The sequence below is a fragment of the Citrobacter amalonaticus genome (genome assembly GCF_018252635.1).
Lineage (GTDB): Bacteria > Pseudomonadota > Gammaproteobacteria > Enterobacterales > Enterobacteriaceae > Citrobacter_A > Citrobacter_A amalonaticus_E.
In genome coordinates this window covers 1-57,671 of the sequence record NZ_JAGTXM010000005.1, presented here as the reverse complement: position 1 = coordinate 57,671, position 57,671 = coordinate 1, and the positions used below count along the sequence as shown (strand labels likewise).

General features: G+C 52.6%; 55 protein-coding genes (1 of these 55 running past the window's edge). 21 read left to right on the top strand and 34 right to left on the bottom strand.

Annotated elements, in window-relative coordinates:
• The 9 genes from dgoD to dnaA all read right to left on the bottom strand — a co-directional run.
• Positions 1-389: the start of a galactonate dehydratase gene (gene dgoD, locus KE671_RS15840; RefSeq protein WP_206163746.1), read on the bottom strand. 760 nt of this gene lie to the left of the window's left edge; 389 of the gene's 1,149 nt are visible here — the first part of the coding sequence; it begins with the start codon at positions 387-389; its stop codon lies off the left edge, out of view.
• Entirely contained in the window at positions 386-1,003 is a 618-nt protein-coding gene (locus tag KE671_RS15835) for a 2-dehydro-3-deoxy-6-phosphogalactonate aldolase (RefSeq protein WP_206163745.1), read from the bottom strand. Before KE671_RS15835 ends, dgoD begins: the two co-directional genes overlap by 4 nt.
• Positions 987-1,865 (bottom strand): 2-dehydro-3-deoxygalactonokinase, encoded by an 879-nt coding sequence (locus KE671_RS15830; protein ID WP_206163744.1) that lies wholly within the window; start codon positions 1,863-1,865, stop codon positions 987-989. Before KE671_RS15830 ends, KE671_RS15835 begins: the two co-directional genes overlap by 17 nt.
• Positions 1,862-2,551, bottom strand: a complete 690-nt coding sequence (gene dgoR / locus KE671_RS15825) for a D-galactonate utilization transcriptional regulator DgoR (RefSeq protein WP_042323516.1) — start codon at positions 2,549-2,551, stop codon at positions 1,862-1,864. The genes KE671_RS15830 and dgoR overlap by 4 nt, the downstream gene beginning before the upstream one ends.
• A 247-nt stretch (positions 2,552-2,798) precedes the next feature.
• Positions 2,799-3,611 carry a sugar-phosphatase gene (yidA, locus tag KE671_RS15820; protein ID WP_206163743.1) on the bottom strand — a complete coding sequence of 271 codons (813 nt, stop codon included), beginning with the start codon at positions 3,609-3,611 and terminating at the stop codon, positions 2,799-2,801.
• 210 nt (positions 3,612-3,821) lie between these two features.
• Positions 3,822-6,236, bottom strand: coding sequence for a DNA topoisomerase (ATP-hydrolyzing) subunit B (gyrB, locus tag KE671_RS15815; protein ID WP_206163742.1), 2,415 nt, complete (start codon positions 6,234-6,236; stop codon positions 3,822-3,824).
• A gap of 28 nt (positions 6,237-6,264) precedes the next feature.
• Positions 6,265-7,338 (bottom strand): DNA replication/repair protein RecF, encoded by a 1,074-nt coding sequence (recF, locus tag KE671_RS15810; protein WP_206163741.1) that lies wholly within the window; start codon positions 7,336-7,338, stop codon positions 6,265-6,267.
• A gap of 147 nt (positions 7,339-7,485) precedes the next feature.
• Positions 7,486-8,586, bottom strand: coding sequence for a DNA polymerase III subunit beta (gene dnaN, locus KE671_RS15805; protein WP_042998734.1), 1,101 nt, complete (start codon positions 8,584-8,586; stop codon positions 7,486-7,488).
• A gap of 4 nt (positions 8,587-8,590) precedes the next feature.
• Positions 8,591-10,000: a chromosomal replication initiator protein DnaA gene (gene dnaA / locus KE671_RS15800; RefSeq protein WP_206163740.1), complete on the bottom strand. Its 1,410-nt coding sequence runs from the start codon at positions 9,998-10,000 to the stop codon at positions 8,591-8,593.
• A gap of 297 nt (positions 10,001-10,297) precedes the next feature.
• Here dnaA and KE671_RS23100 point away from each other — a divergent pair, with 297 nt between their 5' ends.
• From KE671_RS23100 to yieF, 12 genes are all read left to right on the top strand, one after another.
• Positions 10,298-10,378, top strand: a complete 81-nt coding sequence (locus KE671_RS23100) for a hypothetical protein (RefSeq protein WP_419762346.1) — start codon at positions 10,298-10,300, stop codon at positions 10,376-10,378.
• A gap of 228 nt (positions 10,379-10,606) precedes the next feature.
• Positions 10,607-10,747, top strand: coding sequence for a 50S ribosomal protein L34 (gene rpmH / locus KE671_RS15795; RefSeq protein ID WP_000831330.1), 141 nt, complete (start codon positions 10,607-10,609; stop codon positions 10,745-10,747).
• Positions 10,748-10,763: 16 nt separating this feature from the next.
• Positions 10,764-11,123 (top strand): ribonuclease P protein component, encoded by a 360-nt coding sequence (gene rnpA, locus KE671_RS15790; protein ID WP_206163739.1) that lies wholly within the window; start codon positions 10,764-10,766, stop codon positions 11,121-11,123.
• On the top strand, positions 11,087-11,344 hold the full coding sequence (gene yidD, locus KE671_RS15785; protein WP_001307474.1) for a membrane protein insertion efficiency factor YidD: 258 nt from the start codon (positions 11,087-11,089) through the stop codon (positions 11,342-11,344). The genes rnpA and yidD overlap by 37 nt, the downstream gene beginning before the upstream one ends.
• A 2-nt stretch (positions 11,345-11,346) precedes the next feature.
• Complete coding sequence (gene yidC / locus KE671_RS15780; protein WP_061075822.1) at positions 11,347-12,993, top strand: membrane protein insertase YidC; 1,647 nt, start codon at positions 11,347-11,349, stop codon at positions 12,991-12,993.
• A 106-nt stretch (positions 12,994-13,099) separates the two neighbouring features.
• Positions 13,100-14,464 carry a tRNA uridine-5-carboxymethylaminomethyl(34) synthesis GTPase MnmE gene (mnmE, locus tag KE671_RS15775; RefSeq protein ID WP_206163738.1) on the top strand — a complete coding sequence of 455 codons (1,365 nt, stop codon included), beginning with the start codon at positions 13,100-13,102 and terminating at the stop codon, positions 14,462-14,464.
• Positions 14,465-14,531: 67 nt separating this feature from the next.
• The gene (locus tag KE671_RS15770; RefSeq protein ID WP_206163737.1) at positions 14,532-15,461 is read left to right on the top strand and encodes a haloacid dehalogenase-like hydrolase; all 930 of its coding nucleotides are present in this window, start codon (positions 14,532-14,534) and stop codon (positions 15,459-15,461) included.
• Positions 15,462-15,585: 124 nt separating this feature from the next.
• Entirely contained in the window at positions 15,586-15,687 is a 102-nt protein-coding gene (tnaC, locus tag KE671_RS23095) for a tryptophanase leader peptide (protein ID WP_071887608.1), read from the top strand.
• Between the two features lie 242 nt (positions 15,688-15,929).
• Positions 15,930-17,345: a tryptophanase gene (gene tnaA, locus KE671_RS15760; protein ID WP_206163736.1), complete on the top strand. Its 1,416-nt coding sequence runs from the start codon at positions 15,930-15,932 to the stop codon at positions 17,343-17,345.
• A gap of 112 nt (positions 17,346-17,457) precedes the next feature.
• Entirely contained in the window at positions 17,458-18,708 is a 1,251-nt protein-coding gene (tnaB, locus tag KE671_RS15755; protein ID WP_206163735.1) for a low affinity tryptophan permease TnaB, read from the top strand.
• 268 nt (positions 18,709-18,976) lie between these two features.
• Positions 18,977-19,726, top strand: coding sequence for a 4'-phosphopantetheinyl transferase family protein (locus KE671_RS15750; protein ID WP_206163734.1), 750 nt, complete (start codon positions 18,977-18,979; stop codon positions 19,724-19,726).
• A 10-nt stretch (positions 19,727-19,736) separates the two neighbouring features.
• The gene (gene yieF / locus KE671_RS15745; protein WP_061075816.1) at positions 19,737-20,303 is read left to right on the top strand and encodes a class I chromate reductase YieF; all 567 of its coding nucleotides are present in this window, start codon (positions 19,737-19,739) and stop codon (positions 20,301-20,303) included.
• Between the two features lie 90 nt (positions 20,304-20,393).
• On the opposite strand, the gene adeP is transcribed toward yieF, so the two are convergent.
• Entirely contained in the window at positions 20,394-21,731 is a 1,338-nt protein-coding gene (adeP, locus tag KE671_RS15740; RefSeq protein WP_206163733.1) for an NCS2 family permease, read from the bottom strand.
• Between the two features lie 166 nt (positions 21,732-21,897).
• Between adeP and yieH the strand changes: the two genes are divergently transcribed.
• Positions 21,898-22,563 (top strand): 6-phosphogluconate phosphatase, encoded by a 666-nt coding sequence (gene yieH / locus KE671_RS15735; protein ID WP_206163732.1) that lies wholly within the window; start codon positions 21,898-21,900, stop codon positions 22,561-22,563.
• Positions 22,564-22,653: 90 nt separating this feature from the next.
• On the opposite strand, the gene phoU is transcribed toward yieH, so the two are convergent.
• From phoU to asnC, 20 genes are all read right to left on the bottom strand, one after another.
• Entirely contained in the window at positions 22,654-23,379 is a 726-nt protein-coding gene (gene phoU / locus KE671_RS15730) for a phosphate signaling complex protein PhoU (RefSeq protein WP_206164034.1), read from the bottom strand.
• Between the two features lie 24 nt (positions 23,380-23,403).
• On the bottom strand, positions 23,404-24,177 hold the full coding sequence (pstB, locus tag KE671_RS15725) for a phosphate ABC transporter ATP-binding protein PstB (protein ID WP_042998747.1): 774 nt from the start codon (positions 24,175-24,177) through the stop codon (positions 23,404-23,406).
• Between the two features lie 95 nt (positions 24,178-24,272).
• A complete protein-coding gene (gene pstA / locus KE671_RS15720) occupies positions 24,273-25,163 on the bottom strand; it encodes a phosphate ABC transporter permease PstA (protein WP_061075814.1) in 891 nt (296 codons plus the stop codon).
• Positions 25,163-26,122 (bottom strand): phosphate ABC transporter permease PstC, encoded by a 960-nt coding sequence (gene pstC / locus KE671_RS15715; protein WP_042323550.1) that lies wholly within the window; start codon positions 26,120-26,122, stop codon positions 25,163-25,165. The genes pstA and pstC overlap by 1 nt, the downstream gene beginning before the upstream one ends.
• Positions 26,123-26,314: 192 nt before the next feature.
• Entirely contained in the window at positions 26,315-27,355 is a 1,041-nt protein-coding gene (gene pstS, locus KE671_RS15710) for a phosphate ABC transporter substrate-binding protein PstS (RefSeq protein ID WP_206163731.1), read from the bottom strand.
• A gap of 317 nt (positions 27,356-27,672) precedes the next feature.
• Positions 27,673-29,502: a glutamine--fructose-6-phosphate transaminase (isomerizing) gene (gene glmS / locus KE671_RS15705; protein WP_206163730.1), complete on the bottom strand. Its 1,830-nt coding sequence runs from the start codon at positions 29,500-29,502 to the stop codon at positions 27,673-27,675.
• Between the two features lie 340 nt (positions 29,503-29,842).
• A complete protein-coding gene (glmU, locus tag KE671_RS15700) occupies positions 29,843-31,213 on the bottom strand; it encodes a bifunctional UDP-N-acetylglucosamine diphosphorylase/glucosamine-1-phosphate N-acetyltransferase GlmU (protein WP_206163729.1) in 1,371 nt (456 codons plus the stop codon).
• 314 nt (positions 31,214-31,527) lie between these two features.
• On the bottom strand, positions 31,528-31,947 hold the full coding sequence (locus KE671_RS15695; protein ID WP_003023809.1) for a F0F1 ATP synthase subunit epsilon: 420 nt from the start codon (positions 31,945-31,947) through the stop codon (positions 31,528-31,530).
• Between the two features lie 20 nt (positions 31,948-31,967).
• Positions 31,968-33,350 (bottom strand): F0F1 ATP synthase subunit beta, encoded by a 1,383-nt coding sequence (gene atpD, locus KE671_RS15690; RefSeq protein ID WP_198906844.1) that lies wholly within the window; start codon positions 33,348-33,350, stop codon positions 31,968-31,970.
• A 26-nt stretch (positions 33,351-33,376) separates the two neighbouring features.
• Entirely contained in the window at positions 33,377-34,240 is an 864-nt protein-coding gene (gene atpG / locus KE671_RS15685) for a F0F1 ATP synthase subunit gamma (protein ID WP_005121458.1), read from the bottom strand.
• Between the two features lie 50 nt (positions 34,241-34,290).
• The gene (gene atpA / locus KE671_RS15680) at positions 34,291-35,832 is read right to left on the bottom strand and encodes a F0F1 ATP synthase subunit alpha (RefSeq protein WP_206163728.1); all 1,542 of its coding nucleotides are present in this window, start codon (positions 35,830-35,832) and stop codon (positions 34,291-34,293) included.
• A gap of 12 nt (positions 35,833-35,844) precedes the next feature.
• The gene (atpH, locus tag KE671_RS15675) at positions 35,845-36,378 is read right to left on the bottom strand and encodes a F0F1 ATP synthase subunit delta (protein WP_206163727.1); all 534 of its coding nucleotides are present in this window, start codon (positions 36,376-36,378) and stop codon (positions 35,845-35,847) included.
• Between the two features lie 14 nt (positions 36,379-36,392).
• Positions 36,393-36,863, bottom strand: coding sequence for a F0F1 ATP synthase subunit B (atpF, locus tag KE671_RS15670; RefSeq protein WP_003827022.1), 471 nt, complete (start codon positions 36,861-36,863; stop codon positions 36,393-36,395).
• Positions 36,864-36,922: 59 nt separating this feature from the next.
• Entirely contained in the window at positions 36,923-37,162 is a 240-nt protein-coding gene (gene atpE, locus KE671_RS15665; RefSeq protein ID WP_000429386.1) for a F0F1 ATP synthase subunit C, read from the bottom strand.
• A 46-nt stretch (positions 37,163-37,208) separates the two neighbouring features.
• A complete protein-coding gene (gene atpB / locus KE671_RS15660; RefSeq protein ID WP_042323563.1) occupies positions 37,209-38,024 on the bottom strand; it encodes a F0F1 ATP synthase subunit A in 816 nt (271 codons plus the stop codon).
• 8 nt (positions 38,025-38,032) lie between these two features.
• Positions 38,033-38,413 carry a F0F1 ATP synthase subunit I gene (gene atpI, locus KE671_RS15655; RefSeq protein ID WP_042323565.1) on the bottom strand — a complete coding sequence of 127 codons (381 nt, stop codon included), beginning with the start codon at positions 38,411-38,413 and terminating at the stop codon, positions 38,033-38,035.
• A 622-nt stretch (positions 38,414-39,035) separates the two neighbouring features.
• On the bottom strand, positions 39,036-39,653 hold the full coding sequence (gene rsmG, locus KE671_RS15650; protein WP_206163726.1) for a 16S rRNA (guanine(527)-N(7))-methyltransferase RsmG: 618 nt from the start codon (positions 39,651-39,653) through the stop codon (positions 39,036-39,038).
• A 108-nt stretch (positions 39,654-39,761) separates the two neighbouring features.
• Positions 39,762-41,651, bottom strand: a complete 1,890-nt coding sequence (gene mnmG / locus KE671_RS15645; RefSeq protein WP_206163725.1) for a tRNA uridine-5-carboxymethylaminomethyl(34) synthesis enzyme MnmG — start codon at positions 41,649-41,651, stop codon at positions 39,762-39,764.
• Between the two features lie 379 nt (positions 41,652-42,030).
• The gene (mioC, locus tag KE671_RS15640; protein WP_206163724.1) at positions 42,031-42,474 is read right to left on the bottom strand and encodes an FMN-binding protein MioC; all 444 of its coding nucleotides are present in this window, start codon (positions 42,472-42,474) and stop codon (positions 42,031-42,033) included.
• Positions 42,475-42,562: 88 nt separating this feature from the next.
• The gene (gene asnC / locus KE671_RS15635) at positions 42,563-43,021 is read right to left on the bottom strand and encodes a transcriptional regulator AsnC (RefSeq protein WP_042323573.1); all 459 of its coding nucleotides are present in this window, start codon (positions 43,019-43,021) and stop codon (positions 42,563-42,565) included.
• Between the two features lie 151 nt (positions 43,022-43,172).
• Between asnC and asnA the strand changes: the two genes are divergently transcribed.
• A complete protein-coding gene (asnA, locus tag KE671_RS15630; RefSeq protein WP_195506395.1) occupies positions 43,173-44,165 on the top strand; it encodes an aspartate--ammonia ligase in 993 nt (330 codons plus the stop codon).
• A 7-nt stretch (positions 44,166-44,172) separates the two neighbouring features.
• Here the strand turns inward: asnA and viaA are convergent, their stop codons facing one another.
• On the bottom strand, positions 44,173-45,624 hold the full coding sequence (gene viaA, locus KE671_RS15625) for an ATPase RavA stimulator ViaA (protein ID WP_206163723.1): 1,452 nt from the start codon (positions 45,622-45,624) through the stop codon (positions 44,173-44,175).
• Positions 45,618-47,114 (bottom strand): ATPase RavA, encoded by a 1,497-nt coding sequence (gene ravA, locus KE671_RS15620; protein ID WP_206163722.1) that lies wholly within the window; start codon positions 47,112-47,114, stop codon positions 45,618-45,620. Before ravA ends, viaA begins: the two co-directional genes overlap by 7 nt.
• A gap of 220 nt (positions 47,115-47,334) precedes the next feature.
• Here ravA and kup point away from each other — a divergent pair, with 220 nt between their 5' ends.
• From kup to rbsR, 7 genes are all read left to right on the top strand, one after another.
• Positions 47,335-49,203 carry a low affinity potassium transporter Kup gene (kup, locus tag KE671_RS15615; RefSeq protein ID WP_206163721.1) on the top strand — a complete coding sequence of 623 codons (1,869 nt, stop codon included), beginning with the start codon at positions 47,335-47,337 and terminating at the stop codon, positions 49,201-49,203.
• A 197-nt stretch (positions 49,204-49,400) separates the two neighbouring features.
• Positions 49,401-49,820 (top strand): D-ribose pyranase, encoded by a 420-nt coding sequence (gene rbsD, locus KE671_RS15610; protein ID WP_061075803.1) that lies wholly within the window; start codon positions 49,401-49,403, stop codon positions 49,818-49,820.
• 7 nt (positions 49,821-49,827) lie between these two features.
• The gene (gene rbsA / locus KE671_RS15605) at positions 49,828-51,333 is read left to right on the top strand and encodes a ribose ABC transporter ATP-binding protein RbsA (RefSeq protein WP_206164032.1); all 1,506 of its coding nucleotides are present in this window, start codon (positions 49,828-49,830) and stop codon (positions 51,331-51,333) included.
• 5 nt (positions 51,334-51,338) lie between these two features.
• The gene (gene rbsC / locus KE671_RS15600; protein WP_042998765.1) at positions 51,339-52,304 is read left to right on the top strand and encodes a ribose ABC transporter permease; all 966 of its coding nucleotides are present in this window, start codon (positions 51,339-51,341) and stop codon (positions 52,302-52,304) included.
• A gap of 24 nt (positions 52,305-52,328) precedes the next feature.
• Complete coding sequence (gene rbsB / locus KE671_RS15595) at positions 52,329-53,219, top strand: ribose ABC transporter substrate-binding protein RbsB (RefSeq protein WP_206163720.1); 891 nt, start codon at positions 52,329-52,331, stop codon at positions 53,217-53,219.
• A gap of 112 nt (positions 53,220-53,331) precedes the next feature.
• A complete protein-coding gene (rbsK, locus tag KE671_RS15590) occupies positions 53,332-54,261 on the top strand; it encodes a ribokinase (RefSeq protein WP_206164031.1) in 930 nt (309 codons plus the stop codon).
• 3 nt (positions 54,262-54,264) lie between these two features.
• The gene (gene rbsR / locus KE671_RS15585) at positions 54,265-55,263 is read left to right on the top strand and encodes a ribose operon transcriptional repressor RbsR (protein ID WP_206163719.1); all 999 of its coding nucleotides are present in this window, start codon (positions 54,265-54,267) and stop codon (positions 55,261-55,263) included.
• Here rbsR and mdtD read toward each other — a convergent pair.
• Both mdtD and KE671_RS15575 read right to left on the bottom strand, forming a co-directional pair.
• On the bottom strand, positions 55,229-56,656 hold the full coding sequence (gene mdtD / locus KE671_RS15580) for a multidrug transporter subunit MdtD (protein ID WP_206163718.1): 1,428 nt from the start codon (positions 56,654-56,656) through the stop codon (positions 55,229-55,231). The genes rbsR and mdtD overlap by 35 nt on opposite strands.
• Positions 56,653-57,372: a FadR/GntR family transcriptional regulator gene (locus tag KE671_RS15575; protein ID WP_206163717.1), complete on the bottom strand. Its 720-nt coding sequence runs from the start codon at positions 57,370-57,372 to the stop codon at positions 56,653-56,655. Before KE671_RS15575 ends, mdtD begins: the two co-directional genes overlap by 4 nt.
• Between the last annotated feature and the right edge of the window lie 299 nt (positions 57,373-57,671).

The window sequence follows — 57,671 nt, the reverse complement described above, 5'->3', positions numbered from 1 at the left end:
TCGATCACTTCCGCAGGACGGTCGCCGCCAACCCAGCTGTAGGCCTTGATTTTGTCGCGCACCAGACCGCCCATCAACTGCCAGACCGGGGCATTCAGCACTTTGCCTTTGATATCCCACAGCGCCTGGTCGATACCGGCGATGGCGCTCATCAGTATCGGGCCGCCCCGGTAGAAACCCGCGCGGTACATCACCTGCCACAGGTCGTTAATGCGCGCCGGATCCTGACCAATCAGGTAATCGCTCAGTTCATGCACTGCCGCTTCGACGGTACGCGCACGGCCTTCAATTACCGGTTCGCCCCAGCCAACCACGCCTTCGTCGGTTTCTATTTTCAGGAACATCCAGCGCGGAGGTAAACGGTACGTGGTGAGTTTGGTTATTTTCATTGCACAGCCTCTCGATATGCCTTAACAAATGCCGCCGCCTGCTGCGCGGTACGCGCTACGGACTGCCCGGCGCGATACAGATCGCTGCCCAGTCCCGCGCCCACACACCCGGCTTTCATCCACTGCGCCAGATTGTCTGGCGTCACGCCACCCACGGCGAAGACCGGCACGCTGGCGGGCAATACTGCTTTCAGCGCATTGATGTAATCCGGTCCAAAAGCCGATGATGGGAAAATTTTCAGCGCCTGCGCGCCTGCATCCAGCGCAGCAAAGGCTTCTGTAGCCGTGGCGCATCCCGGACAGACCGTCATGCCGTAACCCACCGCCCGGCGAATGACCTCTGCATTGATATTCGGCGTCACAATGAGCCGGCAGCCCATTTTCGCCAGGCGATCCACCTGCTCCGGTTGTAATACCGTCCCGGCACCGATCAGCGCTTTATCACCAAACGCCTCCACCACGGCCGGAATGCTCTTTTCCCACTCGGGAGAGTTAAGCGGGATCTCCACCGCGTCAAATCCGGCGTCGATCGCTGCGCCAACGTGCGCGAGCGCCTCCTCGGGGGTAATCCCGCGCAAAATCGCAATAAGCGGAAGATTAGTTTGCCACTGCATGGGCGATGCTCCTTATACCTGCCTGAAATGCCGTATCGCCAGATACCGTACAGACTTCACGCCCCATGGCGTGGAACGCCTGCTGATAGCGTGACGTCAGCGCGGTGCCTGCGACGATCGTAATGGACTGCGACCCGGCGAATTGATCGCTCATGCTGGCGACTTCTGCGCCAATCAACAGGCCGGAGAGAAATTCGCTGACCTGCTCGCGCGGAAGATTTCCCAACACGTGCGAGGCGCGAACCTCAAAAAGTTGCGGCAAAACGGCAGGGGAGTGGATCCCGCGCGCAAGCCCGGCGGCAAACGCGTCTGAAGAGGGCTGCTGTTCCGGTAAACCGGCACCCACCAGCGAGTATTGCAGTAGCAAATGGTGCAACTCGCCGGTCATCACAGTACGAAAATCGTGAATTTGCTCAGCGTCAGCCTGCACCCATTTGCAGTGCGTCCCCGGCATGACATAGACAGAAGAAGGAGAAAGCGTGCGCGCACCGAGCAACTGTGTCTCTTCGCCGCGCATCACATTGTGGTTATCGTCGCGTGAAACGCACAAGCCGGGAATAATCCAGACATTGTCGCCAACGGCGGTTAACCGTTCGCCAATGGCTGAGAAATGTGCAGGAACCGGCAAATAGGGGGCTGTCTTCCAGCCCACATTGCTTCCGACCATTCCAGCCATAACCACCGGTGTGGCGCTGTCGCGCCAGTGCTGTGTGACCTCTGCTAACACCGCTTCGGGGGATTTACCGTTCAGACGCGTAACGCCAGCTTCTGATTGCCTGCTTTCCAGGCAGTTGTCTCCCTGGTAAAGCCAGGCGCGCAAGTTGGTCGATCCCCAGTCAATGGCGATGTAGCGAGCTGTCATGTGATTTCCTTCAACCTTCGTGTCGAGCTGGCGATCATAGTGAGTGCCGCCTGCTCTGCCGCATTGCTATCCTGATGCCGTATCGCATCGAATAACGCCTTATGTTCCTGGAGCGTTTTTGGCATGTTGGCTTCATCGCCCATCCAGGTCCGTTCAAATACCGCCCGTTGAAGCGAAGTGATCGCTACGCTCAGCTGTTGTAAAACCGGGTTATGTACCGACTGCAATACCGCCTCGTGATAGCGGATATCCGCTTCGTTAAAGGCCTCCCGGTCCTGATTGTTGGCGATCATGTCATTGAGCGCCGATTCAATTTCAGCCAAATCACTCGACGTTGCGCGTTCCGCTGCCCAGCGGGCAATGGCGGGTTCCACCAGATTTCGGACTTCGCTCATCGCGCTGATAAGCCGCGGGTCGTAGTCGTTTTCCAGTACCCATTGCAACACGTCGGTATCGAGGTAATTCCACTGATTTCGCGGTGTCACAAACGCGCCGCGATAACGTTTCATTTCAATCAGCCGCTTTGCCATCAGCGAACGAAACACTTCGCGAATGATGTTGCGCGAGGTTTCAAATTCCTCACATAGCTCCGCTTCCGCAGGGAGCGCGGCGCCCGGTACGTACTTACCGCTGACAATCTGTTTGCCCAGCGTGATCACGATGCGATCGGTTTTATTGAGAGTCATGGAGAGTCCTTGTGCTCTTGATGGTCCTCTCTACTTTACCGTCATCGCTGAAATTCGCCTCACTTTTGTACTACTAACGTGATGCCATTCGCCGTTTCCTTACGTCTAATGTAGTACAACACATTTATGTTGTACTACAATTTAGATCACAAAAACGACAATCGGTAATGAAAATGTTATGCGGAGTAAACGGCGGGGATAAAAAAACCCGCGATCAACGCGGGTTATGGCAAACCATCCAGAGGAATTACTTCAGGACGTACTGCTCAATGGCGTACGCAACACCATCTTCCAGATTTGATTTGGTAACAACGTTGGCGATCTCTTTCACCGTGGGAATGGCGTTATCCATCGCCACACCAAGACCAGCATACTCGATCATGGCAATGTCATTTTCCTGATCGCCAATCGCCATAATTTCTTCCGCTTTGATGCCCAACGCATCGGCCAGTGATTTCACGCCCGTGCCTTTATTGACGCGTTTATCGAGAATTTCGAGGAAGTACGGCGCACTTTTCAGCACGGTATACTTCTCTTTCACTTCCGCCGGAATACGGGCGATAGCTCTATCGAGGATCGCGGGCTCATCAATCATCATCACTTTCAGGAACTGAGTTTCCGGATCCATCTTTTCTGCTTCGCAGAACACCAGAGGAATGGTCGCGACATAGGATTCATGTACGGTGTAATAGCTGATATCACGGTTTGCGGTATACAGCGTGGTACGGTCCAGCGCGTGGAAGTGCGATCCCACTTCGCGGGAGAGTTTTTCCAGATAGCGGTAGTCGTCATAGCTTAGCGCGGTTTGCGCGACGGTACTGCCATCGCCCGCTTTCTGCACCAGCGCACCGTTGTAGGTAATGCAGTAGTCGCCAGGCTGTTCCATATGCAGTTCTTTCAGATAGCTGTGCACGCCAGCATACGGACGACCGGTAGTCAGCACCACGTTAACCCCTTTTTCACGGGCTGCGGCAATTGCACGTTTTACCGCCGGTGAAATGGTGTGATCGGGCAACAGAAGAGTGCCATCCATATCGATAGCAATGAGTTTGATAGCCATGAATTCCCCGCATGAAATGAGTCCTGACTCATGCTAACGCGATTCCGCTCAAAAAACAGCAGCGAAAAGGGGGATAAGAAGGGGAATCAGGATTCCCCTTTTGTAAATCGGAGGTAGGTTGCAGGCCTGATAAGCAACGTGCCATCAGGCATAACGCAGAATCTTGCCGAATGGCGGCGTAAACCGCCTTCTCCGGCCTACAGGCATGGATTAAATATCGATATTTGCCGCTTTCAGAGCGTTCTCTTCGATAAATGCACGACGCGGTTCAACAGCGTCGCCCATCAACGTAGTGAACAACTGGTCAGCAGCAATCGCATCCTTCACGGTAACGCGCAGCATGCGACGGCTTTCTGGATCCATGGTGGTTTCCCACAGCTGATCCGGGTTCATCTCGCCCAGACCTTTATAACGCTGGATCGCGAGGCCACGACGAGACTCTTTCACCAGCCAGTCCAGCGCCTGCTCAAAGCTGGCAACCGGTTGACGACGCTCACCACGTTCGATGAAGGCATCTTCTTCCATCAGGCCGCGCAGTTTTTCACCCAGCGTGCAGATACGACGGTATTCCGCGCCGGTCACAAACTCGTGATCCAACGCGTAGTCGGTGTCCACACCATGGGTACGCACGCGAACGATCGGCTCAAACAGATTCTGTTCCGTATTGTGCTGGATATCAAACTTCCACTGGCTACCGTGCTGCTCTTTCTCGTTCAGCTCGGTAATCAGCGCGTTCACCCAACGGGTCACGGTCTGCTCGTCAGACAAATTGGCTTCAGTCAAGGTCGGCTGATACACCAGCTCTTTCAGCAGCGCTTTCGGGAAGCGACGCTCCATACGACCGATCATTTTCTGCGTGGCGTTGTATTCAGAAACCAGTTTTTCAAGCGCTTCTCCTGACAGCGCCGGTGCGCTGGCGTTGGTATGCAGCGTTGCGCCATCCAGCGCAATGGAAATCTGGTACTGATCCATCGCTTCATCGTCTTTAATGTACTGTTCCTGCTTGCCTTTTTTCACCTTGTACAGCGGTGGCTGTGCAATGTACACGTGGCCGCGTTCAACGATTTCCGGCATCTGACGATAGAAGAAGGTCAACAGCAGCGTACGGATGTGCGAACCATCGACGTCCGCATCGGTCATGATAATGATGCTGTGATAGCGCAGTTTGTCCGGGTTGTACTCGTCACGACCGATACCGCAACCCAGCGCGGTGATAAGCGTCGCCACTTCCTGTGAAGAGAGCATCTTGTCGAAACGCGCCTTCTCCACGTTAAGGATTTTACCCTTCAGCGGCAGAATCGCCTGGTTCTTGCGGTTACGCCCCTGTTTTGCAGAGCCGCCCGCGGAGTCCCCTTCCACAAGGTACAGTTCGGACAGCGCCGGGTCGCGTTCCTGACAGTCCGCCAGTTTGCCCGGCAGACCCGCCAGATCCAACGCCCCTTTACGACGCGTCATTTCACGCGCACGACGGGCCGCTTCACGGGCACGGGCCGCATCGATAATTTTACCGACCACGATTTTGGCGTCAGACGGGTTTTCCAGCAGGTATTCGCTCAGCAGTTCGTTCATCTGCTGTTCTACCGCCGACTTCACCTCAGAGGAGACCAGTTTATCTTTGGTCTGAGAGGAGAACTTCGGATCCGGCACTTTCACGGACACCACGGCAATCAGACCTTCACGGGCGTCATCACCGGTGGCACTGACTTTTGCTTTTTTGCTGTAGCCTTCTTTGTCCATGTAGGCATTCAGGGTACGGGTCATCGCCGCACGGAAGCCTGCAAGGTGCGTACCGCCGTCACGCTGCGGAATGTTGTTGGTAAAACAGTAGATATTTTCCTGAAAACCGTCGTTCCACTGCAACGCCACTTCCACGCCGATACCGTCTTTTTCGGTGGAGAAGTAGAAAATATTCGGGTGGATCGGCGTTTTGTTTTTATTCAGATACTCAACAAATGCCCTGATGCCGCCTTCATAGTGGAAATGATCTTCTTTACCGTCACGCTTATCTTTCAGGCGAATAGAAACGCCAGAGTTCAGGAATGACAGCTCGCGCAGACGCTTCGCCAGAATATCGTATTCGAATTCCGTGACGTTGGTGAAGGTTTCGTGGCTCGGCCAGAAACGCACCATCGTACCGGTTTTGTCGGTATCACCCGTCACCGCCAGCGGAGCCTGCGGAACACCGTGCTCGTAGATCTGACGGTGGATTTTGTTATCACGCTGGATAACCAGTTCCAGTTTCTGCGACAGGGCGTTCACAACGGAGACACCCACGCCGTGCAGACCGCCAGACACTTTATAGGAGTTATCGTCGAATTTACCGCCTGCATGGAGAACGGTCATGATCACTTCCGCCGCTGATACCCCCTCTTCCGGGTGAATACCCGTCGGGATACCACGTCCATCATCCTGTACGGAAACGGAGTTGTCGGCATGAATGGTGACAATAATGTCTTTACAGTGACCCGCGAGCGCTTCGTCGATAGCGTTATCTACCACCTCGAATACCATGTGGTGCAGACCGGTGCCGTCATCCGTATCGCCGATATACATACCCGGGCGCTTACGCACCGCATCCAGCCCTTTCAGGACTTTGATACTGGAGGAGTCATAAGAATTCGACATCAACGTTTCTCGCTCATTTAAACTTGGGTTAATCCGTTATTTTACCCTTTTCCACGGTGAACATCTTCGAATTTTTATCCGACATGTCCAGAACGTGTTCAGCGCTGATTGCGCTGACAAAGACCTGAGATTGTGTCGCTTTTAATCGACTGGCCAGCAGTCCACGACGCGCATCATCAAGCTCTGAGGCAAAATCATCTATCAGGTAGAGACACCGCCGCCCGCTTTCACGGGTGAGGAACTCCCCTTGCGCCAGACGTAAGGCGCACATTAGCAGCTTTAACTGCCCACGCGATAAGGTATCTTCCACCGGCGCACCGTCGGCACGAATGCGGAAATCCGCTTTATGCGGGCCATGCGCGGTGTAGGTCAACATGCGGTCGCGTTCAAAACCGCGTTCCAGCACCTCGGCATAATCTGTCTCTTTCTCCCAGCCGCGCTGAAAAGAGAAGGAGAGAGAAAATTCAGGAAGAAACTGCTGGCAGGTATCTGCCATATCCTGCGCGATACCGGCGCTGTACTCCGCGCGCCAGGTGCTGATTTGTTCCGCCAGCGGGATCAGTTCTTTATCCCACGGACGCAGTTGCTCGTAACGACTCACCTGGCGCAACGCCGCATTGCGCTGCTTGAGCAGACGTTTCAGGTTGCTCCAGGCGGTGAAGAATCCGGCTTCATTGTGAAAGCATCCCCAATCGAGGAACGCTCTTCTGTATTTGGGGCCGCCGTTGAGTAAAGTAAACCCCTCAGGAGTGATCAGTTGCATCGGCATCAACAGCGCCAGTTCCGCCACTTTGTGGCCGTCGGTTCCGTCAATGCGCACTTTGCTGTCACCCAACTTATCTTTGGTTAACCCAATTGAGGTCTCTCGCTCTGCACCCTGCAACCGCCCGTGCAGCACGAACGACTCCTGCTCGTGACGAATGACACGACCTATCTGCAAACTGCGAAACGCCCGGCCATGGCCGAGCGTATAGATAGCTTCCAGAACGCTGGTTTTACCGCTGCCGTTAGCGCCAACCAGGAAGTTAAAGCCAGGGGACAAAGCGAGATCCGCGCTTTCGATGTTGCGAAAATCTTTAATTAAAAGGCGCGTCAGTGACATATCTGGTTTTCTTCGGGCCAGGGCGTAATCGGCGCAGCCAGTTTCAACGCGGACTGCGCGCAGACCCTGGAGCGTACACGAAGTACGTGACAGGGGCGAGCACAGCCCAAGTTGAAAATGGCAAGTAAGATAGCCCGATAATTTTCACTAAAGTCTCATTGGCATGACAACGTAAGCAGCACTCTGGCTGGCCGCATCTTCAATTTGTACGCTCGATACGGAGTCAGTCAGCATGATGCGCACGTTTTCGCACTTCAGCGCATTCAGGACATCCAGCACGTAGCTAACGTTAAAACCGATCTCCATTTCAGTCCCGGGATAGGTGACGTCCAGAATCTCTTCGGCTTCTTCCTGCTCCGGGTTGTTTGCGGTGATTTTGAGCTGATTTTCACTCACATACAGACGCACGCCACGGAATTTCTCGTTCGACAGGATCGCCGCGCGGGCAAAAGCCTGTTTGAGGATATCGCAGCCAGCTTCCAGATGTTTATCCGGATTCTTCGGCAGTACGCGACGGTAATCCGGGAAGCGACCATCCACCAGCTTAGAGGTAAAAATAAAGTCGCCGACATGCGCACGGATGTTGTTGCTGCCGATCTGCACGCGCAGCGGATTATCGCCGCCATCGAGCATCCGCATCAGTTCAATTACACCTTTACGCGGTACGATCACCGAATGGTTGGGCAGCGACTGACCAACAGGCATAGAGCAAACCGCCAGACGGTGACCATCGGTCGCGACGGTACGCAACTCTTCACCTTCGGTCTCAAACAGCATGCCGTTTAAGTAGTAACGCACGTCCTGATGCGCCATGGAGAACTGCGTGGCTTCAATCAGACGCTTCATCGTCGCCTGCGGCAGGGTGAATTCTACCTCGCTCTGCCAGTCATCCAGATTCGGGAAGTCGGCGGCAGGCAGTGTGGAAAGCGAAAAACGGCTGCGACCCGAACGCACCAACATGCGATCGCCTTCCAGTTGGACGGCGATTTCCGCCCCTTCAGGCAGGCCACGGCAGATATCAAAAAACTTCCGCGCCGGGACGGTGGTCGCACCTGGCTCATGTGGCTGAATCAACGCAACGCGGGCCACCATTTCCATTTCAAGATCGGTACCTGTCAGCGAAAGCGCACCATCAGCCACCTGCAGCAACAGGTTGCCAAGAATAGGCAGCGTAGGACGACCACCCAGCGGGCCGCTGACCTGCTGAAGCGGCTTTAATAAATGTTCACGTTCAACGGTAAATTTCATAGCGTCACGAAGATAATGTTCTGATTAAGTTTGAGAAATCTTCTTTAATATCATGGCTTTCTTCACGCAACTGCTCAATCTTACGGCAGGCATGAAGCACCGTAGTGTGGTCGCGACCACCAAACGCGTCGCCAATTTCCGGCAGACTGTGGTTAGTGAGTTCTTTCGCCAGCGCCATGGCCATCTGACGCGGACGCGCTACCGAGCGAGAACGACGCTTGGACAGCAAATCCGCAATTTTGATTTTGTAATATTCCGCCACCGTCTTCTGAATATTGTCGATGGTGACCAGTTTTTCCTGCAACGCCAGCAAATCGCGCAGCGCTTCGCGAACAAAGTCGATAGTAATCGCCCGGCCGGTAAAGTTGGCGTTGGCAATCACACGGTTCAGTGCCCCTTCCAGCTCACGCACGTTAGAGCGTAGACGCTTGGCAATAAAGAAGGCCACTTCGCCCGGCAGACGAATATCGTTCTCGTCAGCCTTTTTCATCAGGATCGCCACGCGGGTTTCCAGTTCTGGCGGTTCGATCGCCACCGTTAACCCCCAACCGAAGCGGGATTTCAGACGATCCTCAACGCCGTTGATCTCTTTTGGATAACGATCCGAGGTCAAAATGATCTGCTGATTGCCTTCAAGAAGGGCGTTAAAGGTGTGGAAAAACTCTTCCTGGGATCGTTCTTTATTGGCAAAGAACTGGATGTCATCGATAAGCAGGGCGTCAACGGAACGGTAATAGCGTTTAAACTCTTCGATCGCATTGTTTTGCAGGGCTTTAACCATGTCCTGGACAAAGCGCTCGGAGTGCATATACACCACTTTGGCATTAGGTTTACGCGCCATGATACCGTTCCCCACCGCGTGCAACAGGTGGGTTTTACCCAGACCCGTACCGCCATAAAGGAACAGCGGGTTATAGGCGCCGCCTGGGTTGTCCGCCACCTGACGCGCCGCCGCGCGGGCTAGCTGGTTGGATTTACCTTCAACGAAGTTATCAAACGTGTGTTTGACGTTAACGTTAGAACGATAGGTAGGTTCTGCCGGCGCAGGCACATTGTCCCAGCCCGGACGCGCCGCGACAGGCGCCGCGCGCTGCGGTTGCACCTGGTGCGCCACCTGAGCCGGTGCGGCGACGTTGTTGTTCATGGGCGCCTTCAGCGTCTGGCTGACAGGTTTCGTCCCAACCTCAAAACGCAGCTGTGGGGCATCCGCACCGCAGAAGTTATTCAGCAGTCCATTGATATTGTTAAGGTACTTGTCTCTTACCCAATCGAGCACAAAACGGTTTGGCGCATACAAAGCCAGCGTGTTATCGCTCAGTTCCGCCTGCAAAGGGCGTATCCACATACTGAATTCTGTGGCTGGTAACTCATCCTGCAATCGGGCAAGACACTGCTGCCAAAGCGAAAGTGACACGGCGGACTCCACTCGAACAAAAGTCGATAAATGACAAAGGCTGAAACATTCATGATTGTTGACGCACGTCGACTAGACCCTATGCAAAGGGTGACGTGCGAATTGCTATCTGCAATTTTAACCCGATCAGGATCCTTTGAAACGATCGGGACCGCGGATCATAGCGTAAACTGAGCAAGAGATCTTCTGTTTCTCACAGATTCTTCCCGATTTATCCACAGGCCTTCACAGGACCGGATAAGTGTAAACGATCCTGGAGAAGTGCTGCACGATTTCGCCCGCATATTGGAAAAATTAATGAGTAAAGACGCTATACTGCTAAAACGATCTCATAAAGATCCCGAGCGATCCTTGCGCTTTGTACATCAGGCCGTATAATCTTTCCCCCGTCGCGAGATGCCCGTAACACGGTGTCAACGCTGCCTGTTTTTCACGCGAAAAGGTGCGGAAAAAGGCAGGGATTTAAGCAAAGAGAATTGACTCCGGAGTGTACAATTATTACAATCCGGCCTCTTTAATCACCCACGACTTCGGCGTCCGTCATTCGAACTTCATTCGGGCAGCCGTAAAAGTCATGAATTTTTTCAAGTTTAGGTAGAAATCGCCATGAAACGCACTTTTCAACCGTCTGTACTGAAGCGCAACCGTTCTCACGGCTTCCGTGCTCGTATGGCTACTAAAAATGGTCGTCAGGTTCTGGCACGTCGTCGTGCTAAAGGCCGCGCTCGTCTGACCGTTTCCAAGTAATAAAGCTAACCCCTGAGTGGTTAAGCTCGCATTTCCCAGGGAGTTACGTTTGTTAACTCCCAATCATTTCACATTCGTCTTCCAGCAGCCACAACGGGCTGGCACGCCGCAAATCACCATTCTCGGCCGCCTGAATTCGCTGGGGCATCCCCGTATCGGTCTTACTGTCGCCAAGAAAAGCGTTCGACGCGCTCATGAACGCAATCGGATTAAACGTCTGACGCGTGAAAGTTTTCGTCTGCGTCAACACGAATTACCAGCAATGGACTTCGTCGTGGTGGCGAAAAAAGGGGTTGCCGACCTCGATAACCGTGCTCTCTCGGAAGCGTTGGAAAAATTATGGCGCCGCCATTGTCGCCTGGCTCGCGGGTCCTGATAGCCCTTATTCGGGTCTATCAACGCCTGATCAGTCCGCTGCTTGGGCCGCATTGCCGTTTCACTCCAACGTGTTCAAGCTACGGAATTGAGGCATTGCGCAGGTTTGGAGTGATAAAAGGCAGTTGGTTGACGGTGAAACGCGTATTAAAATGCCACCCTTTACACCCTGGTGGTGACGATCCCGTCCCGCCCGGACCATTTGATACCAGAGAACACTAACGATGGATTCGCAACGCAATCTTTTAGTCATCGCTTTGCTGTTCGTGTCTTTCATGATCTGGCAAGCCTGGGAGCAGGATAAAAATCCTCAACCTCAGACCCAACAGACCACGCAGACAACGACCACCGCAGCGGGTAGCGCCGCCGACCAGGGCGTACCGGCCAGTGGCCAGGGGAAACTGATTACGGTTAAGACTGACGTGCTTGATCTGACCATCAACACCCGTGGTGGTGATGTGGAACAGGCTCTGCTGCCAGCTTACCCGAAAGAACTCGGTTCCAGTGAACCGTTCCAACTGTTGGAAACCACACCGCAGTTTATCTATCAGGCGCAGAGCGGTCTGACAGGTCGTGACGGCCCGGATAACCCGGCTAATGGCCCACGTCCGCTGTACAACGTCGAAAAAGACGCCTTTGTACTGGCTGACGGTCAGAATGAACTGCAGATCCCGATGACCTATACGGATGCCGCGGGTAACACCTTTACCAAAACGTTTGTCCTCAAACGTGGTGAGTATGCGGTTAACGTGAACTACAGCGTGCAGAACGCCAGCGAGAAGCCGCTGGAGATCTCCACCTTTGGTCAGCTGAAGCAATCCATCAATCTGCCGTCTCATCGCGACACCGGAAGCAGCAACTTCGCATTACATACTTTCCGTGGCGCCGCGTACTCCACGCCAGATGAGAAGTATGAAAAATACAAGTTCGACACCATCGCGGATAACGAAAACCTGAACGTCAATGCGAAAGACGGTTGGGTCGCGATGCTGCAACAGTATTTTGCAACGGCATGGGTGCCGCGTAACGACGGTACCAATAACTTCTATACCGCGAATCTGGGTAACGGCATTGCCGCTATCGGTTACAAATCTCAACCGGTACTGGTTCAGCCTGGCCAGTCTGGCGCGATGACCAGCACTCTGTGGGTTGGCCCGGAAATTCAGGACAAAATGGCGGCCGTTGCACCGCACCTGGATCTGACCGTAGATTACGGTTGGCTGTGGTTCATCTCTCAGCCGCTGTTCAAACTGCTGAAATGGATCCACAGCTTCGTGGGTAACTGGGGCTTCTCCATTATCATCATCACCTTTATCGTTCGTGGCATCATGTACCCGCTGACCAAAGCGCAGTACACCTCCATGGCGAAGATGCGTATGCTACAGCCGAAGATTCAGGCAATGCGTGAGCGTCTGGGCGATGACAAACAGCGTCAGAGCCAGGAAATGATGGCCCTGTACAAAGCGGAGAAGGTTAACCCGCTGGGTGGCTGCTTCCCGCTGATCATTCAGATGCCTATCTTCCTGGCGTTGTACTACATGCTGATGGGCTCCGTGGAACTGCGTCATGCGCCGTTTGCTCTGTGGATCCATGACTTATCTGCACAGGACCCATACTACATCCTGCCGATCCTGATGGGCGTAACGATGTTCTTCATCCAGAAGATGTCGCCAACCACCGTGACCGACCCGATGCAGCAGAAGATCATGACCTTTATGCCGGTCATCTTCACCGTGTTCTTCCTGTGGTTCCCGTCAGGTCTGGTGCTGTACTATATCGTCAGCAACCTGGTGACCATTATTCAGCAGCAGCTGATTTACCGTGGTCTGGAGAAACGTGGTCTGCATAGCCGCGAGAAGAAAAAGTCCTGATTCGGTTGTAGGCCGGATAAGGCGAAGCCGCCATCCGGCAAACGGAGCATTAAACAAAGGGCGGTCTTATGACCGCCTTTTTTATGGGTATTAAAAGAGAAAAACCATGAGCCATAACGACACTATCGTCGCCCAGGCAACCCCACCGGGACGTGGTGGTGTAGGCATTCTGCGCATCTCCGGCCTGAAAGCTCGCGAGGTGGCCGAAGCCGTTCTGGGCAAGTTGCCCAAACCCCGTTACGCCGACTATCTGCCGTTTAAAGATGCCGACGGTACTGCGCTGGACCAGGGGATCGCTCTGTGGTTTCCCGGTCCTAACTCGTTTACCGGCGAGGACGTACTGGAGCTACAGGGACACGGCGGCCCGGTCATTCTCGACTTGCTGTTAAAACGTATCCTGATGCTGCCTGGCCTGCGCATTGCCCGCCCCGGCGAGTTCTCTGAGCGCGCGTTTCTCAACGATAAGCTCGACTTAGCCCAGGCCGAAGCCATCGCCGACCTGATTGATGCCAGCTCTGAACAGGCGGCTCGTTCAGCGTTGAACTCGTTACAGGGAGCCTTTTCCACCCGCGTTAATCATCTGGTGGAAGCACTTACTCACTTGCGCATCTACGTAGAAGCGGCCATTGACTTTCCGGATGAAGAGATCGACTTCCTGTCCGATGGCAAAATTGAAGCACAACTGAACAGCGTGATTGCCGACCTTGATGCCGTTCGCGCTGAAGCGCGTCAGGGTAGCCTACTGCGTGAAGGGATGAAGGTGGTCATTGCCGGACGCCCTAACGCCGGTAAATCAAGTCTGTTGAACGCCCTGGCGGGTCGTGAAGCGGCGATTGTCACCGACATCGCCGGTACCACGCGTGACGTGCTGCGTGAACACATCCATATCGATGGTATGCCGCTGCACATTATCGATACTGCCGGTCTGCGTGAGGCCAGCGACGAAGTGGAACGTATCGGTATCGAACGTGCCTGGCAGGAAATTGAGCAGGCGGACCGCGTACTGTTTATGGTCGATGGCACCACCACAGATGCCGTTAATCCGGCCGACATCTGGCCGGACTTTATCGCCCGTTTACCGTCAAAACTGCCCATTACCGTGGTACGAAACAAAGCGGATATCACTGGCGAACCGCTGGGTATCAGTGAAGTGAATGGTCACTCACTGGTTCGTCTTTCGGCACGTACTGGTGAAGGGGTGGACGTATTGCGTAACCATCTCAAACAGAGCATGGGTTTTGATACCAACATGGAAGGCGGCTTCCTGGCGCGTCGTCGTCACTTACAGGCGCTGGCTGACGCCGCAGAGCATCTCCAGCAGGGCAAGGCTCAACTGCTGGGGGCGTGGGCAGGTGAATTACTGGCTGAAGAACTCCGTCTGGCGCAACAAAGCTTAAGCGAGATCACCGGTGAATTTACTTCTGACGATCTGCTGGGACGAATTTTCTCCAGTTTCTGTATCGGTAAGTAATCCCGTAGTCCCGAATTCACCGACGGTTAATTCGGGGCGTTATCGTTTTATAAGAGGATCTCTTTTTATGGAACAGAAACGTTTACTTGACTGCAGTGCTTCCGATTTCGCGTGCATGGACAAAGCCGCGCTGCTCTACGCCATCCGCGCCAGTGAAGGCCGCGTCCTGGTCAGTGAAACCATCGCCATTACCCAACCGTTGCTCAATAACGTTACTAATGCCGAACTTGCCGCGTCGCAGGGGGCGGATATTCTGCTGATCAACATGTTCGATAGCGAAGCACCGCTAATCCAGGGAATGCCTGCCAGTACCGCACCGGATCAGACGTTGCATGAATTACAGCGCCTGACCGGGCGCATCATCGGCGTCAATCTCGAGGCTGTCGATCCTGAATTTGCCATTGCACATGATGACATCTGGAAAATGAAGCCAGGCCGTGCCGCCACCGCAGAGAACGCTCGAACACTGGTAGAGATGGGGGCGAAAATCCTGGTACTAACGGGAAATCCCAACAACGGCGTCAGCAATCAGTCACTGGGGAAAGCGGTGAAAGCGATTCGTGAAGCCGTTGGCGAAAGGGCCATTATCATTACTGGTAAAATGCACGGCGCAGGCATTGTCCGGGAGAGCGGCAGCACGATAATCAGCGAAAGTGACGTCGCGGCATTTGCCGATCAGGGCGCAGATATCGTGCTCATTCCAGCGCCGGGCACTGTACCGGGTATGAGCCAGCAAAAGGTAGAGTCGCTGATCGCATGTGCACACGCGCACGGCGCACTGGCAATGACGGCAATCGGCACCTCTCAGGAGGGCGCAGACGTCAGTACAATTCGCCAGATAGCCCTGATGAGTAAAATGGCAGGGGCGGATCTCCATCATATTGGCGATACGGGCTATATGGGGATGGCGTTGCCAGAAAATATACTGGCCTACAGCGTGGCGATTCGCGGCGTCAGGCATACTTATACACGTATCGCACGTTCTGTAAATCGCTAGCGTAATATTGTATTTTCTATTTTATTGAACGATCCTTAATTAATTAAAATTTAATTTAACTGTGATTTTTATCACAGTTAAATTATTCTCTCATAGACAAATAATTTCATTGCCATAATGTAGTATGGTGTCTAAAGAGGATAACTCAATCATGATTATCTTAAATACATACATCATTTCAAAATGGTTTAATGTTGACAATAAAATTGTCAATCATCACCCTTAAGTTTCCCTGCCTTTATTTTGCCATAGCATAGGCTATTCGTAGTCTGTTCATTTGGCACATCTCAAACATAGCTCAATTCTCATTGTGGTTGCATATCGCAACGCCACGTATGCCTGTTCGTTTTTTTAAACGAAAATACAGTCATGGATGGAATATATGAGGAATGAATTATGCCGGGTATATTTATACCCGCGTGAAGACGTATTGAGTCAATACAGTCAAATAAATTAAAGGATTATGTCATGGATAACTTTAAACATTTACCAGAACCCTTCCGTATTCGTGTTATTGAACCGGTAAAACGTACAACGAGAGAACATCGGAATAACGCAATCATTAAATCCGGGATGAACCCTTTCCTGCTGGATAGTGAAGATGTGTTTATTGATCTGCTGACCGACAGTGGTACTGGCGCAGTGACACAGAACATGCAAGCAGCCATGCTGCGCGGGGATGAAGCCTACAGCGGCAGTCGTAGTTATTATGCGCTGTCTGAAGCAGTGAAAAACATTTTCGGTTATCAATACACTATTCCAACGCACCAGGGCCGCGGTGCAGAACAAATTTATATTCCGGTATTAATCAAAAAACGTGAGCAGGAAAAAGGGTTAGACAGAAGTAAGATGGCGGTTTTCTCCAACTACTTCTTCGATACTACTCAGGGCCACAGCCAAATCAACGGTTGTGCCGTGCGTAACGTATACATCAAAGAGGCATTTGATACGGGTATTCGTTACGACTTTAAGGGAAATTTCGATCTTGATGGATTAGAGCGCGGTATTCAGGAAGTCGGTGCAAACAACGTACCGTATATTGTAGCGACCATTACAAGTAATTCGGCAGGTGGACAACCGGTTTCCCTGGCCAACCTGAAGGCTATGTATCACATCGCCAAAAAATATGACATTCCGGTGGTAATGGACTCCGCACGCTTTGCCGAGAATGCTTATTTCATTCAGAAACGCGAAGCAGAATACCGGGACTGGAGCATCGAGGAAATTACCCGCGAGACTTACAAATATGCCGATATGCTGGCAATGTCCGCGAAAAAAGATGCGATGGTACCAATGGGCGGATTACTGTGCATTAAAGACGACACTTATTTTGACGTCTATACCGAGTGCAGAACCCTGTGCGTCGTACAGGAAGGCTTCCCGACATACGGTGGCCTGGAAGGTGGGGCAATGGAGCGCCTTGCGGTGGGTCTGGTGGATGGAATGAACCAGGACTGGCTGGCCTATCGTATTACGCAGGTGCAATATCTTGTCGATGGCCTCGAAGCGATTGGCGTCACCTGCCAACAGGCGGGCGGTCACGCAGCATTTGTCGATGCCGGTAAATTGTTGCCACACATTCCGGCAGAACAGTTCCCGGCCCAGGCGCTCGCTTGCGAACTCTATAAAGTAGCCGGTATCCGCGCCGTTGAGATTGGTTCATTCTTATTAGGCAGAGATCCTAAAACCGGTAAGCAATTACCTTGCCCGGCCGAGCTTCTGCGTTTAACCATCCCAAGGGCAACGTATACTCAATCTCATATGGACTTTATTATTGAAGCCTTTGAGCATGTCAAAGAAAACGCAGTAAATATTAAAGGACTGACCTTCACCTACGAACCAAAAGTATTACGACACTTCACCGCTAAGCTAAAAGAAGTTTAACTATAAGTATCAAGGGTGGTTATGTAATGTAACCACCCCAGCGATAAATCCACTTCCTTAATATTGTTGCACAATTAAAACTTTATAGGCTTACTATAATTAATGAGGCATCATGGAAGAAAATTCGAATGCTAAACACTCCTCCTTCTGGGGGATTATGGTCATAGCCGGCACCGTGATTGGTGGGGGGATGTTTGCTCTCCCCGTTGATTTGTCCGGCGCGTGGTTTTTCTGGGGGGCGTTTATCTTAATAATCGCCTGGTTTTCAATGATGCATTCCGGACTCCTGTTATTAGAGGCAAATTTAAATTACCCCATCGGATCCAGTTTTAACACCATCACAAAAGATCTTATTGGTAACAAATGGAACATAGTGAGTGGATTTACGGTCGCCTTTGTTCTCTACATTCTCACGTATGCCTATATTTCTGCTAATGGCGCCATCATTAGTGAAACTATCTCCATGAATATGGGGTATCGCGTTAATCCCCGAATTGTCGGAATCTGTACTGCCATTTTTGTCGCCAGCGTGCTGTGGATCAGTTCACTGGCTGCCAGTCGAATAACCTCCCTGTTCCTCGGGATTAAAATCATCTCTTTTATTATCGTTTTTGGATCGTTTTTCTTTCAGGTCGATTTTTCTATATTGCGCGATACCACAGGCCAGGCCCAAAACAACGCCTCTTACTTCCCCTATATTTTTATGGCGCTACCGGTATGCCTGGCATCATTTGGCTTTCATGGAAACATTCCCAGCCTGATCATCTGCTATGGCAAAAGAAAAGATAAATTAATAAAAAGCATTGTCTTTGGATCTCTGCTGGCGCTGGTGATTTATCTGTTCTGGTTGTATTGCACCATGGGTAACATTTCGCGGGAAAGCTTCAGTGACATCATCGCCTCAGGCGGGAATGTTGATTCATTAGTAAAATCATTCCTTGGCACCAGACAAACCGGAATCATCGAATTTTGTCTGCTGGTTTTTTCAAATCTGGCCGTTGCCAGCTCCTTCTTTGGCGTAACCCTGGGATTATTTGATTATCTTGCGGATCTGTTCAAATTCGATAACTCCGCGATGGGGCGTTTTAAAACCGTCTTGTTGACCTTCCTGCCTCCCGCGCTTTTGTATTTAATCTTCCCGAACGGTTTTATCTACGGCATTGGCGGCGCAGGACTGTGCGCAACGATATGGGCTGTGATCATCCCTGCGGTACTGGCGCTGAAAGCCCGCCAGAAGTTCCCCAATAAAATGTTTACCGTCTGGGGCGGGCTCATTATCCCGACTATCGTGATCTTGTTCGGTATAGCGGTCATTGTTTGCTGGTTTGGCAACGTCTTCAACCTGTTACCCCGATTCAGTTAAATTGCTGTTTCGTCTGGTTGACATGCCGCCACCTTCCAGGCGGCATGTCCTTTCAGGAAATCACTGTTGTCCAAATGGCAATTCGCCTTCGTCCCCGGGAGACCATCAAACAACCTCTCCTGACGCAAAAACAGCCAATACGCGCCAGAAAATGTAAATGCGCGTAAGGGAGGCTGATTCAGTCGTACTTTTTGTCTATTTACTCTGTCTATAAACCGAGTAAATGTTACTCTCGTCATTATCAACGACCATTATCATGGAGAGAAAAATGGCGACCCATTTTGCCAGAGGGATCCTGACGGAGGGACACCTGATTTCGATGCGTCTCCCGTCATCCTGTCATCATGAAGCACGAAGATTGCCAACCCATCGTCAGACCCGATTTCTGGCATCCCGAGGACTTCTCGCCGAGCTGATGTTTATGCTGTATGGCACACTCGAATTACCGGAAATCGTCTACAAAGCCAAAGGGAAACCAGCATTTCGCGATAAGAATCTGCCCAGTTTTTCCATCGCCTACGCCGGTAATATGGTTGGCGTGGCGCTGACAACCGAAGGGGAATGCGGACTGGATATGGAACTCCAGCGCGCCACCCGAGGATTTATCAGCCCCCATACCGCCGAAGTCCCGACCTTCTCCAGCAACGAAAGTCTGTGGATCAGCAAGCAACACGATCCCGACGAAGCGCGTGCGCAGATGATCACCTTGCGCCAGAGCGTCCTGAAACTGACGGGAGACGTCCGCAATGACGATCCGCACGAACTACAGCTTCTGCCAGGGGCTGGACGTCTGAAATGTGTGTCTGTTACTCAGATTGAAGCTATCTGCGACGCCGAAGATCTGCTGGTCTGGTCGGTTGCGGTTACGCCTGCCATTGATAAACTTCAGCTATGGGAGTTAGATGGTAAGCACGGTTGGAAAAGCCTGTCTGATATCCAGACCCGTGCGAATGCGCCAACGGGTCGCCTGATGCGATTCGCGCAATTATCTGCAGCGACGTCTTATACGCATAACTGATGGAGTTACCATGTCTGAAACGTTGAATGTTGTTACATTACTGGGAAGCCTGCGCAAAGGTTCGTTTAACGGTATGGTTGCCCGTACGCTGCCGAAAATCGCCCCGGCAGGTATGGAAGTGAGTGCGTTACCGTCTATCGGTGATATCCCGCTTTATGATGCCGATGTGCAACAGGAAGAGGGGTTCCCGGCAAGCGTCGAAGCGCTGGCAGAGCAGATCCGCCAGGCCGATGGCGTGGTTATCGTTACGCCGGAATACAACTACTCGGTCCCGGGTGGCCTGAAAAACGCTATCGACTGGCTGTCACGCTTGCCCGATCAGCCGCTTTCCGGCAAACCGGTGCTGATCCAGACCAGTTCGATGGGCGCAATCGGCGGCGCGCGCTGCCAGTATCATTTGCGTCAGATCCTGGTCTTCCTGGATGCAATGGTCATGAACAAGCCGGAATTTATGGGCGGCGTGATTCAGAACAAAGTAGACCCGCAAACGGGTGAAGTGATTGACCAGAGTACACTGGACCATCTAACCGGCCAGCTCACCGCGTTTGGTGACTATATCCAGCGGGTTAAAGCCTAATAAAAAGCCCGGTGGCGCTAGCGCTTACCGGGCCTACACTCTTTAGTAGATCAGGTAAGCGAAGCGCCACCTGACACCACAAACCGCACCTTAATGCGCGTCAATAAACACAATCTTCAGCACAAACAGCAGCGCCACAACAACGACGCACGGGCTCAGATCACGCAGACGACCGGTGCCGATTTTCATCACACAGTAAGAGATAAAGCCCAGCGCGATCCCTTCGGTAATCGAGAAGCTAAACGGCATCATCACAGCAGTAATAAACGCCGGCACGGATTCAGTGAGATCGTCCCACTTCACGCGAGACAGACTGGACGTCATTAACACGCCGACATAAATCAGCGCGCCTGCGGCCGCATAGCCAGGCACCATTCCCGCCAGCGGAGACAGGAAGATCACTAACAGGAACAGCAGACCTACAACCACAGCGGTCAGACCGGTACGCCCTCCGACAGAAACGCCGGAAGAGGACTCGATATAGGCAGTGACGGAAGAAGTCCCGATAAATGCCCCGGTCACAGAGGAGACGCTATCAACAAACAGCGCCTGCTTCATGCGCGGGAATTTACCTTTTTCATCCGCCAGACCGGCTTTGTCAGTCACGCCGATCAAAGTACCAGAAGAGTCAAACAGGTTAACCAGCATGAAGGAGAAAATCACCCCCGCCAAACCAATGTTAAGCGACCCCGCCAGATCGACATGTCCAATCACTGACGAAACGCTCGGCGGCGCAGAGACAATGCCGTTATAGTGCACATCACCCATCATCCAGCCCAACAGCGTGGTGACGATGATGGACACCAGCACGGCGGCGTGAATGTTACGTGACGCTAGGATAGCGATGATGAAGAAACCGAGCACGCCCAGCAAAACGCTGTGGGAGGTCAGATTACCGATGCTGACCAGGGTTTCCGGATTTGCGACGATGACGCCTGCGTTTTTCAGGCCCATCATGCCGATGAACAGACCGATACCGCTGGTGATCCCCACACGCAAACTGACCGGGATATTGGCAATCATCCAGTAACGCACGCGGAAGATAGTCAGCAGTAGCAGACCGACGGCGCCCCAGAAAATCGCGCCCATACCGACCTGCCACGGCAGGCCCATCGCGCCAACCACAACGAAGGCAAAGAACGCATTCAGCCCCATTGCAGGCGCCAGCGCTACCGGCAGATTAGCGAACAGCCCCATCAGAATACTGCCGAACGCGGCAATCAGACAGGTCGTCACGAAGACGGCGCTGGTATCCATGCCAGCAACGCCCAGAATTTGCGGGTTAACAAAAACGATATAAACCATCGTCAGGAAGGTGGTGAAACCGGCGATCACTTCGGTGCGTGCCGTTGTGCCATGTTCGCGCAGTTTGAACACGCGTTCCAGCATCCCCTGACCAGACGTCTGGGTTGTGTGTTGTTGACTCATTATCAATTTCCAAACAAGGAGGGAAAATTCGTCGCTATCCTATACCAAAATGCGACAATAGGGGGTGATTGTGCGATGTTTTTTTCATTGATTTTACTTATACGGCAACGATTGCGTTGCACAATCAGGCAGTACGTAAACGTTAAACTAGTGAAAAGGGAAAGGCATGTCCGGAATTGAAGCGGTATTTTTTGACTGTGACGGTACGCTGGTCGACAGTGAAGTGATCTGTTCCCGTGCGTATGTCGCAATGTTCCAGGAATTCGGTATCACCCTCGATCTCGAAGACACTTTTAAACGCTTTAAGGGCGTAAAGCTCTACGAAATCATTGATATCATTAATGAGGAGCATGGGGTGACGTTGGCCAAAGCTGACTTAGAACCCGTCTACCGCGCCGAGGTCGCACGCCTGTTCGACTCGGAACTGGAAGTGATCCCTGGTGCGAATGCATTGCTGGACAGTATGACGGTGCCGATGTGCGTGGTTTCTAACGGTCCGGTCAGTAAAATGCAGCACTCACTGGGAAAACTGGGCATGCTGCATCATTTCCCGGACAAACTGTACAGCGGCTACGATATTCAGCGCTGGAAGCCCGATCCGGCGCTGATGTTCCACGCGGCAAAAGCGATGAACGTGAACGCGCAGAACTGCATTCTGGTAGATGATTCTTCTGCAGGCGCGCAGTCGGGGATTGAGGCGGGAATGGAAGTGTTCTACTTCTGTGCCGATCCACACAACAAGCCTATCGACCATCCCAAAGTGACGACTTTTACCGATCTGGCGCAGTTGCCGGCATTGTGGAAAGCGCGTGGGTGGAATATTACGCGATAATAAAAAAGCCGGATGGCGCACGCGCTTATCCGGCCTACAGGATCCATGGTTTTGTAGGGCGGGTAAGCAAAGCGCCACCCGCCAAAAAAATTACTCTTTCGGATCTTTTCCCGCCAGCAGCTTATCCAGTTCATCGCCGCCCACGTGACGGAAGTCCTGTCCCTTCACGAAGTAGAAGATGTATTCACAGATATTCTGGCAGCGGTCGCCGATACGCTCGATAGAGCGCGCGCAGAACAACGCGGTCAGCACGCTGGGAATCGTACGCGAATCTTCCATCATGTAGGTCATCAACTGACGCACGATCCCTTCGTATTCCTGGTCCACTTTCTTGTCTTCACGGTAGATACGCACCGCTTCATCCAGATCCATCCGCGCAAACGCATCCAGCACGTCATGCAGCATCTGTACGGTGTGGCGTCCGAGTGATTCCAGGCTTACCAGCAGCGGCTGGTGCTGCTGGGAAAATTTCTCCAGCGCGGTACGACAGATTTTATCCGCCACGTCGCCAATACGTTCCAGCTCGGCGATGGTTTTGATGATCGCCATCACCAGACGCAGGTCGCTCGCCGTCGGCTGGCGCTTGGCGATGATGCGGACACAGGCTTCATCAATCGCCACTTCCATCATGTTGACGTGCTTATCGCCTTCAATAACGCGCTTCGCCAGTTCGCTGTCCTGATTGTGCATCGCGGTGATGGCATCAGAAAGCTGCTGCTCGACCATGCCGCCCATCGTCATTACCTGAGTGCGGATGCTTTCCAGTTCGGCGTTGAACTGACCGGAAATGTGTTTATTAAGGTTTAAATTGTCCATCATTTCTCCAGATGCCCGGGCATATCAACCGTAGCGGCCAGTAATGTAATCTTCGGTTTGTTTCTTCGCGGGCTTGGTGAACAGGTCGTCCGTGTTGCTGAACTCAATCAACTCGCCCAGGTACATAAACGCCGTATGGTCGGAACAACGCGCAGCCTGCTGCATGTTGTGGGTCACGATCACCACGGTGTAATCCTGTTTCAGCTCAGTGATCAACTCTTCGATACGACCGGTTGAGATCGGATCCAGCGCTGAGCACGGCTCATCCAGCAACAACACTTCCGGGCGAATGGCGATACCCCGCGCGATGCACAGACGTTGCTGCTGACCACCGGAGAGAGAGTACCCGCTCTGGTGCAATTTATCTTTGGTTTCATTCCATAGTGCGGCCTTGGTCAACGCCCACTGCACGCGCTCGTCCATATCCGCCCGGGACAATTTCTCAAACAGACGCACGCCAAAGGCGATGTTGTCATAGATAGACATCGGGAATGGCGTTGGCTTCTGGAACACCATCCCGACTTTGGCACGTAACAAAGCGATATCCTGGGTATTGGTGAGAATATTGTCACCATCGAGCAGGATTTCACCTTCCGCACGCTGTTCCGGATACAGTTCAAACATCTTGTTGAACGTACGCAGCAGCGTCGATTTACCACAGCCGGAAGGCCCGATAAATGCCGTCACCTGGTTCTTAGCGATATCCAGGTTGATGTTCTTTAGGGCATGGAACTTGCCGTAGTAGAAGTTCAAATCACGAACCTGAATCTTACCCGGTGCAGTATCAACCATACTCATTTTACTCTTTTCCTTATCATGCCTGATGGCCGCAGCTTTCAGGCCTACAACAAATAGGTTCAACCGTAGGCCGCACGCCGCCATCCGGCAACGTGTTAACCGTGTTTGCTCTTGGCGAAAATAACGCGCGCCAGAATGTTCAGCAGCAATACGCACAGCGTGATAATCAGCACCCCAGCCCACGCCAGTTGCTGCCATTCCGCAAACGGACTCATCGCAAATTTAAAGATGGTGACCGGCAGGTTGGCGATCGGCTGCATCATGTCGGTACTCCAGAACTGGTTGGAGAGCGCCGTAAACAGCAGCGGGGCAGTTTCACCCGCGATACGCGCAATCGCCAACAGGATACCGGTCATGATCCCGGAGACAGACGCTTTCAGCGTAATCGCGGAGATCATTTTCCACTTCGGCGTCCCCAGCGCATAAGCCGCTTCACGCAGACTGTCCGGCACCAGCTTCAACATGTTTTCAGTGGTTCGAATGACGATAGGCACCTGCAACAACGCCAGCGCAATCACGCCCGCCCAACCGGAGAAGTGCTCCATCTGCGCTACCACAATGGTGTACACGAACAGACCAACCACGATAGACGGGGCAGAAAGCAGAATGTCATTGATGAATCGAATCACTTCCGCCAGCCAGGATTTGCGACCATATTCCGCCAGATAAATCCCGGCCATGATGCCCAGCGGCGTACCAAACACGGTCGCCCACAGGATTAGCAGGCCACTGCCTGCCAGGGCGTTCGCCAGTCCGCCTCCTGCCGTATTCGGCGGCGGCGTCATTTCGGTGAACAGCGCCAGCGACATCCCGTCGATACCGCGAGTAATGGTAGACATGAGGATCCAGACCAGCCAGAACAGGCCAAACGCCATTGTCGCCATTGAGAGCGTCAGCGCGATGCGGTTTTTCATCCGGCGCTTAGCCTGCATTTTGCGACGGGATTCTGCCAGTTCTGCGCTGGTTTGCATTTCAAGCGTAGCCATTAGCGTGCCCCCTCATTCTTCGCAAGGCGCAAAATCATAAACTTAGATGCTGCCAGCACGATGAAGGTAATCACAAACAGAATCAGACCCAGCTCCATCAACGCGGCAACGTGCAGACCGGATTCCGCTTCCGCAAATTCGTTCGCCAGCGCCGAGGTGATACTGTTACCGGGCATGTACAGCGATGCGCTGTCGAGCTGGTAGGTGTTGCCGATGATGAAAGTCACCGCCATCGTTTCACCCAGTGCACGTCCCAACCCCAGCATGATGCCGCCAATCACCCCATTTTTGGTGAACGGCAACACGATGCGCCAGATCACTTCCCAGGTGGTACAGCCAATACCGTAGGCAGACTCTTTCATCATCACCGGCGTCTGTTCAAATACATCACGCATTACCGCCGCAATGTAAGGGATGATCATGATGGCGAGGATCACGCCTGCCGCCAGAATACCGATACCAAATGCCGGGCCGGAGAACAGTGCGCCAACAAACGGGATGTTGGAAAGAATATTGCCGACCGGTTCCTGGAAATAAGTGGCAAACAGCGGAGCAAAGATAAACAGGCCCCACATGCCGTAGACGATACTCGGGATAGCCGCCAGCAGTTCAATCGCGATGCCCAGCGGGCGACGCAGCCAGCCAGGCGCGAGTTCAGTCAGAAACAGGGCAATGCCGAAGCTCACCGGAACGGCGATCAGCAGTGCGATAAAAGAGGTGACCAGCGTACCGTAGATGGGTACCAGCGCTCCGTAGATGTCGTTTGGCGCGTCCCAGTCTTTGGTCCACAGGAAAGAGAAACCAAATTTCTCAATGCTGGGCCAGGAGGAGATGATCAGAGAGACAATAATGCCACCCAACATCAATAGCACAATCAGCGCAGCCAGTTTTACCAGCGCGCTGAAGATTTTGTCACCCTTTTTACCCGGTGGGTTAAAAGCAGGCTTGGTTGCAGCCATAAATCACTCTTTAAGTTTGGGCCAGGAAGCGCGCATTTTATCGCGCTTCCTGGCTAACGTAATGCCATACCCTAAATAATTCGAGTTGCAGCAAGGCGGCAAGCTTGTGAATCCCCAGGAGCATAGATTCACTATGTGACTGGGGTGAACAAACGCAGCCAACACAGCTGCGGCTCGAAGTATGACGGGTATTTAGTACAGCGCTTTACCGCTGCTGTCTTTCACATTAGTCTTCCATGCCGCACGGATCTGCTCAACCACGCTGTCCGGCAGGCTGGCGTAATCCAGGTCATTAGCCTGTTTGCCGCCATTTTTGTATGCCCAGTCGAAGAATTTCAGCACTTCTGCACCCTGCTCAGGTTTCTTCTGCTCTTTGTGAACCAGGATGAAGGTGGTGGAGGTAATCGGCCACGCATCATCACCTTTCTGGTTCGTCAGATCCTGGGCGAAAGATTTGCTCCAGTCAGCGCCTTTCGCGGCGTTAGCGAAGTTCTCTTCGGTCGGACTCACCGGTTTACCGTCAGCCGAAATCAGTCTGGTGTATGCCAGGTTGTTCTGCTTAGCGTAAGCGTATTCGACGTAGCCAATGGAACCTGGCAGACGCTGTACGAACGCGGCGATACCGTCGTTACCTTTACCGCCCAGACCGGTTGGCCAGTTAACGGTAGAGCCCGCGCCCACTTTGGTTTTCCACTCTTCGTTCACTTTCGCCAGATAGCTGGTGAAGACGAAGGAGGTACCGGAACCATCAGCACGGCGCACAACGGCGATGTTCTGAGAAGGCAGTTTCACACCAGGGTTCAGTTTGGTGATGGCTTCATCATCCCACTTCTTGATGTTCCCCAGGTAGATGTCACCCAGAGTTTTCCCATCCAGTACCAGTTCGCCTGACTTCAGACCCGGGATGTTTACCGCCAGTACCACGCCGCCAATCACGGTCGGGAACTGGAACAGGCCTTCCTGATTCAGTTTTTCGTCAGACAACGGCGCATCAGAGGCACCGAAATCAACAGTATTCGCTGTAATTTGTTTTACACCACCGGAGGAGCCGATACCCTGGTAGTTCACTTTACTACCGGTCTCTTTCTGATAAGTATCAGCCCATTTGGCATACACCGGCGCAGGAAAAGTTGCACCTGCGCCTGTCAGACTTGCTGCTGCTAATGCAGAGAAAGCGCTCATAGATAAGGTCGCGGCGACAACAGTTGCGACAGTGGTACGCATAACTTTCATAATGTCTCCTGCAAGATTTTCGTAAATCATTGTTAAGTGGCTACGATGAGCAAAATAGGACAAACAGGTGACAGTTAAATGTACGAAATATGACAGTTTTATGACAATGGAATTTTCCGTTAAATCAGAATCATTTTTTTGCTGTTTATCATTAAGTTAACCAAATATATGACAATGGCTTTTCAGGAAAATTTTCTTTTTGTGACACTGAAAAAAGTAGCTGAAGATGACGATTTGTCACATTAAAACGGCGGGAGAATTGATTAAAAACAGCGCAGAAGTGAAAAAATGCCCCGCTTTCGCAGGGCATGAACGTTTTACTCAACGGTAACCGATTTTGCCAGGTTACGCGGTTGATCCACATCGGTGCCTTTAATCAGCGCCACGTGATAGGCCAGCAGTTGCAAGGGCACGGTATAGAAGATCGGCGCAATCACCTCTTCCACATGCGGCATCTCAATGATGTGCATGTTATCGCTGCTGACAAAACCGGCGTCCTGATCGGCGAAGACATACAGCTGACCACCACGGGCGCGCACTTCTTCAATGTTGGATTTCAGTTTTTCCAGCAGTTCGTTGTTTGGCGCCACAACGATAACCGGCATATCGGCATCAATCAGCGCCAGCGGGCCGTGTTTCAGTTCACCTGCCGCATAGGCTTCTGCGTGGATGTAGGAGATCTCTTTGAGCTTCAGTGCACCTTCGAGAGCGATCGGATACTGATCGCCACGGCCCAGGAACAGGGCATGGTGTTTGTCAGAGAAATCTTCAGCCAACGCTTCAATGCGTTTGTCCTGAGAGAGCATTTGCTCTATACGGCTCGGCAACGCCTGCAGGCCATGAACGATGTCATGCTCAATGGACGCATCCAGACCTTTCAGACGCGCCAGTTTCGCCACCAGCATCAGCAGAACGGTTAACTGAGTGGTAAACGCTTTCGTCGACGCCACGCCGATTTCCGTGCCGGCATTGGTCATCATCGCCAGATCCGATTCACGCACCAGAGAAGACCCCGGAACGTTACAGATGGCGAGTGAACCCAAATAGCCCAGTTCTTTCGACAAACGCAGGCCTGCCAGCGTATCTGCCGTTTCGCCCGACTGAGACAGGGTGATCATCAGGCTGTTACGGCGCACTGCTGATTTGCGGTAGCGGAATTCAGAAGCGATTTCGACATCGCACGGAATACCGGCCAAAGATTCAAACCAGTAGCGAGAAACCATCCCGGAGTTGTAGGACGTGCCACACGCAATGATCTGGATATGCTCAACCTGCGACAACAGCTCATTAGCTTTTGGTCCGAGCTCGCTTAAATCCACTTCGCCGTGGCTGATGCGCCCGGTCAAAGTGTTTTTAATCGCGTTTGGCTGTTCGTAGATCTCTTTCTGCATGTAGTGGCGATAGATACCTTTATCACCCGCGTCATATTGCAGATTAGATTCGATATCCTGACGCTTCACGTCCGCGCCAGTCTTATCAAAAATCGCGACGGAACGACGGGTCACTTCCGCAATATCACCTTCTTCCAGGAAGATAAAGCGACGGGTCACCGGCAACAGCGCCAGCTGATCGGAGGCGATAAAGTTTTCCCCCATCCCCAGACCGATAACCAATGGGCTACCTGAACGCGCAGCCAGCAGTGTATCCGGATGACGGGTATCCATAATGACCGTACCGTACGCGCCGCGCAGCTGCGGGATGGTGCGCAGCACGGCATCACGTAACGTACCCCCCTGTTTCAGCTCCCAGTGCACTAAGTGAGCAATCACTTCGGTATCGGTTTCTGAAACAAAGGTATAGCCGCGCGCTTTCAGCTCTTCACGCAGCGGTTCATGGTTTTCGATGATGCCGTTATGCACCACCACAATGTGCTCAGAAACATGCGGATGCGCGTTTGCTTCCGAAGGTTCGCCATGCGTTGCCCAACGGGTGTGAGCAATACCGGTGCCGCCTTGCAACGGATGTTCTTCTGCCGCCTGAGACAGCATCTGTACTTTACCCAGACGACGCAGACGGGTCATATGACCTTCAGCATCCACCACGGCCAGACCTGCAGAGTCGTAACCGCGGTATTCCAGTCGACGTAAACCTTCAAGAAGGATTTCAGCTACATCACGTTGCGCGATAGCGCCAACAATTCCACACATAGTTTTTTATTCCGAATCAAGGCATTATGCCTGTCGTTGTCTTTCGACCTGTTTCCCCTTCGTCTTTCCCTCCGTAGCTGCGTTGGCTACACTTGTTCACTACGGTCACTTACTTTAGTAAGCTCCCGTCGATTCCCAAGTTTGCCGCCTTGCTACAGCGCGAAATACTTTGGGTAATGCCCGTATTTTCGGGCGCCCCGAGCCTTGTAGAGAGTGGGGTTATTGTTATAGGTACTGCTTGTAGGGGGAGATATATATTTATCTCCTCCCCGGGTTTGCCTGATGACGGCTACGCCTTATCAGGCCTACTCAATCGTAGGGCGGGTTACCCGCCTTATTGTTACTTTTTCTTCACCGGGCGTTTCCAGCCCTGCTTGCTTACCTGCGGAACGCGGCTTAACACCAGCTCATTCTCGGCGACATCGCGCGTCACTGTCGTTCCGGCAGCAATGGTCGCACCATTACCGACGGTCACCGGCGCCACCAGTTGAGTATCGGAGCCGACAAACACATCGTCGCCAATAATGGTTTTAAACTTGTTCGCGCCGTCGTAGTTGCAGGTAATCGTCCCTGCGCCAATGTTCACGTTATCGCCAATTTCCGCATCGCCCAGATAGGTCAGATGACCGGCTTTTGAGCCTTTGCCGAGACGCGCTTTCTTCATCTCAACGAAGTTGCCAACGTGAGCACCTGCTAACAGCTCAGCACCAGGGCGCAGACGAGCGAAAGGTCCAATGGTGCAGGCCGCGTCCAGATGGGCATCTTCCACTACGCTGTACGGGCTGATTTCACAGTCATCCCCAATAACGCTATTTTTTATGACACACCCGGCGCCAATCTTCACACGATGGCCCAACGTGACGTGACCTTCGATGATAACGTTAGTATCAATTTCAACATCTCGCCCATGAACGAGCGTACCGCGCAGGTCAAAACGCGCCGGATCGCGCAACATTACGCCCGCCAGCAGCAGTTTTTCTGCCTGCTCGGACTGGTAAACGCGTTCCAGACGGGAAAGTTGCAGGCGGTTGTTTACGCCTTCGACTTCGCTCAGACGATCGGGATGAACGGCCGCGATTTCACGACCTTCCTGATAAGCCAGCGCAATGATGTCGGTGATGTAGTATTCACCCTGTGCATTGTTATTGGTCAGTTTAGACAACCAGCGCTTCATGTCCGCACCGTTTGCAATCAGGATCCCGGTGTTGATTTCCTGGATCTGACGCTGTTCGTCGCTGGCATCTTTATGCTCAACAATACCGGTTACTTTGCCGTTTTCACGCGTGATACGTCCATAGCCGCTCGGATCGTCCAGCTTAACCGTGAGCAGACCAATCCCCCCCTGGGGTTTGGCATCGCGCAGGCGCTGTAGAGTCGCAATCGAGATCAGCGGGACATCGCCGTAGAGCATTAAAATGTCTTCATCATCGCCAAAGAATGGGGCGGCCTGCTGCATAGCGTGGCCGGTGCCCAACTGCTCTGCCTGCAACACCCAGTTCAGGTTGTCTTCTTTCAGGCTTTCTTTTAGCAGATCGCCGCCGTGGCCATAGACCAGATGAACCTGAGATGAGCCTAATTCATTAGCTACATCAATGACATGCTGAACCATCGATTTCCCGGCAAGGGTATGCAGCACTTTTGGAAGATCGGAATACATACGTGTGCCTTTGCCTGCAGCAAGGATCACAACGCTCATCGCTTTATTCAACATACGCGCCCTGACTGTAATTTGAGAACGAATTTATACCGTTTCACTTTGAAAATACTACATTTTTTTCATCGTGAAATGGGCAGAGGATAAAACGCACAATCGCGAGTTTTCCTCAACGAAGATAGAGACATTTTCGTCCATTGAGGCGGCTTTTGTCTTCTGAAAAGTCACCTGACTTCGTGATTAACGCGGCAGGCTAATGTTTTTGCTCTTTTTTTGATCCATAAAGAAAGATCACGTAAAAGCACAATAATGACAGGCAAAAAAAAAAACCAGCCTGAAATCAGACTGGTTTTCGTTTTTTTAACCCGGTGTTACATCGCTTTTTTGGTCAACTCGATAACGCGCAGTTTCGCGATCGCTTTGGCCAGTTCCGCAGATGCCTGAGCGTAATCCACGTCACCATGAGAGCTCTTAATGTGCTCTTCAGCCTTACGTTTCGCTTCCAGGGCTCTCGCTTCATCGAGATCCTGCCCGCGAATCGCGGTATCAGCCAGTACGGTCACGCTGCCAGGTTGCACTTCAAGAATGCCTCCAGACAGGTAGATGAACTCTTCATGACCGAACTGTTTAACGATGCGGATCATACCAGGCTTAATGGCGGTGAGCAGCGGAGCGTGCCCTGGGAAAATACCCAGTTCACCTTCACTACCCGTTACCTGGATTTTCTCGACCAGACCAGAGAACATTTGTTGCTCTGCGCTGACGACGTCCAGGTGGTAAGTCATTGCCATATCACCCTCCGATTAAGGCGTTAAAGTTTTTTGGCTTTTTCTACGGCTTCTTCGATAGAACCAACCATGTAGAACGCCTGCTCTGGCAGGTGGTCATACTCGCCTTCCATGATGCCTTTAAAGCCACGGATGGTGTCTTTCAGGGAAACGTATTTACCCGGAGAACCGGTGAATACTTCCGCAACGAAGAACGGCTGGGACAGGAAGCGCTGGATCTTACGCGCACGAGCTACCACCAGTTTGTCTTCTTCAGACAATTCATCCATACCCAGGATGGCGATGATGTCTTTCAGTTCCTGATAACGCTGCAGCAGGGACTGTACGCCACGCGCGGTGTCGTAGTGTTCCTGCCCTACCACCAGCGGATCCAGCTGACGGCTGGTAGAATCCAGCGGGTCAACGGCCGGGTAGATACCCAGAGACGCGATCTGACGGCTCAGTACCACGGTTGCATCTAAGTGAGCAAAGGTGGTGGCTGGTGACGGGTCAGTCAAGTCATCCGCAGGTACGTATACCGCCTGAACGGAAGTGATAGAACCGGTTTTGGTAGAAGTGATACGTTCCTGCAGAACACCCATCTCTTCCGCCAGGGTTGGCTGGTAGCCTACCGCTGATGGCATACGGCCCAGCAGTGCGGAAACTTCCGTACCGGCCAGGGTATAACGATAGATGTTATCGACGAACAGCAGTACGTCACGACCTTCGTCACGGAATTTCTCTGCCATGGTCAGACCGGTCAGTGCAACGCGCAGACGGTTTCCCGGCGGCTCGTTCATCTGGCCATAAACCAGGGATACTTTATCCAGAACGTTGGAGTCGGTCATTTCGTGGTAGAAGTCGTTACCCTCACGAGTACGTTCACCTACGCCCGCAAACACAGAGTAACCGGAGTGCTCGATCGCGATGTTACGGATCAGCTCCATCATGTTTACGGTTTTACCTACACCCGCACCACCGAACAGACCAACTTTACCGCCCTTAGCAAACGGACACATCAGGTCGATAACTTTGATACCGGTTTCCAGCAGTTCCTGAGAGCTGGACAGCTCTTCATAGGACGGCGCGGCGCGGTGGATAGCCCAACGCTCTTCTTCACCGATATCGCCTTTCATGTCGATCGGGTGACCCAGGACGTTCATGATACGGCCCAGGGTTGCTTTACCTACCGGGACTTCGATCGGATGCTCGAGATCTTTTACTTCCAGACCACGGCGCAGACCGTCAGAAGAACCCATTGCGATGGTACGTACGATACCGCCGCCGAGCTGCTGCTGAACTTCCAGCACCAGACTCTCTTTACCATTCATAACCTCAAGAGCATCGTACACGCGCGGTACGGCATCCTGAGGGAATTCGACGTCAACCACGGCGCCGATTACCTGGACAATTTTTCCAGTAGCCATCTTGAATCCTCTACGAATTAACCTGGTTATACCGCGGATGCACCACCGACGATTTCGGTGAGTTCCTGAGTAATGCTGGCCTGACGAGCTTTGTTGTATACCAACTGCAGCTCTTTAATCAGGCTGCCGCCATTGTCGGTCGCGGCTTTCATCGCCACCATACGTGCGGCCTGCTCGCTGGCCAGGTTTTCTACCACGCCCTGATAAACCTGAGATTCAACGTAACGACGCAGCAGGGTATCCAGCAGCGGTTTCGGATCGGGTTCATACAGGTAATCCCAGGCCTTTTGTTTTAACTCTTCATCTTCTGATGCCGGTAATGGCAGCAGTTGAGTCAGCGTCGGAACCTGAGACATGGTGTTGATAAATTTGTTGCTGACAACGTACAGTCTGTCCAGACGACCTTCATCGTAAGCCTGCAGCATCACTTTAACCGGGCCGATTAGTTCGGACAGGGAAGGGTTATCTCCCATACCGGTTACCTGAGCAACCACATTACCGCCAACGGAATTAAAGAAAGACACGCCCTTAGAGCCGATCATTGCGATGTCGCACTGAACGCCTTTATCGGACCATGTTTTCATATCCGCCAGCAGCTTTTTGAACAGGTTAATGTTCAAGCCACCGCACAGACCACGGTCAGTCGACACCACCAGGTAGCCCACGCGTTTAACGTCGCGTTCTTCCAGGTACGGGTGCTTATATTCCAGATTACCATTCGCAAGGTGACCAATCACTTTGCGCATGGTCTCTGCATAAGGACGGCTGGCCGCCATGCGATCCTGCGATTTACGCATTTTGGAAGCGGCGACCATCTCCATCGCTTTAGTGATCTTCTGCGTGTTCTGGACGCTTGCGATCTTACTACGTATCTCTTTTGCGCCGGCCATGAGCTTCTCCTCAATGCCTTGCGGCCTGTCCTAAGACAAGCCGCCAGACGTTACCAGGACTGGGTTGCTTTGAAGGAATCGAGGATAGCTTTCAGCTTGCCTTCGATTTCGTCGTTATAGTTACCAGTCTGGTTGATTTCTTGCATCAGCGGAGCATGGTCACGGTCGACGTAAGCCAGCAGAGCGGCTTCGAAGCTACCGATTTTCGCCAGTTCCACATCTTCGAGATAACCGCGTTCAGCTGCGAACAGAACCACACCCTGTTGTGCGACAGACATAGGGGCATACTGTTTCTGCTTCAGCAGCTCGGTCACTTTCTGACCGTGGCTCAGCTGTTTACGGGTTGCTTCGTCCAGATCGGATGCGAACTGAGAGAACGCAGCCAGTTCACGATACTGTGCCAGCGCAGTACGGATACCACCGGACAGTTTCTTAATGATCTTGGTCTGAGCAGCACCACCTACACGAGATACGGAGATACCCGGGTTAACTGCCGGACGAATACCGGAGTTGAACAGGTTGGTTTCCAGGAAGATCTGACCATCGGTAATAGAAATTACGTTGGTCGGAACGAACGCAGAAACGTCACCCGCCTGGGTTTCGATAATCGGCAGAGCGGTCAGGGAACCGGTTTTACCTTTCACTTCACCCTTGGTGAAGTTCTCAACGTATTCCGCATTAACGCGGGATGCGCGCTCCAGCAGACGAGAGTGGAGGTAGAACACGTCGCCCGGGAATGCTTCACGTCCTGGCGGACGACGGAGCAGCAGGGAAACCTGACGGTAAGCAACGGCCTGTTTAGACAGGTCATCATAAACAATCAGCGCATCTTCACCGCGGTCACGGAAGTATTCGCCCATTGCGCAACCGGCATACGGTGCCAGGTATTGCAGTGCAGCAGATTCAGACGCGGTCGCCACAACAACGATGGTGTTGGCAAGTGCGCCATGTTCTTCCAGTTTACGAACCACGTTAGAAATGGTGGACGCTTTCTGGCCGATAGCCACGTACACACATTTGATGCCGGAGTCACGCTGGTTGATGATGGCATCGATTGCCATCGCAGTTTTACCGGTCTGACGGTCACCGATGATCAATTCACGCTGACCACGACCGATTGGGATCATGGCATCAACGGATTTATAACCGGTCTGCACCGGCTGATCGACGGACTGACGTTCGATTACGCCCGGCGCGATAACTTCGATTGGCGAGAAGCCATCGTTATCAACCGGACCTTTACCATCAATCGGGAAACCCAGCGTGTTAACCACACGGCCCAGCAGGCCACGGCCAACCGGAACTTCCAGAATACGCCCCGTACACTTAACCTTCATACCTTCGGCGAGGTCAGCGTATGGACCCATCACCACTGCCCCCACGGAGTCACGCTCCAGGTTCAGTGCGATAGCGTAACGGTTACCCGGCAGGGAAATCATCTCACCCTGCATACAATCGGCCAGGCCGTGAATGCGGATAACACCGTCACTTACAGAAACAATAGTACCTTCGTTATGAGCTTCACTCACAACATTGAACTGAGCAATGCGCTGCTTGATCAGTTCGCTGATTTCGGTGGAATTCAGTTGCATGCTCCAGTCCCCTTAAGACTGCAAGACGTCTGCAAGACGTTCAAGACGGCCGCGTACGCTACCATCAATGACCATATCACCCGCACGGATGATTACGCCCGCCATTACAGACTTATCGATTTTGCAATTCAGCTTAACTTTGCGTGACAGACGTTTTTCCATCGCAGCGCTAATCTTCGCAAGCTGTTCTTCACTCAGTTCGTTCGCGGACGTGACTTCTACCTCAGAGATAGACTCACTCGCGGCACGCAGGTGAATGAACTGCTCAAGAACATCCGGGAGCGCGTTCAGACGGTTATTCTCAGCCATCACCCTAATCAGGTTCTGACCGTTTTCGTCCAGTTGCTCACCGCAAACTGCGATAAACGACCCGGCGAGCGTTTCCGGCGCCAGCGCGCCAGAGAGAAGCTCTGCCATTTGTTCGTTCTTAGTCACCTCGGCGGCAAACGCCAGCATGTCCTGCCAGCGCTCTACACTTTGGTGTTCGACGGCAAAGTCAAAAGCTGCTTTGGCGTAGGGGCGAGCTACCGTAACAAATTCAGACATCAGCCCCTCCCTCCTTACAGTTCAGCGACAAGTTTATCCACGATGTCGCTGTTAGCAGCTTCATCCACGGAACGTTCGATGATCTTCTCGGCGCCAGCAACAGCCAGGATAGCAACTTGCTTACGCAGCTCTTCACGGGCACGTTTACGCTCAGCATCAATTTCCGCCTGCGCCTGGGCCACGATTTTAGTACGTTCCTGTTCTGCTTCCGTTTTGGCTTCGTCCAGGATCTGAGCGCGACGTTTGTTCGCCTGCTCGATGATTACCTGAGCTTCCGCCTTCGCTTTTTTCAGCTGGTCGGTCGCGCTGGCCTTTGCAAGGTCAAGATCCTTGTGTGCGCGTTCAGCAGAAGCAAGACCGTCAGCAATTTCTTTTTGACGCTTCTCGATGGCAGCCATTAACGGCGGCCATACATACTTCATGCAGAACAGAACAAACAGGACAAACGCGATGGCCTGGCCGAGGATTGTTGCGTTAAGATTCACAGCACAATGCCTCTATCTAGTTAACGTTCTGATATTGCTCTTAATTCAAGCAACGCTTACTACGCGACAGCGAACATCACGTACAGACCCAGACCTACAGCGATCATCGGGATAGCATCCACCAGACCCATAACGATAAAGAACTGAGTACGCAGCAGAGGAATCAGATCAGGTTGACGCGCTGCGCCTTCCAGGAATTTACCCCCGAGGATGCCGATACCGATCGCAGCACCGATTGCCGCCAGACCCATCATCACAGCGGCAGCCATGTACAGCAGATCCATATTCAGGTTTTCCATGACAGTCTCCAGTTTGTTTCAGTTAAAACGTAGTAGTGTTGGTAAATTAATGCTCTTCAGACGCCATCGACAGATAGACGATCGTCAGAACCATGAAGATGAAGGCTTGCAGCGTAATAATCAGGATGTGGAAAATGGCCCACGGCACATTCAGGATCCACTGTGACCACCACGGCAACAGACCAGCAATCAGAATGAAAATCAGCTCACCGGCATACATGTTGCCGAACAGTCGCAGACCGAGAGAAACCGGTTTAGACAGCAGACTTACCCCTTCAAGGATTAAGTTGACAGGGATGAACGCCCAGTGATTGAACGGCTGCAGCGTCAACTCTTTCGTGAAGCCACCGATGCCTTTCATTTTGATGCTGTAGAACAGAATGAGGATAAATACGCCGAGCGCCATGGACAGGGTAATGTTCACGTCAGCAGACGGAACCACGCGCAGTGCAGGCAGACCGAAGATATGCTCGCCGATGTACGGCAGCAAGTCGATTGGCAGTAAGTCCATCAGGTTCATCAGGAATACCCAGACGAAGATCGTCAGGGCCAGCGGTGCAATCAGCTTGCTTTTGCCATGGTACATGTCTTTCACGCTACCATGCACAAAGCCGATTATCAGCTCAATCGCGGTCTGAAACTTACCTGGTACGCCGCTGGTCGCCTTTTTGGCTACGCTGCGGAACATAAGCAGGAACAACAGACCCAGCACCACCGAGAAAAACATGGAGTCAATATTGAGCGTCCAGAAGGTGGCTGGGGGGTTATGCGGATCCACCAGCGAGAATGTACGCAGGTCCAACTGAAGGTTGTTCAGATGGTGTCCTATGTAATCCTGCGGCGTCATATTTTCTGAAGCCATGATGCCTTTTACCCTTTGTTGTTAATTACAGCCGGCGCCAGTATCTGAACCACCAGCACCAAAACCCACGTAACGATCAGCGGCAAAAATACCGCCTTGAAAACCGCCAGCGCCACCACCAGCAAAATCAGCATCGCTAACACCTTGAAGGCTTCGCCGAAGGCGAACGTCCAGGCCACTCGGCCTTTAGCAGGTGTATGCGCCTGGTGACGCCAGGCAAATATCATAAACAACACGTTAGGCAGAAAGACTGCCATACCTCCGCATATTGCGGAAGTGCCCCAGAAGAGGTCTTTGAGGCTGAACAGCAATCCACTTGCTACTACCGCCAGAAACTGAATGAACAGAAGCTTACGAGCAACGTTTCGACTCAAGAGCGACACAGACATCACGTTTTTAACTCCTGCTCCCTTCGAGGTATGCCGCGTGTCGTATAAAACGTTCTTTAAGGCTTAGAGTCAAGCATCAAAAAGCGGTCAAATTATACGGTGCGCCCTCGTGATTTCAAACAATAAGTAGCTAAAAGGTGAATAAATGTTTAAATATTTTTCCCTGGCCCACATTTATGACTTTTAGCCAAACTGTGAACGATCATGCAAAACTGCAAATAGCGCGTAAACACTGGTGTTAAAGCGTGCTTCAGATCACATATTGAGCATATTCGCCCCGACAGTATTTATTTACTTGGCAAATGATGCGTTTTCAACTTTCTGATATTTAAGCTTAAAATCACTCACTCTTTTAAAAACGAACGATTACATGTCAAAAACCAACCATTGACATTTTTAATAAAAATTCAACACTCGAGAGTGATTCTCCACCTGGATTTTTAGCAGCCTGATATTTTCAGTGCTGACTAATTTTGCCTTTAGTCAAAAAAGCCACGTTGCTCTGTTGATAATAGACAGTAAACGGGGCGTAAAGTGTAACGACTAATTTCGGCCAAAATGTCTCCGTGTTTTAACAAGTAAAAGTCCGTTTTTTTTCTAGTTTTTTTGATAAATATTAAATTTAGTTTGGCTTAATCACCACCAGATGGCGCTCGCCTTCCAGATGCGGAACCTGCAGTTTAACAACAGATTCAACGCGAAACGCTGCAGGTAACGATGCCATTTCGTCTTCCGGTAGCTGACCTTTCAGCGCATAAAAGCACCCCTTCTCGCCCGGCAGGTGGTGACACCAGCTCACCATGTCATTGAGTGAAGCGAACGCCCGGCTGATCACGCCATCAAACGGCGGCTCTGCGGGAAATTCTTCCACACGACTTTGCACCGGCGTGATGTTACCCAGTTTAAGTTCATGCTGGACCTGACGCAGAAAACGCACGCGTTTGCCCAGACTGTCGAGCAGAGTGAAATGCGCTTGCGGACGCACAATGGACAACGGAATGCCAGGCAATCCTGGTCCGGTACCGACGTCAATAAAACGTTCACCCTGCAAATGTGGCGCAACGATAATACTGTCGAGAATGTGACGAACCAGCATCTCGTTGGGATCCCGCACAGAGGTCAGGTTGTACGCTTTGTTCCATTTATGCAGCATTTCAACGTAGGCAATCAACTGATTTTTCTGGTGATCGGTAAGCGAAATGCCGGCGTCAGCCAGCAGGCGAGTGAGTTTATTGAGCACGGTTGGTACCTGTTTAAGTTTTGTCGGATGGCGGCTTCGCCTTATCCGACCGACAGACGCGGTTTGCTGGCCCGGTAAGCATAACGTCACCGGGCAATTTTTAATCTGTTAAGCGCTGCGGCGCAGCATGCCCTGCTTTTTCAGCCACACCAGCAGAATGGAGATGGCTGCAGGCGTGACGCCGGAGATACGCGATGCCTGACCGATCGAAACCGGCTTGTGATCGTTCAGCTTGGCAATCACTTCGTTCGACAGACCGGATACCTGGCGGTAATCCAGCGTCGCAGGCAGCAACGTGTTTTCATTGCGCTGCTGTTTTTCGATCTCATCCTGCTGACGCGCAATATAGCCTTCGTACTTCACCTGAATTTCAACCTGTTCAGCGGCCTGCATGTCTTCCAGCGCGGGTGCAAACGGGGCCAGCGTCGTGAGCTGCGCATAGGTCATTTCCGGACGACGCAGCAGATCTTCACCGCTGGCTTCACGAGACAGCGGCGCGGTAAGGTGAGCGTTCACTTCGTTGGCCGATTCTGCCGCAGGCGTCACCCAGGTGGATTTCAGACGCTGACGTTCGCGTTCGATGTTCTCCAGCTTCTCGTTGAAACGCGCCCAGCGCTCATCATCCACCAGACCCAGTTCACGGCCCATTTCCGTCAGACGGAGATCGGCGTTGTCTTCGCGCAACATCAGACGGTATTCGGCACGTGAGGTGAACATGCGGTACGGCTCTTTGGTTCCCAGCGTGCACAGGTCGTCGACCAGTACGCCGAGATACGCCTGAGAACGCGCCGGCGCCCAGCCCTCTTTGTCTGCGGACAGACGCGCGGCGTTGAGTCCTGCAAGCAGTCCCTGCGCAGCGGCTTCTTCGTAACCGGTCGTGCCGTTAATTTGTCCTGCAAAAAACAGGCCCTGGATAAATTTGCTTTCCAGGGTAGGTTTCAGGTCGCGTGGATCGAAAAAGTCATACTCAATGGCATAACCTGGACGAACGATTTTCGCGTTCTCCATCCCTTCCATGGAGCGGACAATCTGCATCTGCACGTCAAAAGGCAAGCTGGTGGAGATCCCGTTCGGGTAAATTTCATTTGAGGTAAGCCCTTCCGGCTCCAGGAAGATCTGGTGCTGGTTACGATCGGCAAAGCGCATCACTTTATCTTCGATCGACGGGCAGTAACGTGGCCCGATCCCTTCGATCACGCCTGCATACATCGGGCTACGATCGAGGTTATTGCGGATCACGTCATGGGTTTTCTCGTTGGTGTGCGTGATATAGCACGGCACCTGTTGTGGGTGTTGGGCGGCATTGCCCATGAACGAGAAGACCGGCATTGGGTTGTCGCCATGCTGCTGCGCGAGCACGCTGAAATTGATTGTGCGTGCATCGATACGCGGCGGGGTGCCCGTTTTAAGACGGCTTACGCGCAGCGGCAACTCGCGCAGACGGCGAGAGAGCGGAATGGATGGCGGATCGCCAGCACGGCCACCGCTGTAATTATCCAGACCAATATGAATTTTGCCGTCAAGGAAAGTTCCAACGGTTAACACCACGGCTTTGGCACGGAATTTCAACCCCATCTGGGTCACCGCGCCAACAACACGATCGTTTTCAACAATCAGATCTTCAACCGCCTGCTGGAAGATCATCAGGTTTGGTTGGTTCTCCAGCGCGGTACGCACCGCCTGACGATACAGCACCCGATCCGCCTGAGCACGGGTGGCGCGAACCGCCGGGCCTTTGCTTGCGTTTAGTATCCTAAACTGGATACCTGCCTGATCGATTGCTTTCGCCATCAGACCGCCAAGCGCATCCACTTCTTTTACCAGGTGTCCCTTCCCAATACCGCCAATTGCCGGGTTGCAACTCATCTGCCCCAGCGTGTCGATATTGTGGGTCAAAAGCAGGGTTTGTTGACCCATACGCGCTGCGGCCATCGCAGCCTCAGTGCCTGCATGACCCCCGCCAATGATGATGACGTCAAAAGGATCCGGATAAAACATGGTAATTGCCTCGCATAACGCGGTGTGAAAATGGATTGAAGCCCGGGCGGTGGATTCTACTCAACTTTGTCGGCTTGAGAAAGACCCCGGGATCCTGGGTATTAAAAAGAAGATCTTTTTATTTAGAGATCTGTTCTATTGTGATCTCTTATTAGGATCGTCATTGCCTGTGGATAAGCCGGATCCAGGTATTAAGATCAATACGTTGGTAAGGATCATTAGCTGTGAATGATCGGTGATCCTGGTCCGTATAAGCTGGGATCAGAATGAAGGGTTATACACAACTCAAAAACTGAACAACGGTTATTCTTTGGATAACTACCGGTTGATCCAAGGTTCCTGACAGAGTTATCCACACACGATCGCACGATCTTTACACTTATTTGAGTAAATTAATCCAGGATCCCAGCCAGGCTTCTGCCGGATCTTCCGGAATATCGTGTTCAAGGATGTTGATCTTCAGCGTTTCGCCGAGCTGTTTGGCACCGGCATGTTTCAGCTCGGCTTCGATCTTGTCGATAGCGCCACAGAAGGTGTCATATTCGCGACTCCCGATGCCGATCGCGCCGAAACGCACCTGCGACAGATCCGGTTTTTGCGATTGAAGATCTTCATATAAAGGAACAAGGTTATCCGGAATATCTCCCGCACCGTGCGTGGAGCTGATGACCAGCCAGATCCCGGAGGCAGAAAGATCCCCTAACAGCGGGCCGTGCAGGGTTTCGGTTGAAAAACCGGCATCTTCCAGCTTTTCAGCCAGGTGTTCTGCAACATATTCAGCGCCGCCGAGGGTGCTGCCGCTAATAAGAGTTATGTCAGCCATACGAGCCCATCCTTTTAAAGAAGGGCTATTGTACGCTGTGAGTGAGCTGGGATCTACCTGTGGAAAAATGTGGGATTAAAAAAGGCGATCACGGCTTGATGGTCCGCATGATCGGGTTCTGCAGGACGATCAGCGTCTCAGTGGATTGAATTTCATCAATTGTTTGGATCTTGTTGATAAGTACATGCTGAAGCGCATCGATCGATCGGCACATAACCTTAATAAAGATGCTGTAGTGGCCCGTGGTGTAATACGCCTCGGTGACTTCATCCAGGCTTTCCAGTCTGGCCAACGCTGAAGGATAGTCTTTGGCGCTTTTGAGAATGATGCCGATAAAGCAGCCGACGTCATAACCGAGCTGCTTCGGGCTAACGTCAATGCGTGCGCCGGTGATGATCCCCGCCTGTTTCATTTTCTCTACACGTACGTGAATGGTTCCCGGACTGACGCCAAACTGTTTTGCCAGCTCGGCGTAGGCGGTACGGGCATTTTCCATTAAGGCATCCAGAATGCCGCGGTCCAGATTGTCGATCTGATAATTTTCCATCGCTTTTTCTTATGTGTATTAATGATTCACTCTATTTTAGCGGCTAATTTTAACGAATCAAAATCGAATTCAGCTTTTTGTTTGTGGATTATTGAATATTGCCTCTATTCTGTTGCTTAATCATAGGCAACAGGACGCAGGAGTAATAAAAATGAAAACCGCTTACATTGCCAAACAACGCCAAATTAGCTTCGTGAAATCTCACTTCTCTCGTCAACTGGAGGAGCGTCTGGGTCTGATTGAAGTCCAGGCACCGATCCTTAGCCGTGTAGGGGATGGCACGCAGGATAACTTGTCGGGCTGTGAAAAAGCGGTACAGGTGAAAGTGAAAGCGCTGCCAGATGCTCAGTTCGAAGTGGTTCATTCGCTGGCGAAGTGGAAGCGTCAAACACTGGGACAACACGACTTCAGCGCCGGCGAAGGGCTCTACACGCACATGAAAGCCCTGCGCCCGGATGAAGATCGTCTCTCCCCGCTCCACTCGGTGTATGTTGATCAGTGGGACTGGGAACGCGTGATGGGCGACGGTGAGCGTCAGTTCTCCACTCTGAAAAGCACGGTAGAGGCTATCTGGGCGGGAATTAAAGCGACCGAAGCGGCGGTAAGCAAAGAATTTGGGCTGGCACCGTTCCTGCCAGAGCAGATCCACTTTGTTCACAGCCAGGAACTATTGAGCCGTTATCCGGGCCTGGATGCAAAAGGTCGTGAACGGGCGATCGCGAAAGAGTTAGGCGCGGTCTTTCTGGTGGGGATTGGCGGTAAACTCAGCGATGGTCACCGCCATGACGTACGTGCGCCGGACTATGATGACTGGAGCTCCGCATCCGATCTGGGGTATGCCGGTCTGAACGGCGATATTCTGGTCTGGAACCCGGTACTGGAAGATGCGTTTGAACTCTCTTCCATGGGGATCCGCGTGGATGCTGATACGCTGAAGCATCAGCTTCGGCTTACCGGTGATGAAGATCGCCTGAGTCTGGAATGGCACCAGGCGCTACTGCGCGGTGAAATGCCGCAGACTATCGGCGGTGGCATTGGTCAGTCGCGTTTAACCATGCTGCTGCTGCAACTGCCGCACATCGGTCAGGTTCAGTGCGGCGTATGGCCTGCACAGGTTCGTGAAAGCGTCGCCTCTCTGCTGTAATCTCAACTCAACGCCGCCAGCGTCTGAGCAGGCGGCTTCGCATTCCGGTATCAAAGCGCCAGATATGATCGAAAATGCGCATGATGCCGGGTTTGCCATGGGCTGACATCGCTACCGCATGAAAGCGATGCTGATGAATGCGCTGTAACTCTCCAACTTTATTCACTACGTCGTCAGGCAAGCGCTGGGCGATAAAATCTGAAATCACCACTGCATCGGCATCAAACCACTCCCGTCCCTGCATGCGCTCAATAATGGCGCGAAAACAGCTGGCGATATCCGTACCGCCGCGAAAGCGTTGGCTCAGAAAGCGGATGGCCTGCTCTATACCCTGTGGACCGGAAAGCTCATAGCGCACCACTTCGGTAGAAAACAGCATGATGAAGCAACGACGATTATCGGCAAGGGCGATGCGCATCAGGGCAAGGCAAAAGGCCTTCGCGCACTGTTCATTAAAGCCGCCCATTGAGCCGGAGGTGTCTACGCACACAATGAACGGTCCACGCGGCTGTTCATCGAAATCCTGATGAATCACCGGCCGTTCAGTAACCTTCTCCCGCCAGGCTTCACCGTGCAGACGATAAGTGAGCAGCTGTTTTTCCACCAGCCGTCGGTAGAACTCATATTCCAGTTCTGTTATGCCGAGCGTGGCCAGCTCCGGCGGCAACAAACGCAAAATGTCGTCACTTTGCTGAATCCCATCCACTTGCTCGGGAACCGTTGCGGGCTCGCGCACCAGCATGCGGAAGGTCTCCATCGGCGCATCTTTTCGTGGAACAGATTTTGCTTCTCTGGAACGCCCCAGTTGCTCTGCCAGCCGCATTAACTCCGGTTGTTCGCTCAGAAAATCACCGTACTTCACGATCAACTGATAGTCACCGCGCCTGAGCTGACCTGCGCTCATATCCCACAGACGGCCTGCTGCGGTCTCGTTTTCTGCCAGAACCGGATCCAGTTGACCGCTCAGGGTCATTCGCTCCTGAACTTCACTGAGCAACTGCTCACGTTCCTCTTCAAGCAGTTGCTGATTAAGCGTGGTGGCCTGTACCACCAGACTTAAGCGCCAGCGCTGCAAGAAGAGCGTGTGCAGGGCGGCAGTGAGTACCGCGTTGCTGTCCACCAGCTGCTGCGCTTGTCCGGCATACGGTGAGTGTAGCCGGTGTAACAGCGCCAATATTTGCGGGAGCTGGACGATGAACTGCGGGGTAGAAAGAAGCTGGCTTTGCTGATAGCACATGACCTCTTCCGTCAGTTCCGGCGGTACGCGTGCATCTTTCAGCCGACTGCGTAGCGCCTCGCGCCAGCGCGGCAGATCGTCTGTGATTGCTGCTTTCAGGCGGGGAAACTTTTCAAAAAAAACCGCCAGCTGTGGTGAAGCCAGCAGCGCGAGGATCATCTCTTCGATCATCCCCTCTTCGCTGACGGCTAACATGACATTGAGCGTATCCAGTGTCAGCATTGTTGCGCCTGACGGATCTGCTCACCGACATCCTGAAGGCTGGCCTCGATACGACCTAACCAGTCGCTATGAATAAACAGGCACTTTTGCTGTTCGCTAAAGCGGGTGTGCTGCTGTCGCCAGTCGTTTTCCAGCGCTTCCAGCTGTTGCTTAATTTCGCCGGGCATGGATTCTTCCGACGAACCGGGCAGTGCCAGCCGCGTGCCCTGTAGACTGACATCACGCACTACCAGATGCTGAGCGCTATCGACTTCCATATTCAGCGTCTGGGCAAAACCGATTCCATTGAGTTTACCGCGGATCTCACCCCCTTTCGCCAGCCATTGCTCCAGCGCGCTGCGATCAAAAGCGATGTGGATCACTTCCATATCATGCAATTTCAATGGTTGTTGCAGGAGTAGCGTCAGGGTTGTCGAGGTGACTTCGGCGGGCAAATCGTAATGTGGTCGGCGGCTGAACATACCTCCCTGACGCAGCACGGTAAAGGCGGTTTTATCACTTCGTTGTTGCTGCAACTGAATGCGTCGCTGGACGATGCCGCCGAGGCGCGTCAGCATGGTTTGTTGTTGCCAGGCGTGTCCGGTCATCAATATTTCGAGCTGTTGCTGCATCAGGTTCAGGCTCTGGGCGTCATACCACAGGCAATCCTTCAGCAGAATGAGATCGATAGGGGCAACCGCGTCACGCCCGCTAAAGAAGGCACTCGCCTGTAACAGACGAATCGCTTTTTTCCAGCGTCGGTCAGAGACATAAGGTGCATTTGGCAGATTATCCAGCTGCTGGCGCAGCATAAAAATCAGCTCAAAAACATGATCGGGCAGCGTAATTGCGCCAATGTCCTTCTGCCACCGGTAATACTCTTCATCACTCACCTGTAATGAAACGGGGACCGGGTTTTCGCTTTCGTCCTGCTGGCTTACCAGCAGGGATCGAAAGTTAGCTTTGTCCTGCACTTTGTCCAGCCACAGACGGATCAGCATACGGTCATACAGTGCTTCCAGGCTGCTGTCCGTTTCCGGCAGTTCGTTGGAAGCAGCCACCAGCAGGCGCATGGGGATTTTTTCTTCGTGCGCACCGTTACGGAAATGACGTTCGTTAATCGCCGTTAACAACGTATTGAGAATTGCTGGACCCGCTTTCCAGATCTCATCGAGAAAGACGATTTCGGCTTCAGGAAGATAGCCGGCGGTTAAGCGTTCGTAACGACCTTCATCTTTAAGCGCCTGAATTGAGAGCGGGCCAAAAACCTCTTCCGGCGTGGAGAAACGCGTCATCAGATATTCAAACGCGCGCGCATTCTGAAAGGCAAATTTCAGCCGGCGAGCGATCAGGCTTTTGGCGATCCCCGGGGGACCCAGCAAGAAAACGCTTTCGCCGCTCAGCGCGGCCAGCAGGCAAAGCCGAATGGCGTGACTACGCTCATAGAGACCTTTTTCCAGCGCGCTGCTCAGGCGGGAAATTCTTTCCGCTAATAAATGTGGGTGAGCCATAATAGAGTGGCGTCCTTTCATAAAATGTACTGCGTTAACAGCGAGTATAGACGTTTCACTCCAGAGGCTGAACTTGTCTGAGAGGCTGTTTATTTTTCTTTGAGCCAGGTTAATCTGGGCTCATTTAGGGGTACGATTTTGCTTTGAATCGTGCATACTGTGCGCTTTTTGTGGGCCAAGGGACTACGCACACATTTCTTTATATATGAAAGACTAGTCTATGAGCACTGATAATAAGCAATCATTGTCTGCGATAACCCTCGCAGCCATTGGGGTTGTCTACGGTGATATTGGTACCAGCCCACTTTATACACTTCGTGAATGTTTGTCCGGTCAGTTTGGTTTTGGTGTTGAACGCGATGCGGTTTTTGGTTTTTTGTCGCTGATATTCTGGCTGCTTATCTTTGTTGTATCCATTAAGTATCTGACCTTCGTCATGCGTGCTGATAACGCCGGTGAAGGGGGGATCCTGACGCTGATGTCGCTGGCCGGGCGTAATACTTCCGCGCGAACGACCTCTATGCTGGTCATCATGGGCTTAATTGGCGGCAGCTTCTTTTATGGTGAGGTGGTGATCACCCCGGCCATCTCGGTGATGTCGGCGATTGAAGGTCTGGAGATCGTTGCGCCGCAGTTGGATACCTGGATTGTCCCGCTGTCGATCATCGTCCTGACGCTGCTGTTTATGATTCAGAAGCACGGTACCGGGATGGTGGGGAAGCTATTTGCACCCATTATGCTGGCCTGGTTTTTGATTCTCGCCGTGCTTGGCCTGCGCAGTATTATCGCCAATCCGGAAGTGCTGCAGGCGTTGAACCCGATGTGGGCGGTGCGTTTCTTTCTGGAATATAAAACCGTCTCCTTTATTGCGCTTGGCGCGGTGGTGCTGTCGATTACCGGCGTCGAAGCGTTGTATGCCGATATGGGGCACTTCGGTAAGTTCCCCATCCGCCTGGCGTGGTTCAGCGTGGTACTGCCATCGCTGGTGCTCAACTACTTTGGACAGGGCGCGCTGCTGTTAAAACATCCGGAAGCGATTAAGAACCCGTTCTTCCTGTTAGCGCCGGACTGGGCGTTGATTCCGCTGTTGATCATCGCGGCGCTGGCGACAGTGATCGCCTCTCAGGCAGTGATATCAGGCGTCTTCTCGCTGACGCGTCAGGCGGTTCGCCTGGGCTATCTGTCGCCCATGCGTATTATTCACACGTCAGAAATGGAGTCCGGGCAGATCTACATTCCGTTCGTCAACTGGATGCTCTATATCGCAGTGGTGATTGTGATTGTCAGCTTCGAACACTCCAGTAATCTGGCGGCGGCATACGGGATTGCTGTGACCGGTACGATGGTGCTGACTTCGATTCTCTCGACCACCGTGGCACGTAAAAACTGGCACTGGAATAAGTACTTTGTGGCGCTGATTCTCGTCGCGTTCCTGTGTATTGATATTCCGCTGTTCTCGGCAAACCTCGACAAACTGCTGTCCGGTGGTTGGCTGCCGTTATCGCTGGGTCTGGTGATGTTCACCATCATGACCACCTGGAAGAGCGAACGTTTCCGCCTGCTGCGTCGTATGCACGAGCACGGAAACTCTCTGGAAGCGATGATCGCCTCGCTGGAGAAATCCCCGCCGGTACGAGTGCCCGGTACGGCGGTGTACATGTCACGCGCGCTGAATGTGATCCCCTTCGCGCTGATGCATAACCTCAAGCACAACAAGGTATTGCATGAGCGGGTTATCCTGCTGACGCTGCGTACTGAAGATGCGCCGTATGTGCATAACGTTCGCCGTGTGCAGATTGAACAGCTGTCGCCAACCTTCTGGCGCGTCGTCGCCAGCTACGGCTGGCGTGAAACGCCGAATGTCGAAGAGGTTTTTCATCGCTGCGGTCTGGAAGGGTTGAGCTGCCGGATGATGGAAACGTCGTTTTTTATGTCACACGAGTCGTTAATCGTCGGCAAACGCCCCTGGTATTTGCGTCTGCGTGGCAAGCTGTATCTTCTTCTCCAGCGTAACGCGCTGCGCGCGCCTGACCAGTTTGAGATCCCGCCTAACCGCGTGATTGAACTGGGGACTCAGGTCGAAATTTAAGCCTGCATTAAATGCCGGGTGGCGCTGTGCTTACCCGGCCTCCAAAACCCTCAACATACTCTTCATTATTTTCCCCCCATTTCACTTAGCGAAACGTTTCGACGGTGATCACAAATCTGTTACGTCATGATGGTTATTTGCTCACATCTCAGACTACACTGAATACCAGCGAAACGTTTCGCTAGTGGAGCAAGAAAATGAAGAAAGGCACTGTACTCAATTCAGAGATTTCATCGGTGATCTCCCGTCTGGGGCATACCGATACGCTGGTGGTGTGTGATGCTGGTTTACCCATCCCGAACAGTACCACGCGTATCGATATGGCATTAACCCAGGGCGTACCTTCTTTTATGCAGGTACTGGATGTGGTGACCCGGGAGATGCAGGTTGAATCGGCCATTCTCGCGACGGAAATTAAACAACATAATCCGCAACTCCACGAAACGTTGCTCAGCCACATCGAGCAACTGCAACAACACCAGGGAAACACCATAGAAATTCGTTACACCACGCATGAACAATTTAAAAAACAAACCGCAGACAGTCAGGCGGTAATTCGCAGCGGGGAGTGTTCCCCGTATGCGAATATTATTCTCTGTGCTGGCGTCACTTTCTGAGGCCGTCATGGACGCATTACTGCAACTCAAAGGGATCGATAAAGCGTTCCCGGGCGTGAAAGCGCTATCCGGCGCCGCACTCAATGTTTATCCTGGCCGCGTGATGGCGCTGGTGGGTGAAAACGGTGCCGGCAAATCCACCATGATGAAAGTGCTGACCGGTATCTATACCCGCGATGCCGGTTCGCTGTTGTGGTTGGGTAAAGAAACCACCTTTAATGGCCCTAAGTCGTCCCAGGAAGCCGGGATCGGCATCATCCATCAGGAACTTAACCTGATCCCGCAACTCACCATTGCGGAAAATATTTTCCTTGGACGTGAATTCGTTAACCGCTTTGGCAAAATCGACTGGAAGAAGATGTATGCCGAAGCGGACCTCCTGTTGGCCAAACTCAACCTGCGCTTTAAGAGCAACCGCCTGGTCGGTGAATTGTCTATCGGTGACCAGCAGATGGTCGAAATCGCCAAGGTGCTGAGTTTTGAGTCAAAAGTCATCATTATGGATGAGCCAACGGATGCGCTCACCGATACCGAAACCGAATCCCTGTTCCGTGTGATCCGCGAACTGAAGTCGCAGGGGCGCGGTATTGTCTATATTTCTCACCGAATGAAAGAGATCTTCGAGATTTGCGATGACGTAACCGTTTTTCGCGACGGGCAGTTTATTGCCGAACGTGAAGTGGCCTCGCTGACCGAAGACTCCCTGATTGAGATGATGGTGGGACGTAAGCTCGAAGAGCAGTATCCACGCCTGGATAAAGCGCCTGGCGACATCCGCCTGAAGGTCGATAACCTGTGCGGACCTGGTGTGAACAATGTCTCTTTTACCCTGCGTAAAGGTGAAATCTTAGGGATCTCGGGCCTGATGGGAGCCGGGCGTACCGAACTGATGAAGGTACTGTATGGCGCGCTGCCACGTACCAGTGGTTATGTCACGCTCGACGGGCATGAAGTGATCACCCGTTCTCCACAGGACGGACTGGCGAACGGCATCGTGTATATTTCTGAAGACCGTAAGCGCGACGGTTTAGTGCTCGGTATGTCGGTGAAAGAGAATATGTCGCTGACCGCGCTGCGTTATTTCAGCCGTAGCGGCGGCAGTCTGAAGCATAAGGATGAGCAACAGGCGGTAAGCGATTTTATCCGTTTGTTCAACGTGAAAACGCCGTCGATGGAACAGGCTATTGGTCTGCTGTCCGGTGGCAACCAGCAGAAAGTGGCCATTGCCCGTGGGCTGATGACCCGTCCGAAAGTGCTAATCCTTGATGAGCCAACCCGCGGTGTGGACGTGGGGGCCAAGAAAGAGATTTATCAGTTAATTAACCAGTTTAAGGCCGATGGCCTGAGCATCATTCTGGTCTCCTCTGAGATGCCAGAAGTATTAGGCATGAGCGATCGGATTATCGTCATGCATGAAGGGCATCTCGGCGGTGAATTCACTCGCGAGCAGGCCACCCAGGAAGTTCTGATGGCTGCCGCTGTGGGCAAGCTTAATCGCGTGAATCAGGAGTAAAAAAGATGACTACCCAGGCTGTTTCTGGTCGCCGTTATTTCACCAAAGCGTGGCTTATGGAGCAAAAGTCGCTCATTGCCCTGTTGGTGCTGATCGCGATTGTCTCGACGTTGAGCCCTAACTTTTTTACCGTCAATAACCTGTTCAACATTCTTCAGCAGACCTCCGTGAACGCCATTATGGCGGTGGGGATGACGCTGGTGATCCTGACGTCGGGTATTGATTTGTCAGTCGGTTCCTTGCTGGCGCTCACCGGCGCGGTCGCGGCTTCAATTGTAGGGATTGAAGTTAACGCGCTGGTGGCCGTTGCCGCGGCTCTGGCATTAGGTGCTGCTGTCGGTGCCGTTACCGGCGTGATTGTGGCGAAAGGTCGCGTGCAGGCGTTTATCGCCACGCTGGTCATGATGCTGCTGCTGCGTGGTGTGACGATGGTGTACACCAACGGGAGTCCGGTTAACACCGGTTTTACCGATAATGCCGATCTGTTTGGCTGGTTCGGTATCGGCCGTCCGCTGGGTGTTCCAACACCGGTCTGGATCATGGGGATTGTTTTCCTGGCGGCATGGTACATGTTGCACCACACGCGTCTGGGTCGCTATATCTATGCGCTGGGCGGTAACGAAGCGGCAACGCGTCTGTCTGGTATCAGCGTCAGTAAAATCAAAATTATCGTCTATTCACTGTGTGGACTGCTGGCGTCGCTGGCGGGCATCATTGAAGTGGCGCGCCTCTCCTCAGCACAGCCGACTGCTGGTACGGGCTACGAGTTGGATGCCATCGCGGCCGTTGTGCTGGGTGGTACCAGTCTGGCGGGCGGTAAAGGACGTATTGTTGGGACCTTGATCGGCGCATTAATTCTGGGTTTCCTCAATAATGGTTTGAATTTGTTAGGTGTTTCCTCCTATTACCAGATGATCGTCAAAGCGGTGGTGATTTTGCTGGCGGTACTGGTAGACAACAAAAAGCAGTAACAACGACTACAGGACATCTTAAATATGAACATGAAAAAACTGGCTACCCTGGTTTCTGCTGTTGCGCTAAGCGCCACCGTGAGCGCGAATGCGATGGCGAAAGATACCATTGCGCTGGTGGTCTCCACGCTTAACAACCCGTTCTTCGTCTCGCTGAAAGATGGAGCGCAGAAAGAGGCTGACAAGCTGGGTTACAACCTGGTGGTACTGGATTCCCAGAACAACCCGGCGAAAGAGCTGGCAAACGTTCAGGATTTAACCGTACGTGGCACCAAAATTCTGCTGATCAACCCGACGGATTCCGATGCGGTGGGTAATGCGGTGAAGATGGCTAACCAGGCGAAGATCCCGGTCATCACCCTTGACCGCCAGGCAACCAAAGGCGATGTCGTCAGCCATATTGCATCTGATAACGTGCTGGGCGGAAAAATTGCCGGTGATTACATTGCCAAAAAAGCTGGCGAAGGCGCGAGAGTCATTGAACTGCAGGGTATTGCCGGGACTTCTGCGGCGCGTGAGCGTGGTGAAGGTTTCCAGCAGGCCGTTGCGGCACACAAATTTAGTGTTCTGGCCAGCCAGCCTGCAGACTTCGACCGTACTAAAGGCCTGAACGTCATGCAGAACCTGTTGACTGCGCATCCGGACGTGCAGGCCGTTTTTGCACAAAACGATGAAATGGCGCTGGGTGCGCTGCGTGCTCTGCAAACCGCAGGTAAATCTGATGTGATGGTGGTTGGATTTGACGGTACGCCTGATGGCGAAAAAGCGGTAAATGATGGCAAACTGGCTGCGACTATCGCACAGTTACCGGACCAGATCGGCGCGAAAGGCGTTGAGACGGCGGATAAGGTACTGAAAGGCGAGAAAGTTCAGGCCAAGTACCCTGTTGACCTGAAGCTGGTCATTAAGCAGTAACTGGCGATTCAGGCGACTGCGTGTCGTCTGAGGGACTAAATATAAAGAAAAGTAAAGTGTGGCATACGCCACCGGGTAATACCGGTGGCGATCTCAGATGGACACCCCGAACATGAAAACCGCTGGTACTCTTGTCGTTCTTGGTAGTATTAATGCCGACCATATCCTGAACCTTAAAACCTTTCCGACGCCGGGTGAAACCGTCACCGGAAACCACTATCAGGTGGCTTTTGGCGGCAAAGGGGCGAATCAGGCAGTGGCTGCGGGCCGCAGTGGGGCGAATATTGCGTTCATTGCCTGTACGGGCGATGACGATATCGGAAGTAACATTCGTAAACAGCTTGTCAGTGACAACATTGACGTCGATCCGATCAGTATCATCAGCGGTGAGGCCACCGGCGTGGCGCTGATTTTTGTGAACGGCGATGGTGAAAACGTTATAGGTATCCATGCAGGTGCGAATGCGGCGCTTTCCCCTGCATTGGTTGAGGCGCAGCGTGAGCGTATTGCTCAGGCATCCGCATTGTTAATGCAACTGGAGTCGCCAATAGAAAGCGTACTGACGGCTGCAAAAATCGCAAAGCAAAACAACACGATTGTGGCGCTGAACCCGGCTCCGGCGCGTGAGTTATCCGACGAACTGCTGGCGCTGGTGGATATAATCACCCCGAACGAAACCGAAGCGGAAAAGCTGACGGGGATCCGTGTCGAAACCGATGAAGACGCGGCGAAAGCATCTCAGGTACTGCATGCGAAAGGCATTCGTACCGTATTGATTACTTTAGGCAGCCGGGGTGTCTGGGCCAGTGTGAATGGTGAAGGCCGTCGGGTGCCGGGATTTAACGTCAACGCCGTTGATACTATCGCTGCGGGCGATACTTTCAACGGTGCACTACTCACCGCTCTGCTGGAAGAAAAACCGCTGTCTGACGCGATTCGCTTTGCCCATGCGGCGGCGGCGATTGCGGTGACCCGTAAAGGCGCACAGCCTTCCGTGCCGTGGCGTGATGAAATTGAGGCGTTTATAGGTCAGCAGAGGTAACGCTTGGCTACCATGAAGGATGTTGCCCGCCTGGCGGGCGTTTCCACTTCGACCGTTTCGCACGTCATTAATAAGGATCGCTTTGTCAGTGAAGCGATAACTGAAAAAGTCGATGCGGCGATCAAGTCGTTAAATTACGCCCCTTCTGCGCTGGCGCGCAGCCTGAAGCTGAATCAGACGCGCACCATCGGCATGCTAATTACGGCGAGTACCAACCCCTTTTATTCCGAACTGGTACGCGGCGTTGAGCGCAGCTGTTTTGAACGCGGCTACAGCCTGGTGTTATGCAATACTGAAGGTGATGAGCAGCGAATGAACCGTAATCTGGAAACCCTGATGCAAAAGCGGGTGGACGGTTTACTGTTGCTCTGTACTGAAACACACCAGCCATCGCGTGAAATCATGCAGCGCTACCCTTCTATTCCTACCGTTATGATGGACTGGTCGCCTTTTGATGGTGAAGGGGATAGCGATCTTATTCAGGATAACTCGTTGCTTGGTGGCGATCTGGCGACACAGCATTTGATTGATAAAGGCTTTACCCGTATTGCCTGCATTACCGGGCCATTGGATAAAACCCCGGCGCGACTGCGTCTGGAAGGGTATCGCGCCGCGATGAAGCGTGCCGGGCTAGATATCCCGGACGGTTACGAAATTACCGGTGATTTTGAATTTGGCGGTGGGTTTGAGGCCATGCAAAAACTGCTTTCTCATCAAACGCGTCCACACGCGGTTTTCACCGGCAACGATGCGATGGCGGTAGGCGCTTATCAGGCGTTGTATCAGGCCGGATTGCGAATTCCGCAGGACATGGCGGTGATTGGCTACGATGACATCGAACTGGCGCGTTACATGACGCCGCCGCTTACCACGATTCATCAGCCAAAAGATGAACTGGGTGAGTTGGCCATTGATGTACTGATTCACCGGATGGCGCAACCCGCCCTACAACAGCAGCGTTTACAACTTACTCCTGTTTTGATGGCGCGGGGCTCGGTGTAGGTTTGTGGCGATCTTTGATCAGATTGCGGCCATCTTTGGCTCTTAGCAACATGAACATCAGTGCGGACACTATTGTGATTGCGCCCATCGTAATAAAGGTGTAGTGGAACTGCTCAACCGTACTGGTTCCCTCCATCCCTTCATAAATGCGTAACACCGCTGCGCTGATCGCGACCCCTAAACTGATGGACAACTGTTGTGTAACCGCCAGGACGCTGTTGCCGCTGCTGGCATTGTCATCGGTCAGATCCGCCAGCGTAATGGTGTTCATGGCAGTAAACTGCGTCGACATCGCCATCCCGAGAATGAATAACGGCAGAATCAACATCCAGACGGGCATCGCCGGAGATTGCAAAGAAAACTGTGCAATCATCAGACCGATAAAGACAGTAATACCAACCAGCGTGAAACGATAACCCAGACGACGCAATACCTGCGTCACCATTGATTTTGCCAGTATTGAACCCAGCGCGGTGGGGGCCATCATGCAACCGGCAATTAGTGCCGGATAGCCGAATCCAACCTGTAGCATCAACGGCATCAGGAACGGCACACATCCCGTTCCCAGACGGGTGGCGAGGTTGCCAGAAATGCCGACAGAGAAAGTGCGGGTCTTAAACAATGATAACGAAATGAGCGGTGTGGGATGGCGTCGCGCATGACGAATATAAGTCAGCAGTAATACAATGCTCAGCAGGATAATGGTGAGAGCTATCCAGGTGGCGACGATTTTCTCGCCAAATAACTCCATCCCGCTGGAAAAGAGAACCAGGCTCAGGCCGAAAAGAAAGAAGCCGGCCATATCAAATTTGCGCCGCGGGGTAGTGAAGTTAGGCATATATTTACGCGCATACAAAATGCCGGCGATGCCTATTGGAATATTGATCAGGAAAATCCAGTGCCAACTGGCCCAGGTGACCAGAACACCTCCCAGTACCGGACCCAGAATGGGGCCGACCAGTCCCGGCATCGTCACAAAGTTCAGTACCGGCAGCAGTTCACTGCGCGGGTACGCTCTCAATAACGCCAGACGTGCGACAGGCATCATCATAGCGCCGCCAATACCCTGAATCACACGAAAAATAACCAACTCGGGTAGCGAGCTGGCGAGTGCACAAGCCAGAGATCCCAGGGTAAACAGGCTGACGGCGATCATGAATACGCGTCGGGTACCAAAGCGATCGGCCAGCCAGCCGCTGACTGGAATTAGCATGGCGACCGTCAGGGTGTAGCTGATAATAGCGGACTGCATGGCCAGAGGGGACCGGTTGAGGCTCTGGGCGATGGCGGGTAAAGCGGTATTAAGGATAGTGGCGTCCAGCGCCTGCATGAAGAAGGCCATTGCCGCGATCCACGGCAATCCGGCCATACTGCGTGCTTTTTTGTTGGTCATGCACAATCCTGGTTGTTTTCTGGACGTTCATTCGGGGCGAACAGCAGCGCCTGGCAGGCATTAAACGCACCGTCGCCGTCACTTTTCGCTATGGCATCGACAATCGCCTGGTGCAAATCCAGCTTAACAACGGTGTTATAAGTAATTGAATTAAAATACGTGTGGTAGACAGAATGAAACAACGAGGCAAAAGAGGTTAAGAACGGGTTCGCGCTCATTGCATAAATATGTTCATGCCAGGCCATGTCTACTTCAATCCAGCGCTCGCGCTTAAAGCTCTTTTTCAGCGCTACCATCTCTTCCATTAATGTATTCAGATGCGCTTTCTGTTCTGCGGTGCCGATTGTTGCTGCCAGCGAGCACGCCTGAGGCTCCAGGCTAATACGCATTACCAGAAAGTGTTCAATGACCTGCTGAAAGTTCTCTTCAGTCATCCACCAGGTGAGTAACTCCTGATCGAGAAAGTTCCAGTTTGTCTGTGGCATCACGCGGGTACCAATGCGAGGGCGTGGCAGAACCATCCCTTTGGCGGTTAACGTTTTGACTGCTTCACGTACGGCGGTACGGCTTACGCCAAATTGTTCACCCAGTTCAATCTCCCCAGGAAGAATGGTGCCAGGCGCATATTCACCTTTGAGGATCTGCTGTGCCAGCTTCTCAGCCAGAACATAAGAAAGGTTTTTCTGTGCGGCCAACTGTTGTGCGCTTAAAGGCATGGCTCTTTGTCCTTTATCTTTTGCTTACTCATTAGTATGCCACCAGGAAGTGTGATTGCGGCTGCAAAAACGGCAAATTGCTTATTTTATGGCACGTTAATACCGCTTTTGGTGAAAAAAGGAGCACTCGGATAATTATTTTAAATTTCCCCTTGTCAGCCCGAAATAACTCCCTATAATGCGCCTCCACTGACACGGAACAACGGCACGCAAGCCGCCGGGTCAGCGGGGTTCTCCGGTGAAAACCAGCGATGAACACCCACAGAGAAAAGCAAAATAAATGCTTGACTCTGAAGCGG

Bases quoted from the DNA above. Each gene is read 5' to 3' on its own strand.
- KE671_RS15830 (WP_206163744.1), bottom strand. From the start codon at position 1,865: ATGACAGCTCGCTACATCGCCATTGACTGGGGATCGACCAACTTGCGC.
- ravA (WP_206163722.1), bottom strand. From the start codon at position 47,114: ATGGCTCACCCACATTTATTAGCGGAAAGAATTTCCCGCCTGAGCAGC.
- pstS (WP_206163731.1), bottom strand. From the start codon at position 27,355: ATGAAAGTTATGCGTACCACTGTCGCAACTGTTGTCGCCGCGACCTTA.
- yieH (WP_206163732.1), top strand. From the start codon at position 21,898: ATGTCCGGAATTGAAGCGGTATTTTTTGACTGTGACGGTACGCTGGTC.
- KE671_RS15770 (WP_206163737.1), top strand. From the start codon at position 14,532: ATGGAACAGAAACGTTTACTTGACTGCAGTGCTTCCGATTTCGCGTGC.
- mdtD (WP_206163718.1), bottom strand. From the start codon at position 56,656: ATGACCAACAAAAAAGCACGCAGTATGGCCGGATTGCCGTGGATCGCG.
- gyrB (WP_206163742.1), bottom strand. From the start codon at position 6,236: ATGTCGAATTCTTATGACTCCTCCAGTATCAAAGTCCTGAAAGGGCTG.
- recF (WP_206163741.1), bottom strand. From the start codon at position 7,338: ATGTCACTGACGCGCCTTTTAATTAAAGATTTTCGCAACATCGAAAGC.
- yieF (WP_061075816.1), top strand. From the start codon at position 19,737: ATGTCTGAAACGTTGAATGTTGTTACATTACTGGGAAGCCTGCGCAAA.
- asnC (WP_042323573.1), bottom strand. From the start codon at position 43,021: ATGGAAAATTATCAGATCGACAATCTGGACCGCGGCATTCTGGATGCC.
- KE671_RS15695 (WP_003023809.1), bottom strand. From the start codon at position 31,947: ATGGCAATGACTTACCACCTGGACGTCGTCAGCGCAGAGCAACAAATG.
- rpmH (WP_000831330.1), top strand. From the start codon at position 10,607: ATGAAACGCACTTTTCAACCGTCTGTACTGAAGCGCAACCGTTCTCAC.
- rbsA (WP_206164032.1), top strand. From the start codon at position 49,828: ATGGACGCATTACTGCAACTCAAAGGGATCGATAAAGCGTTCCCGGGC.
- yidD (WP_001307474.1), top strand. From the start codon at position 11,087: ATGGCGCCGCCATTGTCGCCTGGCTCGCGGGTCCTGATAGCCCTTATT.
- yidC (WP_061075822.1), top strand. From the start codon at position 11,347: ATGGATTCGCAACGCAATCTTTTAGTCATCGCTTTGCTGTTCGTGTCT.
- yidA (WP_206163743.1), bottom strand. From the start codon at position 3,611: ATGGCTATCAAACTCATTGCTATCGATATGGATGGCACTCTTCTGTTG.
- pstA (WP_061075814.1), bottom strand. From the start codon at position 25,163: ATGGCTACGCTTGAAATGCAAACCAGCGCAGAACTGGCAGAATCCCGT.
- dnaN (WP_042998734.1), bottom strand. From the start codon at position 8,586: ATGAAATTTACCGTTGAACGTGAACATTTATTAAAGCCGCTTCAGCAG.
- atpA (WP_206163728.1), bottom strand. From the start codon at position 35,832: ATGCAACTGAATTCCACCGAAATCAGCGAACTGATCAAGCAGCGCATT.
- asnA (WP_195506395.1), top strand. From the start codon at position 43,173: ATGAAAACCGCTTACATTGCCAAACAACGCCAAATTAGCTTCGTGAAA.
- tnaB (WP_206163735.1), top strand. From the start codon at position 17,458: ATGGAAGAAAATTCGAATGCTAAACACTCCTCCTTCTGGGGGATTATG.
- atpD (WP_198906844.1), bottom strand. From the start codon at position 33,350: ATGGCTACTGGAAAAATTGTCCAGGTAATCGGCGCCGTGGTTGACGTC.
- glmU (WP_206163729.1), bottom strand. From the start codon at position 31,213: ATGTTGAATAAAGCGATGAGCGTTGTGATCCTTGCTGCAGGCAAAGGC.
- KE671_RS15835 (WP_206163745.1), bottom strand. From the start codon at position 1,003: ATGCAGTGGCAAACTAATCTTCCGCTTATTGCGATTTTGCGCGGGATT.
- adeP (WP_206163733.1), bottom strand. From the start codon at position 21,731: ATGAGTCAACAACACACAACCCAGACGTCTGGTCAGGGGATGCTGGAA.
- phoU (WP_206164034.1), bottom strand. From the start codon at position 23,379: ATGGACAATTTAAACCTTAATAAACACATTTCCGGTCAGTTCAACGCC.
- atpG (WP_005121458.1), bottom strand. From the start codon at position 34,240: ATGGCCGGCGCAAAAGAGATACGTAGTAAGATCGCAAGCGTCCAGAAC.
- dgoR (WP_042323516.1), bottom strand. From the start codon at position 2,551: ATGACTCTCAATAAAACCGATCGCATCGTGATCACGCTGGGCAAACAG.
- kup (WP_206163721.1), top strand. From the start codon at position 47,335: ATGAGCACTGATAATAAGCAATCATTGTCTGCGATAACCCTCGCAGCC.
- mnmG (WP_206163725.1), bottom strand. From the start codon at position 41,651: ATGTTTTATCCGGATCCTTTTGACGTCATCATCATTGGCGGGGGTCAT.
- rbsB (WP_206163720.1), top strand. From the start codon at position 52,329: ATGAACATGAAAAAACTGGCTACCCTGGTTTCTGCTGTTGCGCTAAGC.
- KE671_RS15575 (WP_206163717.1), bottom strand. From the start codon at position 57,372: ATGCCTTTAAGCGCACAACAGTTGGCCGCACAGAAAAACCTTTCTTAT.
- tnaC (WP_071887608.1), top strand. From the start codon at position 15,586: ATGGTGTCTAAAGAGGATAACTCAATCATGATTATCTTAAATACATAC.
- pstC (WP_042323550.1), bottom strand. From the start codon at position 26,122: ATGGCTGCAACCAAGCCTGCTTTTAACCCACCGGGTAAAAAGGGTGAC.
- atpH (WP_206163727.1), bottom strand. From the start codon at position 36,378: ATGTCTGAATTTGTTACGGTAGCTCGCCCCTACGCCAAAGCAGCTTTT.
- rbsK (WP_206164031.1), top strand. From the start codon at position 53,332: ATGAAAACCGCTGGTACTCTTGTCGTTCTTGGTAGTATTAATGCCGAC.
- rbsD (WP_061075803.1), top strand. From the start codon at position 49,401: ATGAAGAAAGGCACTGTACTCAATTCAGAGATTTCATCGGTGATCTCC.
- mioC (WP_206163724.1), bottom strand. From the start codon at position 42,474: ATGGCTGACATAACTCTTATTAGCGGCAGCACCCTCGGCGGCGCTGAA.
- atpE (WP_000429386.1), bottom strand. From the start codon at position 37,162: ATGGAAAACCTGAATATGGATCTGCTGTACATGGCTGCCGCTGTGATG.
- atpB (WP_042323563.1), bottom strand. From the start codon at position 38,024: ATGGCTTCAGAAAATATGACGCCGCAGGATTACATAGGACACCATCTG.
- KE671_RS15750 (WP_206163734.1), top strand. From the start codon at position 18,977: ATGGCGACCCATTTTGCCAGAGGGATCCTGACGGAGGGACACCTGATT.
- rbsC (WP_042998765.1), top strand. From the start codon at position 51,339: ATGACTACCCAGGCTGTTTCTGGTCGCCGTTATTTCACCAAAGCGTGG.
- viaA (WP_206163723.1), bottom strand. From the start codon at position 45,624: ATGCTGACACTGGATACGCTCAATGTCATGTTAGCCGTCAGCGAAGAG.
- KE671_RS23100 (WP_419762346.1), top strand. From the start codon at position 10,298: ATGAGTAAAGACGCTATACTGCTAAAACGATCTCATAAAGATCCCGAG.
- pstB (WP_042998747.1), bottom strand. From the start codon at position 24,177: ATGAGTATGGTTGATACTGCACCGGGTAAGATTCAGGTTCGTGATTTG.
- glmS (WP_206163730.1), bottom strand. From the start codon at position 29,502: ATGTGTGGAATTGTTGGCGCTATCGCGCAACGTGATGTAGCTGAAATC.
- tnaA (WP_206163736.1), top strand. From the start codon at position 15,930: ATGGATAACTTTAAACATTTACCAGAACCCTTCCGTATTCGTGTTATT.
- mnmE (WP_206163738.1), top strand. From the start codon at position 13,100: ATGAGCCATAACGACACTATCGTCGCCCAGGCAACCCCACCGGGACGT.
- atpI (WP_042323565.1), bottom strand. From the start codon at position 38,413: ATGTCTGTGTCGCTCTTGAGTCGAAACGTTGCTCGTAAGCTTCTGTTC.